50 protein-coding genes, 1 tRNA gene and 4 pseudogenes (2 of these 55 cut by a window edge) are annotated in these 57,671 nt (G+C 59.5%); 22 read left to right on the plus strand and 33 right to left on the minus strand.

Annotated elements, in window-relative coordinates; translation table 11 throughout:
• The 4 genes from EJ997_RS13735 to EJ997_RS03635 form a co-directional block, all read right to left on the minus strand.
• A protein-coding gene (locus EJ997_RS13735; protein ID WP_323052640.1) for a glycoside hydrolase family 2 TIM barrel-domain containing protein crosses the window boundary here: on the minus strand, positions 1–157 show its beginning. The gene continues 266 nt to the left of window position 1, outside the view; 157 of the gene's 423 nt are visible here — the first part of the coding sequence; the start codon lies at positions 155–157; its stop codon lies off the left edge, out of view.
• Positions 64–1,533, minus strand: a complete 1,470-nt coding sequence (locus tag EJ997_RS13740; RefSeq protein ID WP_206501799.1) for a glycoside hydrolase family 2 TIM barrel-domain containing protein — start codon at positions 1,531–1,533, stop codon at positions 64–66. Before EJ997_RS13740 ends, EJ997_RS13735 begins: the two co-directional genes overlap by 94 nt.
• Positions 1,443–1,631, minus strand: coding sequence for a hypothetical protein (locus EJ997_RS13085; RefSeq protein WP_206501801.1), 189 nt, complete (start codon positions 1,629–1,631; stop codon positions 1,443–1,445). Before EJ997_RS13085 ends, EJ997_RS13740 begins: the two co-directional genes overlap by 91 nt.
• Positions 1,632–1,911: 280 nt before the next feature.
• Positions 1,912–4,683, minus strand: coding sequence for a penicillin acylase family protein (locus EJ997_RS03635; protein ID WP_164719765.1), 2,772 nt, complete (start codon positions 4,681–4,683; stop codon positions 1,912–1,914).
• 242 nt (positions 4,684–4,925) lie between these two features.
• On the opposite strand from EJ997_RS03635, the gene gndA reads away from it, so the two are divergent.
• The 9 genes and pseudogenes from gndA (at position 4,926) to EJ997_RS03685 (ending at position 16,684) form a co-directional block, all read left to right on the plus strand.
• Positions 4,926–6,380 (plus strand): NADP-dependent phosphogluconate dehydrogenase, encoded by a 1,455-nt coding sequence (gndA, locus tag EJ997_RS03640; protein ID WP_126703382.1) that lies wholly within the window; start codon positions 4,926–4,928, stop codon positions 6,378–6,380.
• 207 nt (positions 6,381–6,587) lie between these two features.
• Positions 6,588–7,661 (plus strand): PfkB family carbohydrate kinase, encoded by a 1,074-nt coding sequence (locus EJ997_RS03645; protein ID WP_126703383.1) that lies wholly within the window; start codon positions 6,588–6,590, stop codon positions 7,659–7,661.
• Positions 7,662–8,127: 466 nt separating this feature from the next.
• Positions 8,128–9,423: a lactate racemase domain-containing protein gene (locus EJ997_RS03650; RefSeq protein WP_126703384.1), complete on the plus strand. Its 1,296-nt coding sequence runs from the start codon at positions 8,128–8,130 to the stop codon at positions 9,421–9,423.
• A 294-nt stretch (positions 9,424–9,717) separates the two neighbouring features.
• Positions 9,718–10,620 carry an ATP-dependent sacrificial sulfur transferase LarE gene (gene larE, locus EJ997_RS03655; protein ID WP_126703385.1) on the plus strand — a complete coding sequence of 301 codons (903 nt, stop codon included), beginning with the start codon at positions 9,718–9,720 and terminating at the stop codon, positions 10,618–10,620.
• The gene (larB, locus tag EJ997_RS03660; RefSeq protein ID WP_126703386.1) at positions 10,617–11,306 is read left to right on the plus strand and encodes a nickel pincer cofactor biosynthesis protein LarB; all 690 of its coding nucleotides are present in this window, start codon (positions 10,617–10,619) and stop codon (positions 11,304–11,306) included. The genes larE and larB overlap by 4 nt, the downstream gene beginning before the upstream one ends.
• A 268-nt stretch (positions 11,307–11,574) precedes the next feature.
• Positions 11,575–12,812: pseudogene (larC, locus tag EJ997_RS03670) on the plus strand (nickel pincer cofactor biosynthesis protein LarC).
• Positions 12,809–13,756, plus strand: coding sequence for a LacI family DNA-binding transcriptional regulator (locus tag EJ997_RS03675; RefSeq protein ID WP_126703389.1), 948 nt, complete (start codon positions 12,809–12,811; stop codon positions 13,754–13,756). The pseudogene larC and the gene EJ997_RS03675 overlap by 4 nt, the downstream one beginning before the upstream one ends.
• A gap of 100 nt (positions 13,757–13,856) precedes the next feature.
• Positions 13,857–15,293, plus strand: a complete 1,437-nt coding sequence (uxaC, locus tag EJ997_RS03680; protein ID WP_126703390.1) for a glucuronate isomerase — start codon at positions 13,857–13,859, stop codon at positions 15,291–15,293.
• Positions 15,290–16,684, plus strand: coding sequence for a mannitol dehydrogenase family protein (locus tag EJ997_RS03685; RefSeq protein ID WP_126703391.1), 1,395 nt, complete (start codon positions 15,290–15,292; stop codon positions 16,682–16,684). Before uxaC ends, EJ997_RS03685 begins: the two co-directional genes overlap by 4 nt.
• 179 nt (positions 16,685–16,863) lie before the next feature.
• On the opposite strand, the gene EJ997_RS03690 is transcribed toward EJ997_RS03685, so the two are convergent.
• On the minus strand, positions 16,864–17,418 hold the full coding sequence (locus tag EJ997_RS03690; protein WP_206501802.1) for an NUDIX hydrolase: 555 nt from the start codon (positions 17,416–17,418) through the stop codon (positions 16,864–16,866).
• Between the two features lie 443 nt (positions 17,419–17,861).
• On the opposite strand from EJ997_RS03690, the gene EJ997_RS03695 reads away from it, so the two are divergent.
• The 7 genes from EJ997_RS03695 (at position 17,862) to EJ997_RS03725 (ending at position 24,291) form a co-directional block, all read left to right on the plus strand.
• Complete coding sequence (locus tag EJ997_RS03695; RefSeq protein WP_126703392.1) at positions 17,862–18,230, plus strand: GntR family transcriptional regulator; 369 nt, start codon at positions 17,862–17,864, stop codon at positions 18,228–18,230.
• Positions 18,227–18,958 carry an ATP-binding cassette domain-containing protein gene (locus EJ997_RS03700; protein WP_126703393.1) on the plus strand — a complete coding sequence of 244 codons (732 nt, stop codon included), beginning with the start codon at positions 18,227–18,229 and terminating at the stop codon, positions 18,956–18,958. The genes EJ997_RS03695 and EJ997_RS03700 overlap by 4 nt, the downstream gene beginning before the upstream one ends.
• Positions 18,955–19,683 (plus strand): hypothetical protein, encoded by a 729-nt coding sequence (locus EJ997_RS03705; RefSeq protein WP_126703394.1) that lies wholly within the window; start codon positions 18,955–18,957, stop codon positions 19,681–19,683. Before EJ997_RS03700 ends, EJ997_RS03705 begins: the two co-directional genes overlap by 4 nt.
• A gap of 137 nt (positions 19,684–19,820) precedes the next feature.
• Positions 19,821–20,525 carry a hypothetical protein gene (locus tag EJ997_RS03710; RefSeq protein WP_126703395.1) on the plus strand — a complete coding sequence of 235 codons (705 nt, stop codon included), beginning with the start codon at positions 19,821–19,823 and terminating at the stop codon, positions 20,523–20,525.
• A 308-nt stretch (positions 20,526–20,833) separates the two neighbouring features.
• Positions 20,834–21,580 (plus strand): TetR/AcrR family transcriptional regulator, encoded by a 747-nt coding sequence (locus EJ997_RS03715; RefSeq protein WP_126703396.1) that lies wholly within the window; start codon positions 20,834–20,836, stop codon positions 21,578–21,580.
• A 93-nt stretch (positions 21,581–21,673) separates the two neighbouring features.
• Complete coding sequence (locus tag EJ997_RS03720; RefSeq protein ID WP_126703397.1) at positions 21,674–22,624, plus strand: ABC transporter ATP-binding protein; 951 nt, start codon at positions 21,674–21,676, stop codon at positions 22,622–22,624.
• On the plus strand, positions 22,621–24,291 hold the full coding sequence (locus tag EJ997_RS03725; protein ID WP_206501804.1) for an ABC transporter permease: 1,671 nt from the start codon (positions 22,621–22,623) through the stop codon (positions 24,289–24,291). The genes EJ997_RS03720 and EJ997_RS03725 overlap by 4 nt, the downstream gene beginning before the upstream one ends.
• On the opposite strand, the gene EJ997_RS03730 is transcribed toward EJ997_RS03725, so the two are convergent.
• The 3 genes from EJ997_RS03730 to EJ997_RS03740 form a co-directional block, all read right to left on the minus strand.
• Positions 24,242–24,889, minus strand: a complete 648-nt coding sequence (locus EJ997_RS03730; protein WP_126703398.1) for a GyrI-like domain-containing protein — start codon at positions 24,887–24,889, stop codon at positions 24,242–24,244. The genes EJ997_RS03725 and EJ997_RS03730 overlap by 50 nt on opposite strands.
• Before the next feature lie 163 nt (positions 24,890–25,052).
• A complete protein-coding gene (locus EJ997_RS03735) occupies positions 25,053–25,427 on the minus strand; it encodes a hypothetical protein (RefSeq protein WP_126703399.1) in 375 nt (124 codons plus the stop codon).
• 14 nt (positions 25,428–25,441) lie between these two features.
• On the minus strand, positions 25,442–26,392 hold the full coding sequence (locus EJ997_RS03740) for a hypothetical protein (protein WP_126703400.1): 951 nt from the start codon (positions 26,390–26,392) through the stop codon (positions 25,442–25,444).
• Positions 26,393–26,677: 285 nt separating this feature from the next.
• Between EJ997_RS03740 and EJ997_RS03745 the strand changes: the two genes are divergently transcribed.
• A complete protein-coding gene (locus EJ997_RS03745; protein ID WP_126703401.1) occupies positions 26,678–26,890 on the plus strand; it encodes a DUF6199 family natural product biosynthesis protein in 213 nt (70 codons plus the stop codon).
• A gap of 91 nt (positions 26,891–26,981) precedes the next feature.
• Here the strand turns inward: EJ997_RS03745 and EJ997_RS03750 are convergent, their stop codons facing one another.
• The 15 genes and pseudogenes from EJ997_RS03750 to EJ997_RS03815 all read right to left on the minus strand — a co-directional run bounded on the left by EJ997_RS03750 (position 26,982) and on the right by EJ997_RS03815 (position 39,246).
• Positions 26,982–27,533 carry an SMI1/KNR4 family protein gene (locus EJ997_RS03750; protein WP_126703402.1) on the minus strand — a complete coding sequence of 184 codons (552 nt, stop codon included), beginning with the start codon at positions 27,531–27,533 and terminating at the stop codon, positions 26,982–26,984.
• A 172-nt stretch (positions 27,534–27,705) separates the two neighbouring features.
• On the minus strand, positions 27,706–27,834 hold the full coding sequence (locus tag EJ997_RS13910) for a hypothetical protein (protein ID WP_323052646.1): 129 nt from the start codon (positions 27,832–27,834) through the stop codon (positions 27,706–27,708).
• Positions 27,835–27,905: 71 nt separating this feature from the next.
• Positions 27,906–28,046, minus strand: a pseudogene (locus EJ997_RS13915) (TfoX/Sxy family protein); the annotation flags it as partial.
• A gap of 1,334 nt (positions 28,047–29,380) precedes the next feature.
• On the minus strand, positions 29,381–29,740 hold the full coding sequence (locus EJ997_RS13090; protein ID WP_206501805.1) for a hypothetical protein: 360 nt from the start codon (positions 29,738–29,740) through the stop codon (positions 29,381–29,383).
• A gap of 194 nt (positions 29,741–29,934) precedes the next feature.
• A tRNA-Pro gene (locus EJ997_RS03765) sits at positions 29,935–30,011 on the minus strand.
• Between the two features lie 84 nt (positions 30,012–30,095).
• The gene (locus EJ997_RS03770) at positions 30,096–30,860 is read right to left on the minus strand and encodes a dimethylarginine dimethylaminohydrolase family protein (protein ID WP_126703403.1); all 765 of its coding nucleotides are present in this window, start codon (positions 30,858–30,860) and stop codon (positions 30,096–30,098) included.
• A 3-nt stretch (positions 30,861–30,863) separates the two neighbouring features.
• Positions 30,864–32,303: a ribosome biogenesis GTPase Der gene (gene der, locus EJ997_RS03775; RefSeq protein WP_126703404.1), complete on the minus strand. Its 1,440-nt coding sequence runs from the start codon at positions 32,301–32,303 to the stop codon at positions 30,864–30,866.
• Positions 32,300–32,992: a (d)CMP kinase gene (gene cmk, locus EJ997_RS03780; protein WP_228201567.1), complete on the minus strand. Its 693-nt coding sequence runs from the start codon at positions 32,990–32,992 to the stop codon at positions 32,300–32,302. The genes der and cmk overlap by 4 nt, the downstream gene beginning before the upstream one ends.
• Positions 32,992–34,074, minus strand: a complete 1,083-nt coding sequence (locus tag EJ997_RS03785) for a prephenate dehydrogenase (protein ID WP_126703406.1) — start codon at positions 34,072–34,074, stop codon at positions 32,992–32,994. The genes cmk and EJ997_RS03785 overlap by 1 nt, the downstream gene beginning before the upstream one ends.
• On the minus strand, positions 34,071–34,799 hold the full coding sequence (locus EJ997_RS03790; protein WP_126703407.1) for a pseudouridine synthase: 729 nt from the start codon (positions 34,797–34,799) through the stop codon (positions 34,071–34,073). The genes EJ997_RS03785 and EJ997_RS03790 overlap by 4 nt, the downstream gene beginning before the upstream one ends.
• Positions 34,796–35,356, minus strand: a complete 561-nt coding sequence (scpB, locus tag EJ997_RS14035; RefSeq protein ID WP_126704925.1) for an SMC-Scp complex subunit ScpB — start codon at positions 35,354–35,356, stop codon at positions 34,796–34,798. Before scpB ends, EJ997_RS03790 begins: the two co-directional genes overlap by 4 nt.
• Positions 35,357–35,724: 368 nt before the next feature.
• Entirely contained in the window at positions 35,725–36,492 is a 768-nt protein-coding gene (locus EJ997_RS03800) for a segregation and condensation protein A (RefSeq protein WP_126703408.1), read from the minus strand.
• Positions 36,492–37,322 carry a ParA family protein gene (locus EJ997_RS03805; RefSeq protein WP_126704926.1) on the minus strand — a complete coding sequence of 277 codons (831 nt, stop codon included), beginning with the start codon at positions 37,320–37,322 and terminating at the stop codon, positions 36,492–36,494. Before EJ997_RS03805 ends, EJ997_RS03800 begins: the two co-directional genes overlap by 1 nt.
• Before the next feature lie 47 nt (positions 37,323–37,369).
• Positions 37,370–38,281, minus strand: coding sequence for a site-specific tyrosine recombinase XerD (gene xerD, locus EJ997_RS03810; RefSeq protein ID WP_126703409.1), 912 nt, complete (start codon positions 38,279–38,281; stop codon positions 37,370–37,372).
• Positions 38,278–39,246 carry a heme o synthase gene (locus EJ997_RS03815; protein WP_126703410.1) on the minus strand — a complete coding sequence of 323 codons (969 nt, stop codon included), beginning with the start codon at positions 39,244–39,246 and terminating at the stop codon, positions 38,278–38,280. The genes xerD and EJ997_RS03815 overlap by 4 nt, the downstream gene beginning before the upstream one ends.
• A 299-nt stretch (positions 39,247–39,545) precedes the next feature.
• Here EJ997_RS03815 and tkt point away from each other — a divergent pair, with 299 nt between their 5' ends.
• Genes tkt through EJ997_RS03835 form a run of 4 tightly spaced genes read left to right on the plus strand, consistent with a single transcriptional unit; the run spans position 39,546 to position 45,171 of the window.
• Positions 39,546–41,633: a transketolase gene (gene tkt / locus EJ997_RS03820; RefSeq protein ID WP_126703411.1), complete on the plus strand. Its 2,088-nt coding sequence runs from the start codon at positions 39,546–39,548 to the stop codon at positions 41,631–41,633.
• Between the two features lie 12 nt (positions 41,634–41,645).
• Complete coding sequence (tal, locus tag EJ997_RS03825) at positions 41,646–42,734, plus strand: transaldolase (protein ID WP_126703412.1); 1,089 nt, start codon at positions 41,646–41,648, stop codon at positions 42,732–42,734.
• Positions 42,731–44,239, plus strand: coding sequence for a glucose-6-phosphate dehydrogenase (gene zwf, locus EJ997_RS03830; protein WP_126703413.1), 1,509 nt, complete (start codon positions 42,731–42,733; stop codon positions 44,237–44,239). The genes tal and zwf overlap by 4 nt, the downstream gene beginning before the upstream one ends.
• Positions 44,239–45,171, plus strand: coding sequence for a glucose-6-phosphate dehydrogenase assembly protein OpcA (locus EJ997_RS03835; protein WP_164719768.1), 933 nt, complete (start codon positions 44,239–44,241; stop codon positions 45,169–45,171). Before zwf ends, EJ997_RS03835 begins: the two co-directional genes overlap by 1 nt.
• 155 nt (positions 45,172–45,326) lie before the next feature.
• Here the strand turns inward: EJ997_RS03835 and EJ997_RS12855 are convergent, their stop codons facing one another.
• Positions 45,327–45,803: a hypothetical protein gene (locus tag EJ997_RS12855; RefSeq protein WP_164719770.1), complete on the minus strand. Its 477-nt coding sequence runs from the start codon at positions 45,801–45,803 to the stop codon at positions 45,327–45,329.
• 531 nt (positions 45,804–46,334) lie between these two features.
• On the opposite strand from EJ997_RS12855, the gene EJ997_RS03840 reads away from it, so the two are divergent.
• Positions 46,335–46,979, plus strand: a complete 645-nt coding sequence (locus EJ997_RS03840; protein ID WP_126703415.1) for a hypothetical protein — start codon at positions 46,335–46,337, stop codon at positions 46,977–46,979.
• Positions 46,980–47,792: 813 nt separating this feature from the next.
• Here the strand turns inward: EJ997_RS03840 and secG are convergent.
• From secG to uvrC, 9 genes and pseudogenes are all read right to left on the minus strand, one after another.
• Positions 47,793–48,035, minus strand: coding sequence for a preprotein translocase subunit SecG (secG, locus tag EJ997_RS03845; protein ID WP_126703416.1), 243 nt, complete (start codon positions 48,033–48,035; stop codon positions 47,793–47,795).
• A gap of 48 nt (positions 48,036–48,083) precedes the next feature.
• Positions 48,084–48,860, minus strand: coding sequence for a triose-phosphate isomerase (tpiA, locus tag EJ997_RS03850; RefSeq protein WP_126703417.1), 777 nt, complete (start codon positions 48,858–48,860; stop codon positions 48,084–48,086).
• Entirely contained in the window at positions 48,861–50,051 is a 1,191-nt protein-coding gene (locus EJ997_RS03855) for a phosphoglycerate kinase (protein WP_126703418.1), read from the minus strand.
• 73 nt (positions 50,052–50,124) lie between these two features.
• Positions 50,125–51,131, minus strand: a pseudogene (gene gap / locus EJ997_RS03860) (type I glyceraldehyde-3-phosphate dehydrogenase).
• Positions 51,132–51,333: 202 nt separating this feature from the next.
• Positions 51,334–52,316 (minus strand): annotated as a pseudogene (gene whiA, locus EJ997_RS03865) (DNA-binding protein WhiA).
• 69 nt (positions 52,317–52,385) lie between these two features.
• On the minus strand, positions 52,386–53,351 hold the full coding sequence (locus tag EJ997_RS03870) for a gluconeogenesis factor YvcK family protein (protein WP_126703419.1): 966 nt from the start codon (positions 53,349–53,351) through the stop codon (positions 52,386–52,388).
• A 3-nt stretch (positions 53,352–53,354) separates the two neighbouring features.
• Entirely contained in the window at positions 53,355–54,296 is a 942-nt protein-coding gene (gene rapZ / locus EJ997_RS03875) for an RNase adapter RapZ (RefSeq protein WP_126703420.1), read from the minus strand.
• Positions 54,297–54,667: 371 nt separating this feature from the next.
• Positions 54,668–55,279: a hypothetical protein gene (locus tag EJ997_RS03880; protein WP_126703421.1), complete on the minus strand. Its 612-nt coding sequence runs from the start codon at positions 55,277–55,279 to the stop codon at positions 54,668–54,670.
• A 310-nt stretch (positions 55,280–55,589) separates the two neighbouring features.
• Positions 55,590–57,671, minus strand: partial view of an excinuclease ABC subunit UvrC gene (gene uvrC, locus EJ997_RS03885; RefSeq protein ID WP_126703422.1) — the 3' portion only. It continues 24 nt past the right edge of the window; the window shows 2,082 of its 2,106 coding nt (coding positions 25–2,106); the start codon falls outside the window, past its right edge — the gene reads right to left on this strand; it ends in the stop codon at positions 55,590–55,592.

A 57,671-nucleotide genomic window follows, 5' to 3' on the forward strand; every position in this document is an offset into this window, starting at 1 on the left:
CCGCAACGGTGGCGGCCCCGAACTCTGTCGCGATGATGGGCTTACCGTACGCTTCCCAGTCGGTCAGCTTCTGGTCGAGAGCGTCAATGCCGGAGGGATGTGGCCGGTTTGCGTGTACCAGCCGTAGTACCGGTTGATCATGAGTACGTCGCAGTATGTGGCCAGCCGGTCCTCGGAAGCCGGCGAGAACTGAACGTTCACATATTCGACGGGACGCGTCGGATCCAGGCGGCGGGTGAGCTCAAAGAGGGGTGCGAAATAAGCTTCGGACTCTTCCGTATGCGATTCGGGTTCGTTCGCAATGGACCACATGACGACACTGGGATGGTTCTTGTCCCGCGCAACAAGTTCTGACAGGTGTGCCGCATGAGCTGCCTGCGTTTCTTCGGAAACATCATCCGGTCCGAACACCCTGTCGATCTTCGCACCGAAGGTTGCACCCACAACTTTGTTCATTCCGACCGCAGCGGCCTCGTCGATGACGACGACGCCGTGCTCGTCCGCATAGTCGAGAACCTCTTCCGCGTACGGGTAGTGGGAGGTTCGGAGCGAATTCGCCCCGATCCACGACAGGAGTTCGAAGTCGTGGACCATGAGGACATCACTGTGGCCCCTGCCGATCGTGTCGTGATCCTCGTGCATGACGAACCCGCGGAAGTAGAACGGTTTCCCGTTGATGTGGAACTCGTGCTCCACGACGTCCACCGTGCGGATACCAACCCGAAGGGTGCAGGAGTCGATAACGTCATCGGCGTCGCACACCTCGATAAGGAGGTCGTAGAGCCCTCCCTCACCGAGTTCCCACAGGGTTGGGTTCTTGACCTTGATGTCGAACGTATATTCCAGGCCCTTCGCATCAACACCCATCGAATCGGCTCGCCCGGCCTCGGTACCGTCGGGTCCGAGAAGTGCGGCGCGGAGTGTGAGCAGTGACGTTTGTGTGCCAAAGCCTTCGGGAAGGACGCGATGTCTGTATTCGTCTGCGTCGTGCACGTTGGAGATTGATGCCCGGCACGACACGAGGCCACGGACCTCGGCGTCGGCTTCACTTTTCTCAATGTCAGTGACAGCCGTAATGTCATCGAGGTAGTTGACGGAGGTGGAGTAGAGCCACACCCGGCGATGGATACCGGCATAGTTAAAGAAGTCGTGCATCTGCCCCTGCACCGGGCCGTACGCGGTGTCTTCAACGTAGCCGGGCGGAATAGTATGCCAGCGCAAGCGGTTGTCGATCCGGACTGTAATCCGTACTTCTTCGCCGGGCGCAACAAGATCGGAGACATCGGCTTCCAACGGCAGGTAACCACCTTCGTGCTGTGCCACATGGATATCGCTAACCCAGACATCTGCTTTGTGGGTGGCCGAGTCGAAGCGGAGAACAACAAGCTGATCGTGCCAGCCGCGCGGCTCCCGAACGGTCGTTTGGTAGAAGACGGCACCAACTATTCGTGGAGGGCGCGTCCCGGCACAATGTCGTTGTAGCTGGCCGGCACCGGCATAAGAAAAGCATCGTCGAGCGGCCGACCGAACCACCTCTGCTCCTCCCCTACCTCATCCGGATCGGCCTTAAACCTCCACAAGCCCGAGAGGTCCTTGCGTTCACGAGTGGGCGTATCGAGCGGCTTGAGCATGGTGATCCTTCCCTCGCCACCCAGCCTAGGCGCAAGTCATCGCGTTGGCACGGGGGTCATTCGCTCAGCGAAATCGAGTGCAACTTGCTTGGGCAGGTACGCCCAATAAGCAAAGCCCGCACCCAGCGCCACGGAGGAGGCAATAGCTGTGGAGCCAGTCCGATCGGACTGGCCCTACTCGTTCGCCCATATTCTGATTCGCTGACCATCAGCCAGCTCTCTTAGCTGCCCCGCACATCGTTACTCACAGGCACAGAGAATCGCCGCTGATACTGGCCAGCTATCCGCCGGTGATTGTCATGGTCTTAACGCCGGTCTCGTCGACCTGTTCGCGGGTAAAGGCCCACGGCAGGGTTTCACCTTCCGCCCACATAGCAAACTGGTTGTCGACATTGTGGGACCGGGGATGACCCGAAGTGCCCGAGGAAATGATCCAGGTGGCCGCGTCCAGGTCGGACAGGTCAACAACCATTCTCATGGAGGGACCCGGACCCACTTCGTAGTCAACGAGGCCATTCTCGTCCACCGTAGGCGAGAAGCCGTTGGCGTTGGGAATGGAGGAGCTACCCGGAATGGGGAGCGGATCGCCGTTGAAGTAGTTGCGAACAATGCTCGGGATAGCATCGCCTCCCATGACGGAGTGCGTCGGGGTTTCGACGTGAATCTTGCCCCACTCCCACTCGTCCATGTCCTCTCCCATCTGTTCGCTCAGGTCGTGATCCATGGCTTCCAGGGCAGCGACCATGATGGCATCGCGGTCCTCCACGGCCTCGGTTGACGGGTTGTCCCACCACTCGCTATCGGCTTCCAGTCCGGCAAAGAAGATCAGGTACCTGGTGGAGTTTGTGGCACCAAAGCCATCGATGCGTTCACCGAGAGTGAGGTCCATCAAATGCGAGTAGGCGGATGACATGATGGCGGCACCGGCCTCGTCCGTAGCCGCATGCGCACCGTTCTCGAGCCAGGTGGACAGAATGCCCTGCGCCTCGGAGAGCCGTTCACTATCAGTATCAACAGTTGCAAAGTGCTCGGCAAGCTCCTGGCCGTACGGGGACTGGTCGAGAAGCATGATTTCGTTTGCTCGATCCACCGTGATCGGCGTACCCGCCTCGATGTCTGATTCGATGGCGTCACGAATCGCCTGTGCACGGTATCCACCATCGGAATAGCTACCGAGGTACGGGCCAAGATCGGGGGGCGTCACCTGCTGGTTGGCAGGAACAATGAAGCCCTCCGCGGGGTCGAGCGAAGCTGGCATGTCGTCCGCACCGTAGTAGCCCTGCCAGTCATAGGACGAATCCCAGCCCGGCCGCGGCCACCTGCCATCGGCACCCAGGTTCTCGGGCAGTTGCGCCTGCTCTAGGTCACCATCGGCGTCACTGACCTCAGGGCGGATCGGGAACAGACCCGGCGCCTGGTATCCAATATGACCATCGTTCGTCGCGAAGACAATGTTCTGTGCGGGAACCGCGAAGGCTGCCGCGGCCTCCGCAACCTCGTCCGCATTACTCGCTCGATTGATCGCAAAGATCGCATCGCCCGTCGTGCCGGGCTTTAACGCAGTCCACTCGAGTGCAATCGAGAAGTCACGCGGAGCATCCGGCAGGGAGGCGGTTCGATCATCTGAGATCAGCAGATCGGACACGATCGGTCCGTGGACGGACTCGCGTACCTCAACCTCGAATGAGTCTCCACCAGCAACATTGAACGTTTCGGTCCGGATCTCGTACTCAACATCCTCGCCGTCACGTTCGTACGTTGTCTCCCCCGTATTCTTCTCGACAACAAAGTCTGTGACGTCCCCGCCAAGGTTAGTTAGGCCCCAAGCCAGCTCGGAGTTGCGGCCAATGATGAGGCCGGGCATCCCAGAGAAGGAGAAGCCGGTCGCATCGTACGTGCAGTCTTCCGTAATCTCCACGCAGTGCAATCCAACCTGGTACCAGACCGACGGATAGGAAATAGTCAGGTGCGGATCGTTCGCCAAGATCGGCATACCCGACTCTGTGTACTCGCCCGAAACCACAAACGAATTCGAGCCCACGCCGCTCCCCCTGCCCAGCATGATCGGCATCGCATCAAGGGTCTCTTGAGACTCGAAGACGAGCGCAGAGATCTGAGCCTCCGATTCCGCTCCGGCGGCGCCCCCTGCTGATAAATCTCCAGCTTTATCGGCCGAGGCATCTGAACCTGATTCATCGGCCGATGCCTCTGGATCTGCAACATCAGCCGAATCCGTTCCATCCGCAGTGTCAGAACCTGCCGTCTCCCCAGCGACGAGCGGACGAGCTTGCGCTCGCGGATAGGTGTCTCGCGGTTGCAGATTCGTGTCGTCACTACCGGTGAGAATGGGATCGTGGTCGCCTGCCGAGAAGGCGGGGAAGAGCTCCTCGACAAGCTCGGTGTCACCAATGCTGTCGTAGGCGACAACCCTGGCAACCTCGTCATCGAGGTTGTTCTTCAGGTCCCACGCCATGGCCTTCAACCAGGCAAGGGAGTCGATGCCAGTCCAGGGCTCGATATCGGCCACCGGAACCGACAGGGAAAGGACCGTGTATTCAAGGCCGAGTTCACCGGGTGAACGATCTGCAATGTAGGCGTTCACACCATCGGCGTATGCGGTGTAGTAGGACCGCGACTCCTCGGTGATGAGGTCCCACTCTTCTTCGGCGAGCTTCCGCCATCCCATCGAACGGATAACGACGTCGGCTTGCTTCGCTTCGTCCACGTCACCAACAAGCTCGGTAAGGCGGCCTCCGGTCATGTGGCGTCGGTAGTCCATTTCAAAGAATCTGTCCTGGGCGTGGATGTAGCCCTGGGCTCGGAACAGATCCGCATCCGTCGTGGCATAGATGTTCGGGATTCCGTATTCATCCCGAATGATCTCGACGGTGCCATCGGCACCTTTGATAACGTGCTCGCCCCCGTGGGTGGGAAGCGATTTGTTGAGCGTGACAATGAGGAAGCCTCCGCCGAAGACGACGAGGGCAACGAGTAAAGCGAGGATGGCAACTGCGACCTTTCGGCCGAGTCTGCGCGGTAATGATTGGGACATGTAGCACCTTGGTAAAACAACGTTGTGGTCGAACCATCCTAGGACGAAAGGCCCGTTATTGGACCGTTTCCCGCGGTGAGTCGGCGTCGAGTTGCGGTGGCGGCTACACCGACCTGGCACAATGGTGCATACCGCACATGGCAAGAGCATTGCCATTACGCCGCAACACATGGCAACTTGTTGCAGAAACTCGTGTGCTAAACCACGCTATTTGGTAAGACCTACGACAAAGGAGTCCGGACATGACTATTTCTAAACCTGCTCCATCTTCCGCCGATATCGGTGTCACCGGTATGGGTGTGATGGGCCGTAACCTCGCCAGGAACCTTGCCCGGCACGAACATCGGGTCGCCATCCACAACCGCACCGCCTCCAAGACCGAAGATGTCATGGACCAGTTCGGTGACGAAGGTACCTTCGTTCCCTCTGAATCTCTCGAGGATTTTGTTTCGTCGCTGACCCCGCCCCGCGTCGCGATCGTCATGGTCCAGGCGGGTGCAGCAACCGATGCTGTCATTGATGATCTGGCTGACCTGCTGGACGAAGGCGACATTATCGTTGATGCCGGGAACGCACTGTTCACGGATACTCGCCGCCGCGAGGCCGCCCTGAAGGAGCGCGGCCTGCACTTCGTTGGCTGCGGTGTTTCCGGCGGTGAAGAGGGTGCGCTTTGGGGTCCGTCGATTATGCCGGGCGGTTCCGCAGACTCGTACAAGCGGCTTGGCCCCATGCTCGAGTCGATTTCCGCTCACGTCGACGGCGAACCGTGTTGCACCCACGTCGGTGAGGACGGTGCCGGTCACTTCGTCAAGATGGTGCACAACGGTATCGAGTATGCGGACATGCAGGTCATTGGTGAAGCCTACGATCTGCTCCGCCGCGGCCTTGGCCTCACGCCCGCAGAGATCTCGGAGATTTTCGCGGAGTGGAACAAGGGCGATCTTGACTCGTATCTCATGGAGGTCTCCACGGAGGTTCTCCGCCAGGTGGATGCTGAAACCGGCAAGCCACTCGTTGACATCATTGTTGACCAAGCCGGCCAGAAGGGCACCGGCATGTGGACCGTCCAGACGGCCCTCGATCTTGCTGTTCCCGTCACCGGTATCGGTGAAGCAACCTTCGCCCGCGGCCTGTCCTCCGCCGTTGTACAGCGCGACGCCGCCGCCGATTTCGAAGGAATTGCCGACGAATGGAATATTGCGGACCGCGACGCCTTCATTGAGGATGTTCGCCAGGCTCTCTACGCGTCGAAGATCATTGCTTACTCGCAGGGATTCAACGAGATCCAGGCCGCGGCCACCGAGTATGGCTGGGATATTAGCCTTGCCGACATGGCTCGGATCTGGCGGGATGGCTGCATCATCCGTGCCCGCTTCCTCGGCGATGTCACGAAGGCTTACGACAAGAACCCGGAACTTCCGCTCCTCCTCGCCGATGAGTACTTCTACAACGCCGTGAAGACGGCACTGCCGCACTGGCGCAGGGTTGTTTCGCTCGCAGCGCTGCACGGCGTTCCTGCACCGGTCTTCTCGTCCTCCCTGTCGTACTACGACGGGGTGCGGGCCGACCGCCTCCCGGCTGCCCTCATTCAGGGTCAGCGTGACTACTTTGGCGCGCACACGTACAAGCGCGTGGACAAGGAAGGCACGTTCCACACCCTGTGGGCCACCGAAGAACGGGGCGAAGTCGAATCCTAAGACTCTCCGTGGTGGGCCGCACGGCCCACCACCCCATTCCGTTGAATCTCAACTAAATAGCTCCAAGAGGAAAACCCACGCTCGGCTTCCACCCGGGGTTCAGCTGCACCGCACGCTATTTCAAGCTCGGGAGCTTTATTCAACGGGACTTATAAATTTTTCCATTCTCTATCTGCACATCCACTTCCCAACATGTAGAGGTATTCAATGAAACTCCGTGAAGATGCTCGCTGGTCCATCGTCGTACCGACATCGATCGGCGTCAGGATCACACCCGAAAACCGTCAGCCCGTCCACACCACCGACCGATTCTTCATGCATGCGACGTCGGCAGAGACCAACGTTGCGTCCGTGTCGTCGTACCTGGGTGAGCCCACGAAGGTTCTGACGAACTTCGTCGAAGGCTCCCCGATCTCCGCCTTCATTCAGGCTGATCTCCGTAAGCGCGGCATGGCATTCGAGGGCCCCTCGCTGCCGCAGGGCGACGCCTGGGGGTACCGCCACCAGTTCAACGTTGCCGACTCCGGTTTCGGTGGCCGCGGCCCCCGCGTCTGGAACGACCGGGCGGGCGAGGTCGGACTCGACCTCGATGCCGCAGATTTCGATCTAGATCGCATGTTCAAGGACGAGGGCGTGAAGATGGTCCACCTATCCGGTCTCGTTGCCGCTCTTTCCCCGAAGACCTCGAAGTTCTGTGTCGAGATTGCGAAGAAGGCCAAGGAGCACGGCACTGCCGTTTCTTTCGACCTGAACTACCGCGCTTCCTTCTGGAAGGGCCGCGAGGAAGAGCTCTCCGCAGCGTTCCATGCGATCGCCGAGCAGTGCGACATTCTCTACGGCAACGAAGAGGACTTCCAGCTCTGCCTGGGCATCAAGGGACCCGAGGCGGGAGGCAAGGACATCGATGAGGAGATCGACCAGTTCAAGCAGATGATCGGCCGCATCCAGGAGGCCTACCCGAAGGCGCAGTACATTGGCACCTCGCTCCGTGAGGTCGTCTCCGCGAACCACCACCGCTGGGGCATGATCCTCTGGGGCGAGGGCGAGTTCAACGTTGCGCACCTTCGCGACATTGACGTCCTCGACCGTATTGGCGGCGGCGACGGCTCGATCGGCGGCGTTCTCTACGGCATCCTGCAGGGCTGGGAACCGGAGAAGTGCATGCAGTTCGGATGGGCGACGGGCGCACTTGCGGCAACGTCAATCACCGACTTCGGCGCACCGGCCGACGAGGAGCAGGTCTGGGCCATCTGGTCCGGCAACGCACGCGTCAAGCGGTAAGCACACATCAACCAGAGGCTGACATAACAGGAAGAGGAGGGGTCCCGTGGCGCTGCCCCGGCACCCCTCTTTTCCACCCTACGGACTTCCATCATCCACGGACTTCCATCATCCACGGACTTTCGTCAACCATGGGCCTCCGTCAACCACGGTTTTCCGTCCGTCGCAGTCCCAGCCCCGCAAATCGTTCCCATCATGGTTCGTTTCCGGGCCGTAGGTGAAGGCGAGTTCAGCAATCAAACATGTATCGTGCCTTCCCCGGTCAACAGCGGCCCGCCCTTCGAACCAGATCCGCGACCAGAATGGGTTGGACCACCACGCGCCACCCGCGGCAACGACCTAGACAGGGTGGCCACCTAAACAAAGCGGTCTCCTAAACAAACCGGCCAACTCGACAAACCGGCTACCCAAACAAACCGAATACCCATACGAACCGGCCTACCCGGCAGGCACAGAGAGGTGCATTATGACGAAGCTTTATCCCGGTATCCCCGAAGCGATTGGCATCGGTGGTCCCGATACGACGTTGACGGATGATGAGATCCGCAGTTTCGTTACTGAGCAACTGGGTGACTACGACTTCGATGGCAAGCGCGTGACGCTTGTTGTCCCCGACGGTACCAGGCATGCCCCGGTTGCAAAGCTCGCCCATATGATCCGCGATGCTCTTGGCAATCGCCCAAAGGACGTTCGCGTTGTCATCGCTCTTGGCACCCACGACAAGATGAGTGAAGAGGCTATCGGTGCGCTCATGGGCTACGAACCCGGGCATTTCAACGACTCTTTCCCGGGTTGGCAGATTTTCAATCACGAATGGTGGGATGAGGACACGTTCGCGAATCAGGGAACCATTCCCGCCGACAAGATCAAGGAACTATCGGGCGGACGTCTCGAGCGTGAAATGGTTGTGCACGTCAACAAGATGGTGGTTGACACCGACATCACCTTTATTCTCGGTCCGGTGCTCCCCCACGAGGTTGTTGGTATCTCTGGCGGCAACAAGTACCTCTTTCCCGGGCTTTCGGGTCACGACGTCATCAACATGTCGCACTGGGTGGGTGCTCTCATCACATCCTTTGAGATGATCGGCTCTCGCGGAATCACCCCCGTCCGTCAGATGATCGACGCGGCAGCATCGCTTGTCCCGTCAACGAAGATCATGCTTGGCATGATCGTGAAACCGGGCGGCGGCTACGACCTGCACTACGTCGCCTTCGGCGATGTTCACGCGGCCTGGGAGGCCTGCGCACAAGTATCTGCGGACGTGCACGTCAAGTACGTGGAGAAGCCATATCGGCGGGTCGTGTCCATCATGCCGACCATGTACGAGGACATGTGGACGGCAGCGAAGGGCTTTTACAAGCTCGAACCGATCGTCGCCGACGGCGGAGAGCTCATCATATACGCCCCGCACATCGACACGATCTCCCACATGCATCCCGACATCGTCAAGATCGGCTATCACAACCGCGACTACTTCGTGAAGCAGTGGGACAAGTTCGAAGACAAGCCCTGGGGTGACCTCGCCCACTCGACACACTTGCGGGGCAAGGGCACCTTCGACCCCGAAACCGGTACCGAAGAGAACCGCGTGACCGTCACCCTCGCCACGAAGATCCCTCGCGATGTCGTCGAGTCCATCAACCTGTCTTACATGGATCCCGAGGACCTCGACTTCGAGGCCCTAGAAGCCGATCCCGATACCTTCGTCGTCCCGCACGCCGGTGAACTCCTGCACCGCGTCGAAGCACGCGAAAGGTAGTACTCAAGAGAATAGGTGCCGGCAAACTTCTCAGCAATCTGTCCGAGACGGCAACCAGTTGCACCGCTAGGACGAGCAACTACACCGGCCAGTATCCATAAAAGCAGATTGGGCGATGGCAACAACTGGCAATGTTGTCATCGTGGCAACGAACATTGATGAAATAGACGCAAGAGAGCTTGACTTCACGCAAGGGAGCGATGACATGGCCGAATGGACACCGTTGTCGATGCGGAATGCTGACTGCGCCAGGTTTGCCCGCTTCCCTCGGGCTCACCGTCGAGGAGGAAACGCATGACTAGTCAGATAGCGGCAACGCCCGGTTTCGCCCGCGATCTTCCACCGCACTTCGACGAGCTCGCCCAACGGGTCGCCGCCGAGGTTAAGAATGCTCTCGGCAAGGCACCGCGGCCCAAAATCGGGGTTGCCTATTCCGGCGGCGTAGACTCCGCTGTTCTCGGCGCCCTTGTCGCTCGCGCAGTCGGCCCCGATAGAACCGTTCTTCTCCTCGGCATTTCTCCATCGCTGGCAGCACGTGAACGAACCCTCGCCCACAGGCAGGCCGAGGAAATGGGTCTACAGGTGATCGAGGTTCCCACTGAAGAGATCAAAAACGCTGAGTACCGCAAGAACGACGTTGACCGCTGCTACTTCTGCAAGGACGAGCTCTTCACGACGCTGGATGACAGCGCGGCCGAGGCTCATGATCTTGGCGTAATCGCCTACGGCGAGAATGCCGATGATTCGAAGCGACCGGATCGTCCCGGCGGCAGGGCTGCTCGAGAGCATTCCGTTCTTTACCCCCTCGCCACCGCCGGCATCAAGAAGGTCCAGGTCCGGGAGATTGCCTCTGCTCTTGGCCTGAGCTCTGCGCTGAAGCCGGCAGCCCCGTGCTTGGCTTCCCGTATTCCTCACGGCCAGGAAGTCACGGCCGAGAAGCTTCATGCCGTTGACGTAGCCGAAGATGTTGTTCTTGGCGCGGGCTTCAGCGACTGCCGCGTACGCCATCACGGCACCGTTGCCCGTATCGAAGTGCCGACGGACGAGATCGGCAGGATCGCCAATGACGAGCTTCGTAGACACGTTCTCAAGGGTGTGAAGCAGGCGGGCTTTAGCCACGTCGCCTTCGATCTCAACGGCATCCAGTCCGGTGCTTTCACCATGCAGATTCTCTCCCGCAGACCGGAGGAAGCATGAGCAGTATCGCGAACCTTGACTTTGGTCGATACGAGCGGAGGGGTTATCCCGAAGCCGTTCTGTGCGACGGGAAGTCCCTTGACCAGTGTGTACATATCGCACGCACCTGGAGAGCAAAGGCCAATGAGGGCCTGAACCTGGGCACGGTCCTGTTCACTCGGATTACCGAGGACAAGGCCAAGGCGGTCACCAACATTTTAGATGGTGCGATCTGGCACGAGACAGCCCGCATGGTGGCGTGGCCGGGGGACGTACCTGAGCCAAGCGGAGGCAAGGTCATTGTTGCCTGCGCGGGCACGTCCGATCTTCCCGTCGCCCAAGAAGCAGCGCTCACCGCACGGTACCTCGGCAGGTCCGTGACCGAACTCGTTGATGTTGGGGTTGCCGGCCTGGACCGGATCCTCGCCCACCGCGAAACTCTCCAGTCCGCCCGGGTCATCGTGGTAGTGGCCGGAATGGAAGGGGCACTTGCTTCCGTTGTATCAGGACTCGTTTCTTGCCCGGTTGTTGCCGTCCCAACGTCGGTTGGCTACGGAGCGTCGTTCGGAGGCATCACTGCCCTTCTCAGCATGCTGAACTCCTGCTCCCCCGGCGTGTCCGTCGTCAATATCGACAACGGCTACGGAGCCGGACATCTCGCAGCGCAGATCGCAGAACCCCAGGGAGACACGCATGGCACCGCATGATCACGGCCACAGCAGACATTCCGACCGCGAGCACGCCCACTCTCATGGTCATTCTCATGACGGGGCTTCTCACGGAAGTCACTTGCACGGTAGTCATCCCCACAACCACGGTGGGTACTCTCATTCTCACGGCGAGTACAGTCGCGAGATTTCGACTGCCGACGGCCTACCCGTACCCGAGAGTCAGCAAATTGAGGCAACCGACCTTTGGGAAGGTGAAGCAGACCGGACTCTGTGGATCGATGCGAGCCAGGGCGCTTCTGGCGATATGTTGCTCGGTGCTCTGCTTGATGCTGGTGCCGATGCTGGTTCTGTTGCGAAGGTTCTTGAGCTCATCGCACCGGGCCTGCTCCACCTTCAGTCGCGGCACGTGGTCCGCGGTCCGTTCCGCGCGGTCAAGGTGGACGTCATTGCCGACGAGCCGAATCCCCCCGCCCGTCATCTCTCCGACGTCGAGGAGCTTCTGGAAGCTCCGGGAGTTCCCCGGCAACCCGGGATTTAGCAAAGGAAGCGTTCCACCTGCTCGCGGAGGCCGAGGCTCACGTGCACGGCGCAAGCATCGAGTCGGTTCATTTCCACGAGGTGGGCGCTCTCGACTCGATCGGCGATATCGTCGGCGTCTGCGAGGCAATCCGGACCCTCGGGGTGGAAACAGTCGTCACCTCAACCGTTGCGGTCGGTGCGGGAACGGTGAAGACCCAGCATGGTGTGTTGACGGTTCCACCACCCGCCGTTGCCGAGCTGGCGAAGGGCTGGCCCGTCGAGGCCGGCGGACCGGGGGATGTTGGCGAGCTCTGCACTCCAACGGGGATGACTCTGATTCGCACGCTGTCCGCTAGGCACGGGAACATGCCGGAGATGGTGGTTGAGGAGATTGGTGTTGGTGCCGGCACCAGAATCCGCAAGGACCGGGCAGGCGTTGTTCGAGTGGTGGTCGGCACCGCGGCGCACGATAGGACACCAGCTCACTCCGTGGCCGGTGCCGCCATTGATTTAGATTCTTCGCATAATCAGGTAACTGAACCCTCCTTTGAGCCGGACGATCGGGTGCATACGGTCGAGGCGAATGTGGATGATATGGATCCGCGCCTGTGGCCGAGTGTGCTTGATGCCTTGATTTCTGCCGGTGCGAATGATGCCTGGCTGACACCGATTGTTATGAAGAAGGGCCGGCCCGCCGACGTTGTCTCCGCGCTCTCGCATGAGAATAGCCTGTCGGCCGTCGTTGATGCGATGGTGGCACACACCTCGACGATCGGCGTGCGCGTTTCTGCGCCCTCGCACCGGAGGGTCCTGAACCGCAGCATTGTTCCGATCGACGTTGACGGGATGATGGTGCGGGTCAAGGTCTCGGGGTCCGAGGACGAGATCACGCACGTGAGCATCGAATTTGATGACGTCGCTCGGGTGGCTCGTTCTCTCGATATTCCGCAGCGCGAGGCACTGTCAATGTGTGAGTCTGTTGCCTGGTCGGCCGGACTCGTTTGCGGAAGGAGTATGCCGTGACGGACGCAAAGAAGCGTGTCACCATTTACGATGTCGCTAAAGTCGCGGGAGTCGCTCCCTCAACCGTGTCGCGAGCCTTCTCTCGACCGGGTCGTGTCAATGCCGAGACATCCCGCCGGATCTACGAGGTTGCCGAAGGACTCGGTTACCGTTCCCAGTCACCGGCCCGCCTGGATACGGGGAAGGTTTCGAAGATTCTCGCCTTTGTCGTCTCCGACATCAATAACCCGTTCCTCACTCACATCATGCGGGGCTTCCAGCAGGAAGCCAGCCAGCAGGGCTACACCACCCTACTGATTGACTCTCAGGAGTCCGATTCCGCAGAGCGCAGCTCTATTGAGAAGATCATTCACCTGGTTGACGGCGTTGTTCTTACCTCATCGAGGATGTCTGATTCGACGATCAGCCAGATCATGAAGGTCAAGCCCGTGATCGCCATTAATCGCGAGGTCCGCGGGGTTCCCTCCATTCTTCCCGACACTGACCGCGGTGTGCGCCAGGCCGTCGAGCTGATTGCCAGCCATCATCACAAGCGCCTGCTTTATCTGGCTGGCCCAGAATCATCCTGGGCCGACGGCGTACGGTGGCGGGCGCTCGCCGAGTCCTGCGATGAACTGGATATCACTCTCAAGCGCATCGGGCCCTATCCGCCCTCGCTCATGGGTGGCATTACTGCTTCCCGGGTGTGGATCCGGCAGCAGTCCTCGGCTGTCATGGCCTACAACGATCTCCTTGCCATCGGGTTCATGAAGGCCGTTCAGAACGCTGGCTTCAACGTTCCCGGCGACGTGTCCGTCATCGGCATGGACAACACGATCACGACCGCACTAACCACTCCTACACTCACGACCGTCGCTACTCCCCGAACATGCTGGGTGTGCGGGCTGCTCGCACTCTCATCTATCAGTTGCAGAACCGGTCGAAGCAACAACCCAAGACCGTGACGGTCCCCATGAACGTGTTCCTGCGGGAATCCGTGGGGCCCGTTCCAACACCAGCCTAGGAATCTCCGGCTCGATGACCACCACCAACGAAGGATTCGTGATGACAACGCCACGTACCGGCCGCGCGCCGCTCACTCTCCACCCGGACCGGCTCTTCCCTGCCGATCCGACCACCCGCGATATCACGCGTAAGATCTACCAGCAGATTGTTGACCTGCCGATCATTTCCCCGCACGGTCACGTGCCGGTCGAATGGCTTGCCGATGACATTCCGTTCACCGACCCGACCTCCCTTCTTCTCACCCCGGACCACTACACGAACCGCATGCTTCATGGCGCGGGCGGCGTTGAGCTATCCGAACTCGGCGTTCCCGTGGGAAGCGAGATGACACCCGAACAGTCCCGGAATGCGTTCCGCAAGCTGTGCGAGAACTGGAAGTACTTCCGTGGCACCCCGGTTCGCTACTGGTTCGAGCAGGAGTTCTACGACCTGTTCGATGTACGGGTGCGCCCCAGTGCCGACACTGCGGACGAGATCTACGACCAGATTGCCGCGAAGCTCGCCACCCCCGAGTACCGGCCGCGCGCTCTCTACCAGCGGTTCAATATCGGGGCGATTGCCACGACCGATGATCCCTGTTCCGACCTGTCCGGTCACGCGAAGTTGCTGGCAGATCCGACATGGGACAGCAAGGTGGCCCCGACGTTCCGGCCCGATGCGTACCTCGAGCCGGGCCGGTCCAACTGGAATGAGCTCACAAACAACCTGGGTGAGGTTACGGGCGTCAATGTCGACACCTACGCCGGCAACCTGGAAGCCATGAGGACCCGCCGCCAGTACTTCAAGGAGCACGGCGCCGTCTCCTCCGATCACTCTCACGCCGATGCTGGATGCGAGAGGCTCTCCGACCGGGAAGCCGAAGCGCTGTATGCAAAAGCAAGACAGGGCACGATCGAACAGGCGGATGCTGACAGGCTCCGCCGCCACATGATCAACGACCAGGCGAAGCTTGCCACCGAGGACGGGCTGGTCATGACCCTGCATCCGGGCGTGTACCGCAACCACGACACGCAGGCCTTTGAGCGCTACGGTGCCGACGTCGGCGGCGACGTTCCCTACGCCATTGAGTTCACGAAGGCACTTCAGCCCATCCTTGACTCCTACGGCAACGTTGACGGCTTCCAGCTGGTCGTGTTCACCATGGACGAGACGGTGTACAGCCGCGAGCTGGCCCCCATGGCCGGCTACTACCGCTGCCTCTTCGTTGGCGCCCCCTGGTGGTTCATCGACGAGGCTGACGCCATCATGCGCTACCGCCGTTCCGTCACCGGGTACGCAGGCTTCTACAAGACATCCGGGTTCATCGATGACACCCGCGCCTTCTGCTCGATCCCGGCCCGCCACGACCTGGCCCGCCGCATCGACTCCGCCTTCCTCGGTGGCCTCGTTGCCGAGCACCGCCTCGACATGGATGAGGCCGTCGAGACCGCTATCGATATTGTCACCACCCAGCCGCGAAAGGTATTCAAGCTATGAGCACGCAACTGACCCGTTCCACCCACGGTAGGCCAGCCGCACCCGTGCGGATTCTCCACGTGGGGCTGGGCAACTTCATGAGAGCCCACCAGGCCTGGTACACGGAAAAAGCCAGTAACGCCGACGAGTGGGGAATTGCAGCTTTCACGGGCCGCAGGCCTCTGATGGCGGAGCTGCTGGCGCCCCAGGATGGTCTTTACACTCTGATCACCAAGGAGGCAGCCGGTAACTCCTACGAGGTCATCTCGTCAATCGTTGCCGTCCATCCCGCCTCCGACTTCGCTTCCTTCATTGGCTACTTTGAGTCCTCGGACCTGTCGATCGTCACCTCAACGGTGACCGAGGTCGGCTACTGCCGCCGCCCCGACGGCTCCCTGGATCTGGAGGACGCAAGGGTGGCAGCCGACCTGGAGGCACTCAAGGAACTTGTCGGTAAAGAAATGGAGCTGGGCTCTGCCGAGCTCTCCACGGCGCCCGCGAAGATCCTTGCCGGTCTTCTTGCCCGTCGGGCCGCCGGGGTTGGACCGCTCACGATCCTGCCGTGCGACAACCTGCCGGACAACGGTTCAGCATTCGCACGCGTTGTGGCCGATGCTGCCCGCGAGGTCGATCCCAGCATTGTGCAGTGGATGGTTGAGAACGTCTCCTGGGCCACGTGCATGGTTGACCGCATTACCCCCGCAACTTCCGATGCGGATCGAGACGAGTGCGAGAAGGTGCAGGGCTACGCCGATGCCTCACCGGTTCCGACCGAGCCCTTTAGCGAATGGGTTATCTCGGGCGACTTTCCCGCGGGCCGCCCCGACTGGGAAGTCGCCGGCGCTCAGATCGTTGAGGATGTCGAGCCCTACGAGCAGCGCAAGCTGTGGATGCTGAACGGCTCCCACTCCCTCATGGCCTACGCAGCACCGATCTTCGGCCATGCGACCGTGGCCGACGCCATCGGCGACCAAGTGGTGCGGGGCTGGGTTCAGAAGTGGTGGGAGGAAGCCGGCTCCGGACTTCAGGTCGAATGGGAGGACTACGCGGCAGCCCTCCTGGCTCGCTACGAGAACCCGAACATTCGTCACCTGCTGGCACAGATCGCACACGACGGTTCCCAGAAGATCCCCGTCCGCATCGCACCCACGCTGATCAATCAGCGCACGCAGGGTAAGCTCCCGGTCTCCGCAGTTAAGGCCGTTGCAGCCTGGATGCTCCACTTGCAGGGCTATGGCGCACCTGTTGTCGACAAGAGCGCCGACAAGGTCGCCAGCCAGCTGAACGACAACGCAACGAAGAATGCCGAAGTCGTTCTCAACTATGTGGCACCCGAGCTCAGCGGCGATGCCGAACTCGTCACCGCGATCGCCGATGCAGCAGAGGAAATCCTCAGCTTCGTCAAGGAATAATCCCTGGCCATCACGGATAGTAAAGCGTCAGGGGCGAGAGAAGAACACACAATTCACTCCCGCCCCTGACGGCATATCTCATATTAAAGCGGCAATTAGACCGCGAAACTCAGACTATTCAGTATGTGAACTCTCCCGTGAGCATGCCGGTACAGTTTAAGCCCTCATCCCTTAGGCGGTTAGTTACCCTCGACCACGTTTTCCAGGTAGAGGCGTGCCCGTCTGATTCGCAGGGGTAGGTCGGGTGTAACACCGGAGGGCAGGTCGTCCACCGGCCACCACTGCACCTGTTCGCTCTCGTCACTCACGGAGAACTCTGCATCCGGATCTGCAATCGCTGCAAACCCAACGTCCCAGTGGCGAGAACAGGTAAAACCGCCGTGCAGGTCGTGCCGATCGAGGTCAACAACTCCCCCGGTCAGTTCAAGATCTTCGATCCCACTTTCCTCGCGGGCTTCACGAACCGCGGCGGCCTCAAGCGTGTCGTCGCCTGCTTCGAGATGTCCGCCGAACTGGACCCAGAACTGACCCTTCTTGTGAAAGGTCAGCAAAATCTGGCTGCGGTCCGGTGAGAACACGAAGCAGCTCGCCGTGATGTGCTGATCGCCAAACGGCTTCCACAGCATGGCCTCACCGTCGGCACCCACCTTGACGAGATATGACTCCTTCAGTTGCTTCTGGAAAGGGTCGATCGACGAGTAGGACATGAGGTGAGAGATAACAGATTCGAGCACACTGTAATTCTACGTTCCGCACCCAGTCGCAGGTACTCCAACGTGCCAGCTACGGACAGCCCTCACTTATCCTCTCCTGGGACTCATTGCTTGATCCCGATGCTCATTGCCTGGCCACGGGGTTTACCGACTACCCGGCCCAGGCTCACAACCGTGCCGATGTTCACCACCCTGCCTAGGTTCATTACCACACCCAGGGGCATGACCCGACCACTGAGGTTCATGACTCGGCCCATGAACTACTCGGAGTAAGCAACCTGATGGTCAACCTGCATTGCCTTGAACATCCATAATTTCAGAATTGTCTTACCTGGAGTTTGTGGCGACATATCGGCGTTTTCGGGATTTTCTAGCAATGCCCTTGAAAAGACTAGGTGACTCACCCCTTGACAGGCACCCGGTTAACTGGTTAGTTGGTCATGTAATTAACCAAGGAGGTGGTCATGGACTTCTCAGCCCAGACTCCCATCTACATCCAGATTGCGGATGACATCAGGAGGCGTGTTGTCACCGGAGAACTACAGGCAGGTGACCAACTTATGTCGACCACTCAGTACGCCACGACGTATCGGATCAATCCGGCAACCGCTAATAAGGCTTTCGCCACTCTGGTTGAAGAGGGCCTCGTTGAGAAGCGCCGTGGAATCGGCATGTTTATCACTCCTCATGCACACGAAACTCTGACAACCGCTGGTCGTGCAACGTACCGGGAGGAGACTCTCTTCCCCGCCGTTGCAGCCGGCCTCGAGCTCGGCCTTACCCCTCAGCAGATCATTCAACTCACCACCGACCTTCTCAAGGACGCATCATGACTTACTCCATTTCTATGACGAACGTGTCGTACGCGTACGGCAAGAAGGAAGCTCTTCGCGGCATCAACGCACAGATTCCGGCCGGCACCATTACGGGCCTACTCGGTCGCAACGGCTCCGGGAAGTCCACGCTGGCAATGCTTCTTGCGGGTCAGATGAAGGCGGAGGGTGAGCTTCTCGTTAACGGAACCTCTCCCTGGGAGAATCCGGAGATCATGCCGAACACGGTCCTCGTATCGGATTCGACCTCAATCTTTCTCGATAACAAGCTCGGCAGGTCGTCCGAGCTGTGGCGAAACAGCCGCCCGAACTGGGATGAGGACCTCTACAACGAGCTTCTCGACATGTGGCAACTGTCCGAGAAGGACACCTATTCTTCACTATCCCGCGGGCAGCAGTCGGCTTTCGTTGCCGCTCTTGGCCTTGCGTCTCAGGGTGAGCTCACGATTTTCGACGAGGTCCATCTGGGCATGGATGTGGTGGTTCGCCAAGAGTTCTACGACGCCATGCTTGCCAGCTTCGTCAAGAAGCCCCGCACCATCATTCTCTCGTCGCATCTCGTGTCCGAAATCGAGAACCTCATCGAGGAAGTTCTCATTGTTGATCGCGGCAAGCTCATTGCAGCCGGCTTCGCCGATGATCTTCGCGAAGAGCACGGACAGGACGGTGCTCAGGCATCGCTCACCGATGTTCTGATCAACCTGACCGGAAAGAGGATAGGGAAATGACGACCACAACCATGACCCACAGGAGCCTCTACAACAGGATTTCCACCCAGGACCTGAAGGCGTTCTACTGGATGACGCTGATCGTCGCGGCGATTATCACCTCCATGTACACCGTCCTTCCCTTCATTCCCGAGTCGTGGCTGGAAAACTACGGAGGCGATAGAACCAACAATTTCTTTCCGCCCGAGGCGATTGATAATCCGCGTTTCGTTCTGATTCCCGAAGCAATTACCTCGACTCTCGTCATCATCCTGTTCGTCAACGGGATCGTCACGGCGGCAGAGAACCGCACAATGCTCGGTGCCGGGGTGACCCGCAAGGCCGCCTGGATTGATGGACGGGTAGCAAACATTGGTATCGCGACCATGATCTACGTGCTCTGGACGATCGCCATCGCGGTAGCCGTTCTTCTCGACGGTGGGTTCACCAACCTCGATGTTGGCATCATGGTGCAGAGCTCGCTCACGTTCTACGCGGCCCTGCTCGTCGCCTTTGAACTCGGGTATGCCATCTCGATGCTGTTCTGCCGCTACCACTGGTTCGGCGCACTCATCGCCGCCGGTATCGGCATCACCGTTGGCATTCTCATCATGATCATGCAGCGGGGCGAACTTCCCGCGGACTGGGCCTGGTACACCTGGCTCGCCACCATCGCCTTTGTTACCTTCGCCTTCGCGGCCTCACGCCACATGCTGTTAACGCTTCCAATGAGGCGCAGCTCGTAATGGCAGGACCCCGCCACACCAGCCACACGACTCCGGTCAACCATCCTTGTGGCCGCCCGGTCACTCCCTATCGACACTCTCTCCTCGCATCCAACACCGCACCGACGAATTTTCCGCCCCGTTAGGAAGGCACCATCATGACTCACGCCCAGCTAGCCGCGAGGTACGCGCCCGCCGATAGTCGTAGCCTGCGAACCACACTGGGCTGGACTACCGGGATGGTCGCCGTCATCTTTGTCGTTGCCGGGATCTTCCCCACCGCGTGGTACGAGGAAACTCAGGAGATCCTGCAGACCACCCGGATTGGTCTCGAAGGGAGGGACCTGGAATTTGTCCGAGCCGCCGACATGGTGACAAGTTCCCTCACGGTTGTTGCACTCGTTGTCGGCATCATTACCGCCGGCGAGTTCCGCACCTACCTGGGTGCCGGCGTCACCCGCATGTCGATATGGACGAATGCTCGCAAGAATGCGATTGCCCTCACCATCGTCCTTGTCATCTTCTCAACAGCCTCACAGTTGCTCGGCATTGCCCTCGACAGCGCATGGGATGATGTCTCCTGGTCCAAGTTCGCTATCGTTGCACTGGCCTCTGCCGGAGCTTTCCTCCTCGCCCACGAGTTCGGTTACTTCGTTGCTCTCATGCACGTGCGTCTGACGATCTTGCTCGCCCTGGCAGCCACCCTCCCCATCATCTTCCTCTCGGTCTTCACCCTGGTGCAACTCAGCGTTAACGGGTGGGAGATCTGGACCTGGATCTGGCTCGCCATCATCCTGACCGTGACTATTGGAGGCACCCACAAAGCAACAAGCACGCTACCCATGAGGCGGAACGGCTACTAATAACCACAGCGTTCCGACCGGCGCCGACTCCGGCCCCGGCACCACAGGTCCCCGACCGCAATCCCGTTCGGGGACCTTCTGTTTCCACAAAACAATTCACGAGGCAATCGCAGGCGGAGCACGACCCAGCAACAGTAACCGCGACGAGCAACACTCGGCCAGGAAACCCCAGGCACGTCGATCCATTCAGCTCAATGTACGCAGACACCAAAAGAGAGCGGCGCGTTTTTCAATGCCATTGCCGGGCGAGAAGAACGGGTCTACGATTAATTCAACAGTCGTTGAGTTAAGGGAGCGTGGGCCCGGTCGTGAATCAGCAAAACGAGTCGGCAGAACCGCGTGCCACCTCCAACACCGAATCAGCAAGCCAAGCATCCGCACCACCACCTGCCGCCAATTCCCCGGAGCAGCAGGGAGGCGATAGCGGGAAACGCCGCGTCGGCCGGCGGGCGGGTCGTTCCGCCACTCGTGAGGAGATCCTCAACGCCGCTCGTCCAATGTTTGCTGAACGCGGTTTTGCGGGAACATCCATCCGGGCAATAGCCCGCGAAGCAAAAGTGGATCCCGCTCTCGTCATGCATTACTTCGGCGATAAGGAGGGCCTGTTCCGTTCGGCTCTCGAGTTGCCCGTTAATCCCCGCGAAATTCTCAGTAAGGTCATCGAAGGCGACCGGGAGAAACTGCCGGAGCGGATCATCACGACCTTCCTGGCCGTGTGGGAAGGTCCGGTTACGGGCGAAGCGATGCAAGCAATTGTCCGCCGCGTCTTTGGCGAACCGGATTCATTCAACCTCGTACGTGACTTCATGGGCGAACTCATCATTGAATCCCTCTCCCCCGCTCTGAAAGATGTTCCCGAGGAAGAGGCGCGCGCTCGTATTTCTCTCGTTGTGTCCCAAATGCTCGGCTTTGTGCTCGGTCGCTACGTCGTTGGGTTGGATTCCCTGCAGCGCATGACACACGAAGAAATCGTCACATACTTGGAACCCACGCTCCGCAGATACCTGCTCGCCGATCTCGGCGACATCGACACCTCCGCCGGGGAACACTCATAAGCATGTGAACTCTTCGCAAGATCGAGTGTGCAACATTCACGGTAAAGCCCGCGAACCCGACCGCACCGCTCTCGCCAACTAAAGAAGGCTTTGATGACAACGACTCCAGCAGTAGCATCCGAACCCGCAATCGCTATCCGTGGTCTCGTCAAACAGTTCGGTAGCACCACCGCTCTTGACAGTCTCGATCTCGAGGTCCTTCGGGGTGAAACCCACGGCTTCCTTGGCCCGAACGGCGCAGGTAAGTCCACCACCATCAGGGTTCTCCTTGGCCTGCTGAAGGCAGATGCTGGGGACGTTAGCCTGCTAGGGCAGGATCCTTGGAAGAACGTTGTCCCACTGCACCGCAGGCTGGCCTACGTCCCGGGCGACGTGGTGCTGTGGCCGGGGCTATCGGGCGGGGAGGCCATCGATCTCCTGGGCAATCTACGAGGCCGACTGGACGAGACTCGACGCAAGCACCTTATCGAGCGTTTCGAACTTGATCCGACGAAGAAAGGCAAGCAGTATTCGAAGGGCAACCGTCAAAAGGTGGCCATTATTGCCGCGCTCTCCTCCGACGTTGAGCTCTTGATCCTTGATGAGCCCACCGCGGGACTGGATCCGCTTATGGAGGCGGTGTTTCAGGAGGAGATCGCTGCTGAGAAAGAGCGAGGGCGAACCATTCTCCTGTCGAGTCACGTCATGTCCGAGGTCGAGGCACTCGCCGACCGGGTCAGCATTATCCGACAGGGGAAGATCATCGAGACAGGTACCCTAGCCGATCTGCGCGGCTCCGAGCGTATTTCCATTTTCGCTACCGTTCGCAAGCTTCCCAGCTCGCCTTCCGAACTGGGGCCACTGATCAATCCGGTATTAAACGACCATCTGCTCAACGCATCGGTTGCTCCCGAGAATCTCACGCAGGCCATGACCAAGCTGTCGGCCCTTGGCCTCGATCAGCTCGAAGTCTCACCGGCCTCTCTCGAGGACCTGTTCCTGAGCCATTACTCCATTGGATCTTCGCGTGAAACAGACATTGCCGACCCGGAGGGCGCGCGATGATCGGGAGAGACTCTCAGAACGTCGTGGACGGCCGGTGCCAAGAAGGCTCGGTGACGGCTGAGGCATCCACACAGTCCAACCGGACCGCCGGCATCAAACCCCTCCTCGTGGTGTCCCTCCGGCAGGACCGCCTTCTCATTGCTCCGTGGATTGCCCTGATCACGGTTCTCTCCGCTTCTTCGATCCTCGCCTATCTCTGGGTGTTTCCGGATCAGGCGGACCGCATGGCACTGGCGAATGCCATGGGGTCCAATCCCGCCCTGTCTTTAGTCTTCGGCCCGGCCCACAACATGCTGACCTCCGACGGGTTTAATGCCTGGCGTGCCGGTCAGCTCGGCGCATTCTTCTCGGGTCTCATGACGATCTTTATCGTTGTCCGTAACACGAGGGCCGCAGAGGATTCCGGGCAGGCAGAACTGCTGGCATCGGGAGTTATGGGCAGGGGTGCTCGGCTAGCCGTCGCAGTGTTCATGGCAGCAATCGCCTCCCTGGCACTTGGCGTCGTCTGCTTCGTTGTCACCGTCCTGTGTGGCGGCGGGGTTATCCCAACAGTGTTGCTGAGCGCTAGCTACACGGCCTCTGGCCTGATGTTTGCCGGCGTTGCCGCGCTCGGCTCACAGTTGAGTGGCGATGCTCGAGGAGCGACCAGCCTATCGATAGCAACTCTCGGCATCATCTACGTCCTGCGTGGGTACGCCGACACTGGCGATCTGGGCAACTGGGCATCCTGGGCCACTCCCCTGGGCTGGCTCGGTGAGATCAGGCCGGGTACCGCGAATAATCCTTGGCCACTTCTGTTGGCACTCGGCTTTGCCATCCTTCTTATTTCCGTAGCCTTCCTTCTTCAGTCCAAACGCGACTTTGGTTTCGGCATGCTGCCACAGCGTCCCGGTCGGCCCCGCGCCGGTCTTGCCCGCACGATCTGGGGCCATTCCCTGAAACTCCACCTGCCGAGCATCGTCGGCTGGCTCATCGCATTCGTAGGGCTTGGCGCCCTGTTTGGCACACTGGTAACCACTATCGACAAAATCATGGCGAACAGCCCTGGTATTCCATTCCTCCAGGGAGGGGAAGGCGACCTTGCGGCGACCATGTCCTTCGCTTTCCTCGGCATGATCCTCAAGATCCTCGCAATCATCGCCGCGGTTATGGGTGTGCAGGTGATCATGAAGATTCATTCCGAAGAGGCGAGCGAAAGGGCGGAGCCGCTACTTGCTGGTTCACTGTCTCGACAGAAGTATCTGGCTTCCCACGCCATCATTGCCTTTGCCGGAACCGCTCTTGCACTTCTCGTCGGTGGACTCTTCCTTGGGATCGTCGCCCACGCCAGCGAACCCACTATTAACACCTGGCAGGTGCTTCACCAGGCCCTGGTCACGATCCCCGGAGCCTCGGTGCTGGTCGGGCTCGCTCTCCTTGCGGTAGGCGCAGTGCCATCACGAAGGCTCGTTGGTTGGTTAGGTATTGTTGCGACTTTTGCCCTCACGATCCTTGGCCCGACGTTCAACCTGTGGAACTGGGCGCTAGCGATCTCTCCCCTTTACCACTTGCCCAACGTCGGTGTGGCCGATCCCGACTTCGTCGGGGTGACCGTCCTTTCGCTCATCACCATTGTCTTCACGACAGTGGGCTTCCTAGGCTATCGCCGCAGGGATATGAACATCTGATCGGCTGCCGAAGGATCGTCTTCAGCTTCGCTGGATGTGTCCTGCGTGGATCGCTCAGGTAGATCTCGTGATGTGTTCCCGACAGGGCATGACCATCTCCAGCGATCTTCTTGTGCATTGCTGAAATGACGGGACCTTCCTCAGAATAGGGACCAACATGGAGGGTCTGCAGTGCGTCTCCTTCATCGAATCTCTCAAAGCGAACCTGTTCAATGAGCCGTGGAGCATCCGCCTTCATCACAACATCAACTCGACACCGCTCAATCGTCTCTGCCGTGATCCAGTTCGGAACCATGATCATCATCGTCCACCGCCACGATGTCTTGTCGAGCCCTGAGGCGAACGCGTTCATGTCATCTGCCCACCAGAGGCCCTCCAATGGCATCACCACGTAGTCGCGACCCAGTTCATTCTTGCTGAAGAACTTTATCCGGTAAGCAAGCGGGTACAGAGCCCCGAGAGAATCCCGGTACTCCTCGGAGGTATTCGGGTCGCCCATGCCATCAATCTTCAGGAAGTCCATGGGAGGAACCGTCAGGTAGTCGAGTAAACCCATTTTCGCCCGGTAGTGCGGTTCCTTCTTATGATCAACCTTCATGACATCCACTGCTCCCGACATCTTGCAATACAAACCGTGATAACCAGACAGACCGCGGCACCGTTGAGTCTCCCATCCAATCAAAATGGAAGGCATTACTCATCGTTCACCGGCGCAGCCGGAAAATCCGACCACACGAAGTAGGCAAACTGGACCCTCGTTATCAGACCCTGGTCTCGGGAACTTCCTTACCTTCACCGGTTCCGTCGTCCTTTCTCCTACGGAACCGGTTCACACCTTTGGACATGCCTGAGCGGAGTCTGCCGGCACTATCTCGAGCCCGGTCACCTGCACCACTTCCAACACTCTTAGCACGTTCCATCGCTCCGGTGCTCACGTCCCTTGCTCGGTCCCGAGCCGCTCCGCTGGCGTTTTTTACTGCGTTGAGGCCGTCACTACCTTTATCGACAATGTCATCCTTGAGGTCACCGACGGCTTCCTTCCAGCCACGTCCTTCGATCTCGGTTGCTGAGGACTCGATCCCAATACTCTGCTCAAAAGCACTGATGTCGTGGAGGGTCTCGTTCCCGGCCTCCACAATCCTTTTTCCGTTCACTGGATTGAACAGGACGCCGGCCTTGCCGATCGCAGCAGCCGCGTTGATCCGCTCGATGAGGTTGGCGGTTGTCTGAGCGATCTCGGTCCTGCGCTTTTCCCGCGCCCTGACCAGCGACCTCCGGTGGGCGTCGAGTTCCTCGGGGACGCATCAAGCACCCTATCCAACTCGAGCACCCCGAGTGCGTCTTGCAGTTGGAAAGACCGGGCGAGGACAGCCAACCATTCCACGACAGACTTCTCGGTGTCGCGTACAAGCTCGGCGAGTTCATCAACCCGGTTTTCTTTCTCAATCTTCTCTGAAAGCCACTGGATCTGGCGGAGTGCATAGGCCTGTGTTTTCGCAATGATCTGATGAGAGCCCTGAATTCTCGACCAAGTCACCTCGGAAACGCGTCCGACTTCCTGTCTTGTCACGCATGCGTCGTCGAGCACGAGACCAACGCCGATCATGTCGGCGTAGACAGCATCCTTTTGTGCCCGAAGGACGTCATCCACTTTGGAGTCGATTGTTCTGAGGTAATCGGTAATTTCCTCCATGGCGTGCTCCATGGCTTGCTGCGCCATGAGCCCGGCCACGCCCGACAGTAGAGCCGGATTAGTCAGGGCCGCACCCGGTGTTCTCAGAAACTGAAGGTGTTGAGCAAACTTCCCGTCCTCTATGAGCGTCCCGCGAAATGTTGTCTTCGAGGAACCCTTCAGTGTTGTTCCCTTCTTGAGCGCCTCCGCCGACTCTTCGGTGAGCTTCAGCCACCTGCCGAAATTAGCGGTGACCTCAGCTCCAGCCTGAGTGAGAGCCGCTCCCCGACTCATCCCCGTGCGGAGCATACTGAGGTCAAGCTCTTTTGCTTCCATACCGGCACCCGCCAGAAACTGCTCAACGGCTGTCTTCTCGCCAATAACGGCGACACCATTGCCGTCCGCGATCAGCTCAACTTCGTCCGACACAATAGCTTCCTTTGGCAATCCCACACATCTGGCAACGTCCTGCACACACCATTATTGTCCATGAGCCGTACTCAATGGTGTGAAAGGAAGGAAACTTATATCGGTGAAGCCACGCCTGCTCCGGAGCATTTTAGCTCCCATATTCTACTTATCGACGACAGCGGCATTGTTCCATCGGAAACTTCCTTCGCCCGCAGGTGGGGACCAGGCACCACCCGTTAGCCCGTCGACCTTCGGTGCCAGCTCTTACACTCGTTAAAATGCAGCCCACACAGGAGCGCAACCGTGGAATTTCTTTTCCTGCTTTTAGCCGCCTTCGGAGCCTGGTCGCTACTTGCCCCCGGCAGCCAGTTCGAGATCATGAATACGCTTCGTTATCGGGACCCCGAGTATCACGAGCCGTCCTCTTTCGCCCTCATAATGACCCGGATCAGCGGACTCTTGATCATCGGCTTCTCGGTCTGGATGAATTTTCATATGCCGGAGCCGCCGCCGTAAGTCTCTCACTCACATCGGTTGTAACAACGACTTCTACCTTCGCTTCCACGGAGCATTCATTGCGAACGGCACACTCCTTCACGAGCGTTGCTCAGTTGTTTGTGGGCGTCGCTATCTCTCGTTGGCGTTCAACGAGGTCAGCAATCTGCTCGGCATAGATCTCCGGAATCGTGGCTTCGAGTTTCTCGACCTCACCTTCGGTGATCAGAACCGAAGTTCCATCAGCATCGACACCCCAGAACCTGGATCCATCCCCAAGAACCATGATGAGAGGGACAACGCTTCCTACGCCCCACTCGGCTACCTTTTCGCTTGCGGTCAGGATACTGGCCCATTCCGGTAAATCTTCAACATCGAAGCCGAGAAGAACAACGCCCCGCCAAAACGTCCACGCGGGAGCCACGGAGAACAGTTCAGGCTCCGGCCATGCTTCAGGCCTGGCAATGATCGAGACACCATTGGTCCGCTTCGTAAGAGCAACAAACTCGGACGGGACTTCAACCGGTAGCAGCGACTCCACTCGACTTATCTGCTTCTTATCAGGAGTACTAGCGCCGACAGCATAGAAGATCTCGTCATCCACTGGACCAAGAGTCTCCCAGATAGCCTCGTGAAACTCCTGATCTCTGTTGCCGCGCGCCATTGCTGTCCTTTCAAAGATTCCCAATAATGCTAACAGTCAGCGATTCTTGAAAGCACAAGACAGATGCAACAGCGGGGACTCGGGCTAGCGCAACTAATCCATTTGCCGCAGGCACCGACCCATGAGCAAGCATCTTCAACCTCTCGAAGCTCCGACCCCGGCATTTCCAAATCTATTTACTCGTCACCTGCCGGTTGTGGACCATGGCAATCTCAACCCAGTCCGATAGCTGCTGGTCATCAGCGATGACATCTGCCGATACCTCAATCCATCCCGGCCCCAAGTCACGCCCCTTACCCATTTCCGCCTGCATGGCCCAGGACGTTCAAGCAACTTGTCATGTTGCTCAGCGTCAACCCGAACCAGCAGCCCACCGTCCTTCAATGCACTAACGATCATCCTTTCGTTGACCATCATGGACCTACCGCCGAACATCGACACTTCACGCACGTCCGGCTCATCTGCAATCAGATCTCGAATCTTCTCTACCAGTGCGATTTGTTCTGGAGTCATCGCGTGCTCCTCAATCTTGAGCAGACACCATCACCTGCTCGTTGAGGTCCACAGTATGCGAGGGGTGCCTGTCATGCTCGGCGAGATCCAGATACATCGATCCGTCCGCCAATCCCACCGGTGATCGCGTAGCCAAAGTCCACATGGTCCGCAAGATGGTCGACAGGAAGGGCGATCCCGTCCAACACCTCCGGGCGCGCTCCAGGCTGGCCGGATCGCGGCCGGACCGGTTCGTTCAAAGGTTACCGGACACATCATCGAGAATCTGGCCCGTCCTCTTCTCCAATGCTAGCCGTGCCAGCCCAACCCGGATCAGCACATATCAAAACGTAGAGGGGTAGAGCGCGTTCGCGTCACAGACAACCAGCGCTATCAGCTCAGTCCGAGCGTGTGAGCCTCCGCCGCCAACTCGTTCGCTACAGCCGAGCGGCGCGCGTCGTCCTCCTGCAGATAGCGAACCAAGGACGAGGCCATGATACGGCAGTCTGTGCCGACCGTACGGTAGGCGATCAGCCCGTTATCGAGCAACCCGATCAGAAACTAGCGAGACACGTTCAGCACGTCCGCTGCCCGTTGCGTGGTTAGCTCTGCGTCTGTCGGCTCGGGCACCGGCTTCGCAATGTCACTCATTACCCCACCCCTGCTAGTCGAACTAATCGAAGTATTCACGATAAATGTACCGGTATGGTTCGTCACTGCTAAAGGATCGCAGCACTTTTGTGGCGCACTGGCGGAATGTTGTCAGGCTTGCGCGTCCCACCAGTCGAAGACGCGGATCGCTTTGTGGGTGACCCATTTGGATGGCTCGCCGGTGGGGCGTCCATGTGGAACCAGACTTTTCCTTGTAGCTGGTGGCCTTGGAGCCAATTGCCGTTTGGCTGTCGTTGCGCGCGGATGTGCTCGATCGCCCACTCTCCGAGGATCCGGTGATGTGCCATCGGCGATAGCGGCGGTACGGAAGTCATCCGCGGCAGCGAGAACGCTTAGTAGGCGCGGCGCGGAGGTGCGAGGCTCAACGTCCAGTCGTTGAAGGGTTTCCCGGTCGAGAGCTTTTGGAACAAGCCCCCTGGATAAGACGTATTCCTCCCCGCGGTGTCGGGCCGCGCGAACACGGTCTGCGTCCCCGGTGGCGAGTTGATGGTCCAGCAACCCAATGAGGGAGTTGAGTGTGGAGTGGAACGAGGAGACGGTCGCTCCTTCGACCCACTCGCGTTCCAGCCACTATCGTCGAGCTGGTGTTCCAAGAACCAGTCGACGATATCATCGACGTCCGCCCCTAGCCAGAGACCGTTGGACAGGGTCCAGGAGTTCATGTAGCAGTCCGCCTCACCGTCCTAGTACGGCAGGTCGTCATACTCCCAGCGAGGATTCGCTTTCAGCCACTGTGCGGTGTTCCCTAAGTCGGCGGCGTCAACACCCCACTCGCGAAGGTCTTTCAGCGCCCAGGTGGTACCTGTCCAGGGCTGTGGCTCATCGGTGTCAGACTCCCATCCTGCCGGGAAGAACGCACCGCCCGCCCACTGCCCATCAGTATCCTGCCGGGCAAGTAGCTCGGCGCCAAACCCCTCGGTCGCTACCCGTGTCCGAGTCACCTGCCATACCTTCTCAGGCACACCCAGGATGTCGCGTTGGATTTGCCAGCGTAGCGCTGGGTCAGAATCGTGCAACCATTCGGCAAGGTCGTCGCGGATCATCACTTGCTCCGTTCGTTTGCGAGCGGTCGCCACACCCTCCTTGGAAGGCCTCCTGCTGGTCCGTTCATTTGCAATACCATTCGGAACGAATCCGGAAGCCGTGTTCCCGGGTTCTCCTATAGGTACTTTGTTGGGTTTCTACCGAGAAGAAAACGCTGGCAACCAACTTTACGTTGATATACCAGCGTTTTACGTGGTCGGGCTGGCGGGATTTGAACCCACGACCCCTTGACCCCCAGTCAAGTGCGCTACCAAACTGCGCCACAGCCCGTTCGCGTTTGCGACTTTTCAAGATTAGCCCAACGGAAGGTTAAAACTCCAATTAGACCGGCCGCTAAAAGCGTTATTGATGCCACTATTCCCGGATTCGGATAGAGAGTGACGTGACCCCACCCTCGCACTTCTCCAATTCGGTCATGGCAGTGGTGATGACGTTGAAGCCTTCTGCCTTAAGCATCGCTGCGGTTTCGGTAGCGGTCTCCGACATGAGGATCGTTTCACCGTCGAGGATGAGAACACGGGAGCCCTGTGGCTCGAGTGCCCTGCGATATCCCGGGAAGTAGGATTCCGGCGGAGCCGCCTTCGGGTGAGCAATGAAGGTGCCGTCCGGAAGTGCAGATACTGCTGACTTCAGGTTCAGAGCATGCTGCATCGGGACTGTGACAACCGTCGGCTCGTATGCGGAGAGTCCACGCTTTAGCCAGTCGAGTCCATCGAGATCCGTGCGGGTCGAGAGGCCGGCCCAGATGGTGCCATCGTACTTGAGGATGTCGCCTCCCTCGAGGTAGCCCCAGTCGGCTAGGTGCTTGATCTTCAGTCCCTGCTCCCGCAGAGTCTGTTCGACCGCTACCGTTTCCGGTTGCCTGGACGGGAATCGTGGCTTCGCAATAACCGCGGTGTCGCCGTAAACAACAGCCGTGTCTTCGATGAAGACGGAGTCAGCCTGGTGCGGTGCTGGTTCGACTTCGATAACCTCTGCCCAGTCGCGGAGGATGTCGCCGTAAGCCTCCCACTGAGCGAGTGCCAAGTCTGCGTCTACCCCCTGGCGGGTCATGTGGGTGAGCAGCCCGTTCTCAAGCTTGGGTGAAGGCTTCCGAACAAGTGCCTTGACGAGCCTCATCGACTACTTCCTCTTTCTGCGTTCACGGACCTTGACGGAGATCTCGATCGGTGTTCCCGAGAAGTCAAACGTTTCGCGAAGCCGGTTCTCAATGAAGCGGCGGTAGCCGTGTTCAATGAATCCGGTCGAGAAGATGACGAACCTGGGCGGGGCCGCACTCGGCTGGGTGGCGAATAGGATCCTCGGCTGCTTACCACCGCGCACCGGGTGCGGGTGCGCGGCAGAGAGTTCGCCCAGGAAGTTGTTGAGTTTCGAGGTGGTGATCCTGCGGTTCCAGTTCTCGTACGCGTTATTCATCGCGGACGAGAGACGATTCGTATGCCAACCGGTCAGCGCCGAGAGATTCACCCGCTGAGCCCAGGACAGCTGGACAAGCTCGCGTTCAAGTTCGCGGTTGAACTCTTCTTGGCGATCAACATCGACCAGGTCCCACTTGTTCGCGATGATCACGAGAGCCCGACCAGCATCAACCACCTGCTGGATAACCCGCACGTCCTGTTCCGTCAGGGGCTCTGAAGCATCGAGAAGAACAAGACCGAGGTCTGACTTTTCGATGGCGTTCTGGGTGCGGAGCGATGCGTAGAAGTCGGCACCGGAGGTCTGGTGGACGCGGCGTCGGATGCCGGCGGTATCAACAAAGGTCCAGGCTTCGCCATCCAGCTCGATGAATTCATCGACGGGGTCGCGCGTGGTTCCAGCGAGCTCGTTCACAACGACCCGCTCCTCCCCTGCAAGCCTGTTCAGCAGCGACGACTTACCGACATTCGGGCGGCCTACGAGAGCAACCCGGCGGGGACCTTCGGAACGATAGCGCGAGTTCACAAGGGATGTCTGCGGCAGGATCTTCATGATCTTGTCGAGCAGGTCACCGGAGCCGCGGCCGTGCAGCGCCGACACCGGGTAGGGCTCGCCAAGGCCGAGAGACCACAGGTAGGCAGCGTCCGCCTCCTGCATGTCAGAGTCCACCTTGTTGGCCACCAGAACAACGGGCTTGCCGGAACCGCGAAGGAGCTTGACGACTTCCTCATCGGTTGAGGTTGCTCCAACAGTGGCGTCAACAACGAAAGCAACGGCATCGGCTTCGTTGATAGCGAGCTCTGCCTGCTGGGCTACCGACAGGTCAAGGCCTTTGACCTTCGATTCCCATCCACCCGTATCGACGACAATAAAGGGGCGCCCGTTCCAAATTGCGTCGTAGCGGACGCGGTCACGGGTGACTCCGGGAGTATCCTGCACAACCGCTACTCGTTTACCGAGGATGCGGTTGATAAGGGTGGACTTGCCGACATTGGGGCGGCCGACCACCGCGAGGACGGGAGGGACGGGGCGTTCCTTGGCCGCGGGAGCATCGCCCTGCCATTCAAGATCGGCAAGGTCCTCCTCGGTCAGGTCGTACTGGTCGAGTGCGCTACGTAGCGCTTCCGTCGACTGATCGTCGATCATGTCGCCCTCCTCATGAGGTCTTCGACGGCTTCCACAACTTCGTCGATGCTCATCGACGAAGAGTCGATGGTGTGCACACCATCGGAGGCTGTCATGAATTTTGTGACCGCACTGTCAACGCGGTCCCTGCGGGACACAATGTCCCTGGTCTTTTCGATGGTTTCCTCATCTACCTTGCCGGAAATCTCTTTCGCACGGCGTGCGAGACGAGCTTCCTCGGAAGCGATGAGAAGAATACGTACATCGGCATCGGGCTTGACCACCGTTGTGATGTCACGGCCCTCAACAACAATGCCTTTACCACCCGAATACGAGTCGGCTTCCAGTTCAGCGTCGATGATGTCCCGCTGCAGGGAGATGAGAATGTCACGCACGGGGTAGTAGGAGGAAATGGTCGAGACGACCGCCGACAGTTCCGCGGTGCGGATAATTTCGGTGATGTCCTCACCGGCGCAAATCTGGGTCTGATCGTCCGGGTCCACTGGAACGGTAACGGGAAGCTTCTTAACGGATTCGATCACGGCTTCTTCGTCATTCAGGTCAACACCTTCGTGCATAACCCACCAGGTAGCGGCGCGGTACATGGCGCCGGTGTCGAGGTAGGCGAGGCCGTTCCTGCGTGCGGTCTCGCGCGACACGGTTGATTTGCCGGAGCCGGACGGCCCGTCAATGGCGATTGTGATGCCCACTAGTTTTCCTCCATCTCCACCGAAGCAACAGTCCATCCCCGCTCTTCCAGCCCGTCAGCAAGCGGACGTGCCTGGGAAGGATTGACGGCAATCGCTGCGCGGCCCACGGGCTGAGCCCTCGAGTGTTCAAGGGTCAGATCCTCGATGTTAGCCCCAATCTCGCCTGTCTCCGTAAAGAGGCGCCCGAGCTCGCCCGGCTTATCGGGAACCAGAACGGTCACGGTTGCGTACCGCATGGGGGCGCCGCCGTGCTTACCCGGGATCCGGGAGACTCCGACATTGCCGTCGGAAACGACCTTGGCGACCTCGGAAACACCCGCATACGAGTCCTCGGTGACCATCCGGTCAACACCGTCGATAAGGCCGTCGAGACGGGTGCGAATGTCTTTAAGGATGGTGGAAACCGGGCCGGGGTTGCCGGCAATGATCGTTGACCAGAGCTTCGCATCGGAACTCGCGATACGCGTCACATCCCGTAGTCCCTGACCTGCCAGGTCCAGGCTCGTCGGAGTGGCTTCAGTCAGCGTTGCGGCGAGCAGGGACGACATGAGCTGCGGAACGTGGGAGACACGGGCAACGGCAGCATCATGAGCTTCCGCAGTCATCTCCACCGGGAATGCCCCAACCTCCATGGCAATCTGCTTGATCAGAGCAACGGCCGAAGGAATCGTCGTCTCGTGCGGGACAACCACCCAGGGCCTACCAATAAACAGGTCACCGTCGGCGGCAATGGCACCGGAGCGCTCCCTGCCTGCCATGGGGTGGGAGCCGACGTAGCGTTCCTTACCGCCTTCCACTTCGGCAACGACAATGTTCTTGACCGAGGCAACGTCGGTAACGATTGCCTGCGGGAATGACGACAGAGCATCGTTAACCATGTCAGCCGCAACGTCGGGCGGTGTCGCAACGATAACGAGATCCGGTGCAGTGGATTCTTCGGATGCTTGTTTACCTGCACCGAGGTCTTCGGCGAGTGCCGCCATGATCGGGCTCGCGTCAACGAGCTGGATTTCATGGTCCTTGGAAAGGGCCAGCCCGAGCGATGTGCCGAGCAGGCCCGATCCAACAATCCGAATGATCACAGGTCGACCGACTTCATAAGGACCGCGAGTTCAGAACCACCGACGATACGGGATTTGCCGGGCTTGAGCCGGCCGAGACCGATCGTTCCAAACTGGGTGCGAACAAGGCGTACAACGGGGAAACCCACGGCGTCGAGCATGCGGCGCACAACGTGGTTGGCTCCGGAGTGGAGGGTGATCTCGACGATCGAGTTGGGCAGACCCATTTCGATGATCTTAACCTTGTCGGCCTTGACCACACCATCTTCGAGGGTGACGCCCTTCTCTAGGCGGTTTGTTGCACCCTTGTTGATCTGTCCCTCAACGGTAGCCACGTACGTCTTCGGCACCTCGTAGGAGGGATGGGTAAGGCGGTGCGTCAGGTCGCCATCATTCGACAACAGGATAAGGCCCTCTGTTTCCTGGTCGAGGCGGCCCACGTGGTAGAGCCTCTCATCGCGATCCCCCACGAACTGGGCGAGCGAGGGCCGTCCCATCTCGTCCTCCATGGTCGAGACGATCCCGGCGGGCTTGTGCAGGGCGATCGTTACCTTCGACTCGTCGAACGTGACCCTTTCCCCATCGACCCGGATGATCTGGCCGGGTTGTACGCGGGTGCCGAGACGCGTGACGGTCTTGCCGTCAACCGAGACTCGTCCCTGTTCAATAATGTCTTCGCAGGCGCGACGAGATCCCACGCCAGCATGCGCCATGGCCTTCTGAAGGCGCTCGCCCTGTTCACTCATTGTCGATCCTTTTCTATGTCGTCGAGCTCATCGAGCTCAGGCAGGTGCGGGGAGGCAGGCGGAAGCTCCGCAAGCGATGTCATCCCCATCTTTTCTAAGAAATATCCAGTTGTACCATACAGAACAGCACCGGTTCCTTCTTGGCCTGTCGCCTCCACAAGGCCGCGAGTCATGAGGGTGCGGACAACGCCGTCGACGTTCACTCCGCGGATCTCGGCAACCTGGGCACGAGTAACTGGCTGCCTGTAGGCAATCACAGCAAGTGTCTCAAGAGCGGGGCCTGAAAGCCTTGCCGTATGGCCAAAGGTGACGAAACTCCCCACGATTTCTGCGTATCGAGGCGAGGAGTACATCCGCCATCCCTCCCCCGCTTCCCGCAGTTCGAAGCCGCGCCGCGGGCCCGTCTCACCCCGGTACTCGGCAGCAAGTCCACGAAGAGTTGAATCAATGACTGCCTCAGAGATACCGAGAACCTGAGCAAGGGACCTCGTGGACACGGGCTCTGACACGACCATCAAGATCGCCTCAAGAGCACCGCGTATGTCTTCAGGACTGATGCCATGAGAACCATCCCGGACAGGGCTGTCTGTTTCTAACGACTCCTGACCAACGTTGTTCAAGAAAGACGAGTCCTCTTCTGTATGATCCGATTCTGTTGGATCCGTTTCAGAACCATCCAAGACGGTACTAACCTCCCCCGAGTCGGAACTGTCCAACTGGAAGTCGGATCTGTCTGCCTGCAAGTCAAAGCTGTCCGCCTCCCCTAGGCCGGAACCCTCTCCGCCTGCAAACAAGTCTTCATCGATCAGTTCTGTGGGTTCGGGCTCATTCTTTCTAGTCTCGACATCGTTCTGCCGAATCTCGGGCACATTCTGTCCAAGCTCAGAATCATGCTTCCCAGCTTCGACTTCACCGTGCTGAGCGTTTACGCGGTCCATGCCACCTCCAGTTCGGACAGTGCCTGCTCCTGGGAGATAGCGATACGGCCGTTGCGGAGCAGGTCAAGGACGGCAAGGAAACGTGCGACGACAGTTGCTGCGGTGGGTGCGTCGGCGCAGAGTTCACGGAAAGATACTGATCTGCCCCCGGCGAGCTTGACGGCGAGGACATCAATCTGGGATTCAACGGAAACAAGCGGGTCGTGTAGGTGGCTGAGGCCGATGGTCGGTTCTGCCGTGTCGCGCTCAAGCACCTGCCGTGCGAGTTCGGCAAGCCCCTCGGGGCTAACGGTCAGCTGAACCTCGGGCATGAGGTTCGCAAACTCTTGTTCAAGGGGAACGTCGCGTGCGACCGACAGCGAGTTCTCCGCAAGGGTGCGGGCGATAAGTGTGGCGAGATCTTTGTAGGCCTTGTATTGCAGAAGCTTGGCGAACAGGAGATCGCGTGCTTCGAGGAGTTCGAGGTCTTCCTCGTCGTCCTCGGTCGAGGGCAGGAGACGCGCTGCCTTGAGGGCCAGGAGCGTGGAGGCGATGACGAGGAACTCGCTGGCCTGGGACAGGTCCATTTCGGCTCGGGCGCGCGCGTGGGCCAGGAACTCGTCAGTGACTTCGGCTAGAGCGATGTCGGTGACGTCGAGTTGTCGTTTGGCTATGAGAGACAGGAGTACGTCGAATGGGCCCGAGAAGACATCAAGGGTGACGTCAAACCCGAGCGAGCTCTCCGTGTCGAAGAGCGACTCCTGGCGCCCCTTCATCACGCACTGTGACCGCGTGCGATGACTTCACGTGCTAACCGGCGATATGCGAGGGCACCGGTGTGGCTCGGTGCGTACGTCGTGATCGGCTCGGCCGCAATGGTGGCATCCGGGAACTTCACGGTGCGGGAAATTTTCGTGTCGAACACCTGGTCGCCAAAGCCCTCCTCAACGGAAGCAATGACCTCGCGGGCGTGCAACGTACGGTTGTCGACCATGGTTAGCAGAACGCCGTCGAGACGGAGCTTCGGGTTGAGGCGTTCGGTGACACGCTCGATCTGCTCAACAAGGAGGGCTACGCCACGCATGGCGAAGAACTCTGCTTCGAGCGGGATGATGACACCGTGGGCGGCCGTCAGGGCATTGACGGTGAGCAGGCCAAGGGAGGGCTGGCAGTCGATGATGATGACGTCGTAGTCATCCATGACGGGACGTAGGACGCGTGCCAGGGTTTGTTCTCGTCCTACTTCGGAGACGAGCTGGATCTCGGCAGCCGACAGATCGATGTTGGCGGGAACAACGTCGAGGCCTTCGACGGAGGTGTGGTGAATGATCTCTTCGATGTTCGGCTTCGCGGCGAGCAGCTCCGTATAGATCGTGCGCTCAAGCCCGCGGGCGTTGACTCCCAGGCCGGCGGAGGCGGCTCCCTGGGGATCGAAGTCAACGAGGAGAACCTTGCGCCCATATTCTGCAAGGGCCGCCGCAAGGTTAATGGATGTCGTTGTTTTGCCGACACCGCCCTTCTGGTTGCACATGGCGATGATGCGGGCGGGGCCGTGCCCATCAAGCTCGGGAGGGTACGGGAAGTCGTTTCCTTCCGGGTCGCTCATGAGCGGTGGTTGCTTCGGGTTTTCAGTCACCCCTCAACAATAGCGAATTAGCGGGCCGATCGTGCACGTGGGTGCGATGTGGCGAAGGTTTCCTTCAGGGTCTCAATGCTCACAGCCGTGTAGATCTGCGTCGTCGTGACCGATGAATGCCCGAGGAGCTCCTGAACGACCCTGACATCCGCACCACCCGATAAGAGGTGTGTTGCGTACGAGTGACGGAGAGTATGGGGCGAGATATGGGAAGTAATCCCGGCACGATCCGCACAGGCCTGGATAACGGCCCAGGCCGACTGGCGCGACAGCGGCCGACCGAGGGTGTTCAAGAACAGTGCGGGAGTGCCTTTTCCTTTGGAAGCAAGTTCCGGCCGGGCCCGAACCAGGTATGCCTCGATGGCGTCGATTGCGTAGGAGCCGAGGGGAACGACTCGCTCTTTTCGGCCTTTACCGAACAGCCGTACCGCGTGGCCTTCCAGATCAACATCATCAATGGCCAGGCCAACTGCCTCGGAAATACGTGCCCCGGTCCCGTAAAGCACTTCCATAAGTGCCTGGTCGCGGGGACCGATGGGCGGATCGGGAATGCTCGCCGCGTCGATCAGTGCCGTGACTTCCTCAATGCTGATGGGCTTGGGGAGCCGCTTGTCCTGCTTGGGTAACTTGAGGTCCTTGGCCGGGTTGTCTTCGGTCCAGCCCTCGCCGAGAGCAAACTTGTGAAAAGACCGCACTGCCGTCAGCGTGCGGGCAAGAGATGACGGAGCCAGCCCTTCATCGCTCAAGTACTCGGCAAAGCCCGCGACCTGCTCCCCCGTTAAGTCCGACAGGTTCTCAATGGCGAGGGTGTCGAGGTACGCGAGATAACGGTCGAGGTCTCGCGAATATGCGGAGACGGTGTTGTCGGACAGGGAGCGCTCGACGGCAATAGAGTTCAGATAACCGGCGACAGCGCGCTGTGGTTTCACACGAAGAACGGGTCGACTGCCACTGCGATGAAGACGATCGCGAGGTAGTAGATGGAGCCGTGGAAAACCTTCATGGCCTTCGGCTTACCGAGCTCAGGGTTGCGGGCATGACGGAAGAGGTCAATGCAGGACCACATGAACCAGGTGCCGGACAAGATTGCCGCGACCGAGTAGATCCAGCCCATCGGCGCAACCGGGATCAAAGCAAGGGTTGCGATAATCGTAGCGGCGGCATAAACAAGGACGCGCTTCGCAACGGTCAGATCGTCGGCAACGGCACCAAGCATGGGCACACCGGCGCGGCGGTAGTCCTTCTTGAACTTCATGGATAGTGGCCAGTAGTGCGGCGGGGTCCAGAAGAAGATCACAAGGAAGAGAATGACAGCAGGCCAGTCGAGTGTGCCGGTCTGTGCTGCCCAAGCAATAAGGACAGGCATGCAGCCTGCGGCTCCACCCCAGACAATGTTCTGGTCGGTGCGGCGCTTCAGGATGATCGTGTACAGCACGACGTACAGCAGGATCGCCACGGCCGCAAGAGCGCCAGCGAGCCAGTTCGTGAAGACACCGAATCCAATAATCGAAATGATGCCGATAACGGTGGCGAAGATCGTGGCGGCACGCGGGCTGATCTCACCGGTCACGAGGGGACGCTGCTTGGTCCGGTTCATGACGGCATCAATGTCCCGGTCGAGAACCATGTTGTAGGCGTTAGCCGAGCCGGATGCAAGGTAGCCGAAGACAATGCAGGAAATCATGACCTGCCACGTCGGCCATCCATCCGCGGCAAGAATAACGGTGGGAACCGTCGTGGTCAGCAAGAGCTCAATGATACGGGGCTTCGTGAGAGCGATATATGCTGCGACGATAGACCGTTTCTTTCCCCTCGGGTGGAGGGGTTGCGGGGCCTTCTCGGTAGGAGAATCGACGTTCTCGAATTCGAGATCTGACGTTGACCGCTGACTCACACAAACCACCTTTTCACGACCGTTGGTGCCACAGTCTATCCCACTAGTATGGCGGAAAACCTAGTACCAGAAGGAAAATGTGGTGAACTAGGACTTTCGGTCCGTTATGCCCCGGCTTACGAGCAAAGGTGCTACCCGATGCGTGTCCAACAACACTGCCGCGCGCATTGTCCCTGCACTTTTACCCGCGCTAAATACCCGCTTGGCGAAACTTCTGAGATATCCGTGAAGTCGTGACCATTTGCAGACTAGACTCGGACTCATCCGCCCACATTCAACGCATCTACAAGGAGACACATATGGCTTCCCAATCTTTTACCTGGACCGAACTCGACCAGCGGGCTGTCGACACGACTCGTGCTCTTGCCGCTGATGCGGTTCAAAAGGTTGGTAACGGACACCCCGGCACCGCGATCTCTCTCGCACCTGCCGCCTACGTTCTTTTCAATAAGGTCATGCGTTTTGATCCGGCCGAGCCCCGCTGGGTTGGTCGCGACCGCTTCGTCATGTCCGCCGGTCACTCCTCGCTGACCCACTACAACCAGCTGTTCCTCACGGGCGGCGGCGTTGAGCTTGATGACCTAAAGGCTCTCCGCACCTGGGATTCGATTACCCCCGGACACCCCGAGTTTGGCCACACCGACGGCATCGAGGTCACGACCGGCCCGCTCGGCCAGGGGCTGGCTTCCGCTGTTGGTATGGCCTACAACGCTCGCCGCGAGCACGGCCTGTTCGATCCGGAGACCCCTCAGGGTGAGTCCCCCTTCGACCACTTCGTTTACGTCATCGCCGGTGATGGCTGCCTCCAGGAGGGCATTACCTCCGAGGCTTCGTCGCTTGCTGGCACCCAGCATCTCGGCAACCTCATCCTTATCTGGGACGATAACCAGATCTCGATTGAGGATGACACCAATATTGCGTTCAACGAGGACGTCCTCAAGCGCTACGAGGCCTACGGCTGGCACACCCAGACGGTGGACTGGACCAACGGTGGTTCGGATTACAAGGAGGACCCCGAGGCCCTCTACAACGCCATCGTCGAGGCACAGAAGGTCACCGACCAGCCGTCGATTATCCGCCTCTCCACGATCATTGCTTGGCCCGCACCGAAGGCCCAGGGCACCGGCGCTGCGCACGGTTCCGCCCTCGGCGCCGACGAGATCAAGGGTCTGAAGGAAAACCTTGGCCTCGACCCGGAGAAGGACTTCCAGGTTGATGACGAGGTCATCGACTACACCCGTGGCAACGCCGCTAAGCGTGCTGCTGAGGCTCGGGAAGCCTGGCAGCCTGCCTTTGACTCATGGCGTGAGAACGCCGGTGAGCGTGCCGACCTATTCGACCGGCTCATTAAGCGTGAGCTTCCTGAAGGCTGGGAGGAAGCACTTCCCGTCTTCGGAACCGAGAAGGGTCTCGCCACTCGCGCCGCCTCCGGCGCTGTCCTGACCGCTCTTGCTCCGGTTCTGCCCGAGCTGTGGGGCGGCTCCGCCGACCTCGCCGGTTCGAACAACACGACAATGAAGGGCGAGCCGTCGTTCCTCCCCGAGGATCGCCAGTCGGAGCTCTTCCAGGGCAACATCTACGGCCGTACCCTGCACTTCGGTATTCGCGAGCATGCCATGGGTGCCATCACCAACGGTATTGCCCTGCAAGGAACCACTCGCCCCTACGCAGGTACCTTCCTCGTGTTCTCGGACTACATGCGCGGCGCTGTTCGCCTCGCCGCTCTCATGGGTACACCGTCGACCTTCGTGTGGACGCACGACTCCGTCGGTGTGGGCGAGGACGGCCCCACCCACCAGCCGATCGAGCACCTGTGGGCACTCCGTGCAATCCCGGGCCTCGACATTGTCCGCCCGGCAGATGCAAACGAGACCTCGTACGCATGGCGCGGCATTCTCGAGCGCAACGATCGCCCCGCCGGCTTGGTCCTCTCACGCCAGGGCCTCCCGGTCTTTGACCGCGACGAGTTCGCTTCGGCCGAGGGCGTTCTCAAGGGCGGCTACGTCCTTGCTGACTCCCCGACCGGCGCGGTTGACGTTGTCCTCATCGGCACCGGCTCCGAGGTCCAGCACGCTGTGAAGGCACGCGAGGAGCTCGCGAAGGAAGGCATCGGCGCCCGCGTCGTTTCCATGCCTTCGCTCGAATGGTTCAATGAGCAGGACGCCGAATACCGCAACTCGGTCATCCCGACCGATGTCAAGGCACGTGTCTCCGTTGAGGCTGGCGCCACCTTCGGCTGGGCCGGCATCGTCGGCGATCACGGCCGCTCGGTTGGTATCGACCACTACGGTGCATCGGCCGACGGCGCACTGCTCTTCGAGAAGTTCGGTATCAACGCCGAGGCGGTTGTCAATGCAGCCCGCGAGTCCCTTGACTCCCTGAAGTAAGGAACAAGCAAAATGACTAACCTTCAAAAGTTATCTGACGCGGGTGTGTCGATCTGGCTGGACGACCTTTCCCGGTCGCGACTGACCAGCGGTAACCTCGAATCACTGATCGCCGAGAAGAACGTTGTCGGTGTCACGACGAACCCGTCGATCTTCCAGGCCGCTATCTCGTCCGGCGATGGATACGAGGAGCAGCTTGCCTCGTTTAAGGGCAAGGGCGCCGAGGCCGCAGTTGAGGCCATGACCACGGACGACGTTCGTGAGGCCTGCGACCTGTTCGCTGAGATTTACTCGGCAACGGGCGGCTATGACGGACGCGTGTCCATCGAGGTCGATCCTCGCCTTGCGAAGGAGACCGATGCGACGGTCGCCCAAGCCACGCAACTCTGGGACACTGTTGACCGCCCGAACGCTCTCATCAAGATCCCGGCAACCGTAGAAGGCTTGCCCGCTATCACCCAGACGATCGCGGCAGGCATTTCCGTCAACGTGACCCTGATCTTCTCGCTCGACCGGTACCGTGCGGTGGCCGAGGCCTACATCGATGGTCTCGAGCAGGCCGCCGAAGCCGGTATTGATCTCGCAACGATCCATTCCGTGGCCTCCGTCTTTATCTCGCGCATCGACGCTGAGGTAGACAAGCGACTCGGCGAGATCGGTGGAGAGGCGCTCGAGCTTCAGGGCAAGGTCGCTCTTGCTAACGCCCACCTCATGTACGAGGCATACGAGGAGATCTTCTCTTCGCCTCGCTTCGAGGCTCTCAAGGAAAAGGGCGCTCACGTGCAGCGTCCCCTGTGGGCGTCGACGGGAACGAAGAACCCCGACTACTCCCCCACCCTTTACGTCGACGAGCTCGTCACCGAAGGCGTCGTAAACACGATGCCGGAGAAGACGCTCGACGCGGCGTTCGAGGGCTCAGTTGTTCGTGGTGACACGGTACGCGACCAGTACGACAATGCTCGCTCGGTCCTCGCGGACCTGGCACGCGTTGGCGTGAACCTCGGTGACGTCACCCAGCAGCTCGAGGATGAGGGCGTCGTCAAGTTCGAAGAGTCCTGGAACTCACTTCTCGACACCGTGAAGGACAAACTGGACTCGTGACGAATCCGTTAAGACATCCGGAGGATCGCCGGTTGCCGAAGATCGCGGGGCCCTGTAGCCTCGTGCTCTTCGGCATTACCGGCGACCTCTCGGACCGCAAGATCCTGCCAGCGCTCTACGATCTTGCCTCCCACGGTCTCCTGCCGCCCTCCTTCGCCATTACCGGCGTGGCGCGGCGGCTCAAGGTTCCGTTGGAGGAACTGGTCGAGGAGTCCATCCGCAACTTTGCTCAGACACCTTTTGATCAGCGCGTCTTCGACCAGTTCATGGGTTCTATTTCCGTGGTCATGGGTCAGTACGACGAGGCCAAGACGTTCCAGGACCTGCGCGACAAGCTGGACGAACTCGACGAACAGCAGGGAACGGGTGGCAACCACGCGTTCTATCTAGCAGTGCCGCCGGATCTATTCCCCACGGTGCTGACACAGCTTGGCGAAGCTGGGCTGTCGGAGCACCCGGAGGGCTGGCGGAGGGTCGTTATCGAGAAGCCCTTTGGTCACGACCTCGAGTCGTCCCAGGAGCTTAACGATCTGGTGACCGAGGTATTTGCGCCCGAAGATGTCTTCCGCATTGATCATTACCTGGGTAAGGAAACGGTTCAGAACCTTCTGAGCCTCCGGTTCTCCAACGAACTGTACGAGCCGCTGTGGAACTCCGACCACATCGACCACGTGCAGATCACGATGGCGGAGAACATCGGTATTGGTTCCCGCGCCGGCTACTACGACGGCGTCGGTTCGGCCAAGGACGTTATCCAGAACCACCTCCTTCAGCTACTCGCACTGACCGCCATGGAGGAACCCGTTTCCTTCAGCCCGCACGATCTGCGCCAGGAAAAGGAGAAGGTGCTGTCCGCACTCGACTTCTTTGGTCCGGTCGACCAGTCGGCAATCCGCGCCCAGTATTCAGAGGGCTGGCAGGGCGGCAAGTTCGTCAAGGCCTACCTGGATGAAGAGAACATTCCCGCCGATTCGGTGACCGACACGTACGCGGCCCTTCGCCTAGCGGTGCGTACGCGCCGCTGGCAGGGCGTCCCGTTCTATGTTCGTACCGGCAAGCGTCTCGCACGCCGTGTCACCGAGATTGCGATCGTGTTCAAGCGTCCCCACTTCCTACCCTTTGAGCAGCGAGTGACCGCGGGCCAGTCCAACAACACGCTTGTCATCCGGATCCAGCCGGATGAAGGGGTGACCTTCCGTTTCGGTGTCAAGGTTCCCGGTGCGTCGTTCAATGTTCGCGACGTGACGATGGACTTCTCCTACGGTCACGCGTTCACCGAATACACCCCGGAGGCGTACGAGCGACTCATCCTTGACGTGTTGCTGGGCGAGCCACCGCTCTTCCCACAGCAGAAGGAAGTTGAGGAGTCCTGGAAGATCCTGGACAGGGCCTTCGAGTATTGGGACACGCTCGACACGATCGACACCTATCCCCCGGGTTCCTGGGGACCACTGTCATCGGACCACATGCTGGCCCGTGACGGTCGTGCTTGGAGGAGAGCGTAGTGATTCTTCACCTGTCATCGACCACATCCGCCGACGTGGCCGCTGAACTTGACCACCTGCGTGACAAGTTCGGTTCCCTCACTCTCGGCAAGGTCCTTACCCTCATCGTTGTTGCTCGCAACAACGAGTCGATCGAGGCAGCCCTCGATGCTGCGGACGCAGCATCACTCTCCCACCCGTGTCGCATCATCGCCTACCTGCCGGACACGCAGGCAGACGTCAACGAGGCAAGCCTCGGTGCCGAACTACGCGTCGGTGGAGAGGCCGGAGTCTCGGAGATCATCATCCTGCGTCCCCTCGGTGGCGCAGGAGCGAACCCCACCTCCCTGCTTCTCCCCCTCCTCCTTCCCGAGGCACCGGTCGTCGTCTGGTGGTCCGAGGATGCTCCGGCCAACCCGGCCGAGCATCCCATCGGGCGTCTTGCGAACCGACGGATCACGAACACGATCGCTCACACGAATCCCGTTCCGCTCCTCAAGGATCTCGCAAAGAACTACACCCCTGGCGACACTGACATGAGCTGGGCTGGATGTACGCTGTGGCGCGGCAACCTCGCTGCCATGCTCGACGAGCCACCCTTCGAGGCTGTTGAATCGGCTAGGGTCCAGGGATCGCTCGAGCACGCCTCAACGTACCTGATGGCGTCCTGGTTGGCACTTCGACTCGATGCTCCCGTCACCTTGGAAGATTCGCAGGGTTACGGGCTTGAGAAGATCACGCTGAGCCGAGCATCCGGCGATCTCGTCCTTCACCGCAAGGTGGGTGAGACAACCGCCGAGATGATTCGTCCCGGTCGCAAGACCCAGCGAGTTCGTCTCGAGACCCGTACTCAGGAGAACCGCCTCACGGAGGAACTCCAGCGCATGGTCCCGGACATCTCCTACGGCCATGTCCTCGAGGCGTTTGGGAACGGCATCATTCCCGGTTGCTAACACTTAGCTAAGGACCAGATACCCTAAGAACACGTAGCCTATCGGTAGGGGTGGGGCGGCCACACGGTCGCCCCACCCCGTGCTCGTCCATGACAAAGCACAGTTCACAAAGCGCAATACGATGCTGCGGAATGCACTGATGGTCATAGAGTGGGCTACCAGTCGGGTAGCTGGAACCCACCATTATCTCGGGGCACCACGAGTGGCTCGTCAACATCCTCCTGCATGTCCAAAGGCCACAACAATATCTGAGTTCCGTCCTTTTCGATCAGTTCAAAACCTTCGACAGGCTCGCCAGATCTGGTGGTCACCCGAGTGCCGTCAGCATCCGCCGGAATCAGAACATAGGACAGGCCCCGAACGTTCGGGCCATCAAGTGTCCCACCAACACCCATACGGTGTATCTGTTCCGACGGCGAACATCCCCCGGCAAACTTCTCCAGATCGCCATGCTTATTCGGTAAGCCCACAAAATGACACACGTCGCTCGCCCCAGAAAGACCTCGTGCCGGTATGGAACGAGCCACCCACATACGTGCGAGCTCGGTTTCACCAATCAGGCGTATTGTTCCATCAACCAGGGCAGGCGCATGCATTTTGTCCGATAGTTTCGTCGGTTCGCCGGAAGCCAATGCGGGAACCACAACTTGAGGAGTTAACCGATCTGGCTCTCCCTGTGTTGGATCGTCATCGGTTTACGGCGTACCGGTCTCGTTCTCGGGCAACTCGCTCTCAACCGGACCTGTCGTCAGGGTTTCCATGTCGTCCGGTTGCGAAGTGTCACCACTACTTCCGCAAGTGGCAAGCCAGAACCCCACAGCAAGGCCAAGAGTGACAACTTTGCCCCTCGCCCCCGTGCTCCGGGAGTTTCCTAAGCCAGCAAACATGCCCGTCACCCTTCGATTACCCGTCACTTGAGAAGCGTCAACACTGACGCAGTGGCCTAAGACTTTGCTTTACACCACATTAGCGCTAACGCCATCAAAACGTGTGATGCACAAACTTTGGCGCTAAACCGAACTCCAGATGGAAATCCATTCAGAAAACACCTAACGCTTCCAAGTTCGAGATAGAAGAGGGGTGGGCAGGATCGCTGGCACTCTTTTCTAAGGTTTGGTTGTGCCCGAGCGCGTTCGGGTACGTGCTCCGGTAGCCTGGATCGAGTGAGCAGGAGACGCAAGCCATCAAAGAAGATCCGCGCAGGCAACGGTAGCGCACTGAAGCCCTATCGGCGGTGGGAGTGTTTATGGCGCTCGACGTTCTCGATTGCTCTGAAGGACGGTGACCACGAGGATGATCAACTTCGCGAGTACACGGTCGACGTCGACTACTTTGACTGGGACATTCGCCTTTATACAGACGGAGTTCAAACCGCCGTCGGGTCCTATCCTGTTCGCTTCCCTGTACCGGGCGGGCTCATTCACGCGGACCTCTCCCTCTATGGTGCCCAGCGAATGCACTATGAGCCAGGCGTCGGTGACCCTGTCCTACTCAAACCACATAGAAACTCCCTCGAAGGCTTGAGAGCGGCATTTGCTCGCCGACATCCGCTCGCATCCCGCATCATCTCCTGGACCGCCATAGCAACCCTCCTCATCGGCCTTGCCGTATTCATACCTTTGCTCGTGCAGCGGATTTCAGAGATTGAATGGGTTGCCGAGAACATCGGAACCTTCGTTTCCCCAATAAATCTTCCCGGCTGGCTCAACGGCACGCTCCTCGTTGCGGGCATCTTTGCCGCGCTTGAGCGTGCACTGACAATTAGGAGCCATTGGTTGATCGACGCGGACACCTGGTGGCTGGACTGACCCGCCAAGGATAAAAGATGACTCGGAACGCACCAATTTGCGTGAAGGAAGTTCCATCAGTAAGCCCCTCGGATCGCCTGGAATACTAGAGCGCATAGAAGATGTGACAAATTCTTCTAGTAAGGCATTGTCTTAACCCGGGCAGCTTTCCCGTTAACTTGTTGATATATCTTTTGCTGATACAAAGGTGAGGTAATCAAGATCAACCGGTTTCGATTATGGCGTCCGTAGTACTCCAACGGGATCGCGGTGTGCCGCATATACGGCGGGTGGAAGGGTTGACACTAAGGCTGCGATAACCGACAAAATCCCGACTCCAATCACGAAATCGACCGGGGGCAAAGCATTCATGCGTCCGGTGATAATGCTTCCTATGACAACAACACCGAGAACCGCACCGATTAGTGCCGCATATGCCGTGCGAAGCACAACTAAAGCGATAATCGTCATCCGAGTAGCACCCAGGCCTCTGCGACCTCCTAGATCCGCTCGCCGCTGGCACCTCATCATTGAACTGAATCAGGTCGTGGACTACGGTTGCGCATTGCTAACCGCATCGCTGTCTTGTAGGACATAACATCGGCGTAGCTTTCATCACTATCAGCCTTGTTATCGCACGCGTACGACAACCTACCGTTGCTTGAAACATCCCAAGGCGGAGCCAACAGTCTTAACACAGGGATCCAGGGATGGATAGCGATCCTATCGAGGAGCTCGGTCTCTTCAGCAACCCTCCGCGCACATTGTTACCCGCACTCGTACCAAAAAGTTCCTCCCAGGCAATGCCCGGGAGGAACTTCATGTCTTGGTCGTCTAAAGGAACTTGACGATGAGACCGTAGAGGATAATGCAGACGCCCCACGTGACTGCGATGCCGACCGTGATGCGGTTAAGGTTCCGCTCAGCCACGCCCGATGAACGCATGGCCGTCGACATTCCGCCGCCGAACATGTCGGAGACGCCTCCGCCCTTGCCCTTGTGGAGCAGGATGGAGAGTACAAGCAACAGTGAGGTGATCACCAGAAGTACGGTGATGATCGTTTTAAGAATGTCCACGATGTCCTTTCGGTCCGAGTCTAGTGTAGACGACCCGAACGGGTCAGCCTAACCGTTGTAGCGAACGATCTTGGCGAACTCGTCAGCCTGGAGCGATGCTCCACCAACGAGTGCACCGTCAACGTCCTTCTCGGCCATGATGTCAGCGATGTTCGACGACTTGACGGAACCACCGTAGAGGATACGGGTGGCGTCGGCGGTCTCCCGGTCGTACAGCTCAGCAATCTTTTCGCGGATCGCTCCGCAGACTTCCTGAGCGTCAGCCGGGGTTGCGACCTCGCCGGTGCCAATGGCCCAGACGGGCTCGTAGGCAATGACGAGCTTTGCAACGTTCTCCGCAGCGATGTCCTTGAGAGCGCCCTCAACCTGAGCGAGCGTGAATGATACCTGGTCGCCTGCCTTGCGGACGTCAAGGCCCTCACCAACGCAAATAATGGGGGTGATGCCGGCGGCGATGGCCTTCTGCGACTTCGCATTGACCAGTTCGTCGGACTCGTTGTGGTATTCGCGGCGCTCCGAGTGTCCGATGACGGCGTAGGTGACGCCGAGTGCGGTCAACATCGAGGCCGAGATCTCGCCGGTGTATGCTCCGCCGTCGTGGGCGGAGATGTCCTGCGAGCCGTAACCGATTTCGAGCTTGTCAGCGTCGACAACGGTCTGGACGGTGCGGAGATCGGTGAAGGGCGGAACAACAACAACTTCGACCTGCGAGTAGTCGTGCTTCATGTCCTTCAGCGTCCATGCCAATTTCTGGACGAGCTGATTAGCCTCGAGGTGATCGAGGTTCATCTTCCAGTTGCCTGCCATAAGCGGGGTGCGTGCCATTTAGTCCTCCAGGATTGAGATGCCCGGCAGGTCCTTGCCCTCGAGGAATTCGAGGGAGGCGCCACCGCCGGTGGAAATGTGGGAGAAGGTCGCCTCGTCGAAACCGAGAGTGCGAACTGCTGCGGCGGAGTCTCCTCCACCGACGATTGAGTAGCCGGAGCCATCAGACATAGCCTGAGCAACGGCCTTGGTGCCGCCTGCGAACGCGTCGAACTCGAACACGCCCATGGGGCCGTTCCAGACAACGGTCTTCGCGTCAGCGATCTTCGAGGCATAGAGCTCGGCCGACTTCGGGCCAATGTCGAGACCCATCTGGTCGTCCGGGATCGAGTCGGCGTCAACGACCGTTGCCGGTGCATCTGCCTTGAACTCGGGCGCGACAACGACGTCGACGGGCAGAACGATCTCAACGCCGCGTTCCTTGGCGGTTTCGAGGTAGCCCTTGACGGTGTCGACCTGGTCCTCTTCGAGGAGGGAGGAGCCAACGCCGTAGCCCTGTGCCTTAAGGAAGGTGAATGCCATGCCGCCACCGATGAGGAGGCGATCAGCCTTTTCGAGGAGGTTCTTGATGACACCAAGCTTGTCGGAAACCTTCGAACCACCGAGGATCACAACGTAGGGACGATCCGGGTTGTTCGTTGCCTTCGACAGGGAGTCGATCTCCTTGAACACGAGCTCGCCGGCCGCCGAGGGCAGCTTCTGGGCGATGTCGTACACGGAGGCCTGCTTACGGTGAACAACACCGAAGCCGTCCGAAACGTAGAGATCAGCAAGTGCCGCGTACTCCTCGGCAAGTGCGGAGCGCTCCGCGTCGTCCTTCGAGGTTTCGCGGCCGTCGAAACGAACGTTTTCGACGAGGGCGATCTGGCCTTCTTCGAGGGAGGCGGCTACCTGCTTGGCGCTTTCGCCAACGGTGTCTTCGGCAAGGACAACGTCCTGGCCGACGAGCTCGCCGAGGCGCTTAGCAACCGGGGCGAGGGAGAACTTGGGGTCCGGCTTGCCCTTCGGGCGGCCCAGGTGCGCCATGACCAGAACCTTCGCGCCAGCTTCTGCGAGGCGGGTCAGAGTCGGGAGCGCTGCTTTGATACGACCATCGTCGGTGATGGTGTCGCCGTCGAGCGGGACGTTGAAGTCGGAGCGGACGAGAACGGTCTTGCCGCGTACGTCGCCCAGGGATTCAAGAGTCTTCATAGTGTTCCTTCCAAGAATGACGCCCGCGTACCCGGGATGGGTGGCGCGGGCGTCAGTCTTAACTACCTAGAGTTCAGAGCTTCGAGCCGACGAGGACAGCGAGGTCGACAACACGGTTAGCGTAGCCCCACTCGTTGTCGTACCAGGAGACAACCTTGACCTGGTCGCCGATGACCTTGGTGAGGCCGGAGTCGAAGATCGACGAAGCCGGGTGGCCCTCGATGTCCTTCGAAACAATCGGGTCCTCGGTGTAGACGAGGATGCCCTTGAGCCCCTCGGTCTCAGCAGCCTTCTTCACTGCTGCGTTAACGGCCTCGACGGAGACCTCCTTCTCAGCGGTGAAGGTGAGGTCGGTTGCAGAACCGGTCGGGGTGGGAACGCGGAGTGCGTAGCCATCGAACTTGCCCTTGAGCTCGGGGAGCACGAGAGCAACAGCCTGTGCAGCACCGGTCGAGGTCGGGATGATGGAGAGGGCTGCGGCGCGGGCGCGACGGAGGTCCTTGTGCGGGCCGTCCTGGAGGTTCTGGTCAGCGGTGTAGGCGTGAACCGTGGTCATGAGGCCGCGGACAATGCCGAACTCTTCGTGCATGACCTTCGCAAGGGGTGCGAGGCAGTTGGTCGTGCAGGATGCGTTCGAGATGATGTTGTGGTTCTCGGGATCGTACTCGTTCTCGTTCACACCCATGACGAACGTTGCGTCAATGTTCTTGCCGGGGCCGAGAGGATGACCTTCTTGGCGCCAGCTTCGATGTGTGCCTTAGCGGAGTCGCCGTCGGTGAAGCGGCCAGTCGACTCGATGACGACGTCAACGCCGAGCTCGCCCCAGGGGAGCTTCGCGGGATCGCGCTCTTCGAGGGCCTTGATCGTCTTGCCTGCAACGGTGATCGAGTCACCGGAAGCGGAGACCTCTTCCTTGAGCGTGCCGAGGATCGAGTCGTACTTCAGCAGGTGGGCGAGGGTGTCGTTATCGGTCAGGTCGTTAACTGCAACGATCTCGATGTCAGCGCCGGACTCCAGCACTGCACGGGTGAAGTTACGGCCGATGCGGCCAAAGCCATTAATACCAACGCGAATAGTCACTCTATTCCTCCTCGTGCGCGACCCTTCGCGCACATATATTGATTGGTCTGGGGAAGCCAAGAGGCTTCGTCCTTCACGGTCGACGTAGGCCGGCCGATCCACAAATCAGTATACAAGTTTCAGGGATTTTCTATATGGGACCAATAGGTTTTGGTGAGAATGTTCTCGGTGGGCTTACAGCAATGGTCGATGGACCATCAAATTAGCCTCTGCGGCGATGCAGATCGTTAACCGCATCCACCGTATTGGGAATCCCAAGTTCGGCTGCCTTCTTGTCCGCCATCGTGTTCAGCCTGCGGAGCCGGCCGGCGACCGCGTCCTTCGTGGCGACGGGGTTGAGCCGCTCCCCCAGCAGGTTCAAGGAATCTTCCGGGTACTTCATCCGGAACTCCCCTGCCTCCCGAAGGTTGTCGGGAATGTCGTCACCGAGGATCTCAAAGGCTCTCTTAACCCTGATGACTGCGATAACCGCTGCGTCGGCGCTTCTGCGCATATTCGCGTCATCGAAGTTGGCGAGCCTGTTTGCCGTTCCGGAAACTTCCCGGACGGTGCGGAGTTCCTCCCAGCGGATCACGGCGTCGTTGGCTCCCATGCGGGTAAGCATGGCGGCAATGCCGTCGCCTTCCCGGATATCAACCCGGTAGGCACCGCGGGACTCGCGGGCGCGGTAGGTAATGTCGAGTCTGCGGGCCAGCCCGCCAAGGGCGTATGAGGCTTCGAGGCCGGGGCAGATCACTTCGAGGGAAGCGTTGCGGCCCGGCTCAAGAAGGGCACCGCGGGCCAGGAACGCGCCGCGCCACGAGGCAGCAGCGTCAGCTTTGGAGCCGCCGACGACGGTGGGCGGCAGACCTCGGACTGGACGCCCGTACGTATCAATGAGGCCAATACGGCGGGCAATGCGTTCACCGTCGCGTCCGATGCGGACGACGTAGTGGTGGGCTCCCCTGCTTCCGCTGGCCACGGTGTGGAGTTCTGGCTCAACCCGGTAGACGCGGTGCACGAGTTCTCTCAGGCGGCGTGCACTACCGGCATGACCAAGTTCAGCCTGGAGGGCAACGCGGCCGGAGTTAATGTGAATGCCCCTGCGAACCGAAACATCGTGGCGATTTCAGCCACCGTCGCGGAGGCCATGCTGGATTCAACTGAAGCCAGCTCATCTTTCACGGCGGGTGTCAGGGCAGACATTCGTGTAGCTCATCCTTTGCTTGAGAGATTAAAGCCCAGAGGGCTAAATGATCTTACCCCTTTATCGGGTCAGTCGGCTCTCGATACATCGGTGATGGTGCCCTCGAATGCGTCTCGGAGGGCCGCGGCGAACCGGAGCGGGTCATGCACATCACCCCGCCCAGCTTGGTTCACTTGCCGCATAACCAGCCTCGCTTCCACGGCATCAACAGCTTCATCGAGAGCGGAAAGGTCATCGATTGATGTTGGGTCTGCAAGCACCACTGTGGGCGTGATCCCACGGGAATACTTGACGAAGCTCGTGACGTGATCAGCATGCCTCATGTCGCTCGTCTCAACATCGTTGGTGAGGTTCAGGGCCAAAAGTATCTTCGTGCTCGAGTTCTTGAGGGCATTACGAATCTCGGGAAGCATCAGGTGGGGGATGACGGACGTGTACCAGGAGCCTGGCCCAAACACGCACCAGTCAGCGTCCTGGATTGCACCAAGCACTTCGGGGTGTGCGTCGGCCGATTCGGGGATGAGGCGTACCTGTTCAACCCGCCCGGGAGCCACTGCGACCAGGGACTGGCCGCGAATAACCTTGTGGTGGCCGTTGTCGTCAACGTCGGCCTCAATATCCATTGGCACGTTGCTCATGGGGAGGACCCTGCCGTGTACGTTGAGGAGGCGGCCGACAACGTCAAGTCCCTTGACCGGGTCATCGAGAAGGTTCCACAGTGCCGCGATCAGCAGATTGCCGGTGGCATGGTTGTTGAGCGGGCCGTCTGTCACGTAGCGGTGTTGAAGAACATCGCGCCACAGGTGCCCCCATTCGTCATCGTCACAGAGCGCCGACAGCGCCATGCGCAGGTCACCGGGCGGAAGGATGCCAAGCTCGGTGCGGAGCCTGCCCGACGATCCACCATCGTCCGCCACGGTGACAACTGCCGTGAGATTATCGGTGACGTGGCGGAGTGCGGAAAGGGTGGCGTAGAGGCCGTGCCCCCCGCCGAAGGCCACCACGTTGGGGCCCCGGGAGCCGGTGGGTAGCATCGCCTACTCCTTTCCGAGGTCGCGGTGGACGACGACTACCCGGGAGCCGCGCTCCCGCAGGCCGGCGGCAACCCGCTCGGAAATGGCGACGCTCCTGTGCCTACCGCCCGTGCACCCAATGGCAATGGTGACATTCGGCTTCAGCTCCCTCTCGTATCCGGACAGGATTCCAGAAATCAGGTCTATATAGCCATTAACAAAATGCGTAACCCCATCCTGGGTGAGGACATAGTCCTGGACGGGCTTGTCGTGGCCCGTGAGGTTACGTAGCTCGCCAATCCAGTAGGGGTTGGAGATAAAGCGCACATCAACCACGTGATCCGCATCCATGGGAAGCCCATATTTGAAGCCGAACGACATGACAGTGACTCGAGTCTGGAGCTCACCTTCGGCGGCAACAAGCTGTCGCACGTGGCGGGCCAGGTCATGGACCGACATATCCGTCGTGTCGACGATTGCGTCTGCTCGGCCCCGCAGAGTCTTAACTGCTTCCCGCTCGGCATGAACAGCGTCGAGCAGGCGGCCGGTGTCCTGCAGCGGGTGGGGACGACGAACGGATTCGTACCGCTGCACCAATACGTCATCATCACAGTCGAGGAAGAGAATGCGGTGCTCAACACCGGCGTCACGCAACTCATCAAGAACGGCGATGAGGTCATCAAAGAACTTTCCGCCGCGCACGTCCGCAACGACAGCAACGCGGTTGACAGAACTACCGGGAGACATGAGGCCCGTCAATGCTTTGAGGAGCCTTGGCGGGAGGTTGTCGACCACGTACCAGTCGAGGTCTTCTAGGACGGCCGCGGCGCGGGATTTACCGGCGCCGGACATACCGGAAATGATGATGAGCTCAGGAACTTCTGGCTCGGGCACGTGAGCTTCAGCCTCTGCCCCGGGCACCCAGGCGGGGAAGGAGTCCGTCTGATCAATCGCATTCTCGTCCATGTACCTATCGTGCCAGGTTTGTCCCATCCGCGGGTAGGCTCAGCGCCCGTAGTCAGCAACTTTTGAGGATTGACATTTGACCGTGTGTGGAGCGCATGGCTATCGGCGTCATGAAACTGAGTCTTGTGGCTGAATCGGCAAAACTGCTTCGCAAACACACTTTTCATCTCATTAAGGTGGACGTGAACCGTTCTCTAAGTAGACGTGCACTGGGAACACTTATTTTGAAGTCACCGCAACAAGCCAAGGGCGAGCCGCATCGTCTGCCGGTCTGCCTGTCCGAGTGGCTCTGGCTAGTATCTCGGCAAGAAAACACGAGCCTGTCCACTAAGGCTTGATGCGCTCCCCCAGGTGATGGAATTAGTCTGTAGCTAACGGCTCGACATTGATGCCCAGCCTAAGTACTCATCGGGGTCTCCATTGAAGAAAATCGTCGCACCGGGAGTCCATCCGATGACCGCTGACATACTGCCGTCGAATTCGATAGTGCGGTAGGACGTCATGAGGAATCCGCCCAGCGTCAGTTCTATCCAGTCGAAGGATTGTGAAATCGTCTGCCAATCAGGCGTGACCCACTTTCGTTGGGTGCCCAGCATATCTGACCAGTCGTGAAGCCGCCCATCATCGGTAACAACAGTATGCGCTACGCTCAGAAGGTCTTGCCAATCGGATGGGCTCGTTATCCGCAGGCCCTGCCCGCAGGGGTCATTCTTGGCGAGCGGTAGCGTCCGATTATCACCTGCGTAAGCCGTGTCGTTGTCGAAGCAGACCGCCATCGTACTCTCCAGACTCTCAATAGGGCCCGGTGTTGTCTGGATAGTCTGCGCACTTCGCGGCTGATTCGACCAGTGGCTCTGTTCAGTCAGGTCGTCGAACGGGGACGTACCGATGTCTTTTGCGGTTACCCGGTGGGATCGAGCACCTTCCCACCACCAGGTGAAATCCGGTGATGTGGCAATAATCCGGGCAAGGGGCGGAAGCACTCAGCGAATCTGCTAAGCCGGTAACCCGGACGATTAAGGGGCGTGAGAACACCGAAGCTCAATTCTGTTGCCATCCGACCGAGATGAAGAAGCGTGTCCTTCGCCGACCCAAGAAGGGTAGGCACGCCACGGTCCACCACAGCACTAGTGAGGCGGTCGATGACCGACTGATCCGGGCTGCGCAAAAGTTCCTCGGGATCCACGAAATATCCGTCGAGAAGCTCTGTCCGCGTTGTGCTAATGGAAAGGAAGAAGAATAGGGCCGGGAGAGACTCGAGGACTTCCCCTTCCCGGTTGACGGTGGGACCATTCATCTGAAGTCGCCTTTTCTGCAAATGCCGATATTTCGCGGTGTGTACGGTACTACGAGAAAACATGACATGGCGACACCCTTTGTCGTCATTGTCCTCAACTTAACTGCTCCCGTCAGGCTTCGGATGGAAATGATCGTAGATCTTCTGTGCGAAGGCGGGCCCAATCCCGGGGGCGGTGGCAAGCTCTTCGGGCTAGCCTGCTTGATCTTGGCAACGCTCCCAAATTTGTCGAGCAGGTCTTTTTGGCGGGCAGGGCCAAGTCCCGGAATAGCGTCGAGAGCAGAGCGTGTCATGGCCTTCGAACGCCGCTTCCGGTGGTGGGAGATGGCGAAGCGGTGGGATTCATCGCGCACATGCTGGAGCAGGTGGAGGGCCGCTGAGGAACGAGGGAAGATGACCGGGAAGTCATCCCCGGGGATCCAGACTTCCTCGAGGCGCTTCGCTAGGCCAACAACTTCAACATCGACACCCAGCTCATCAACAACACGTTGGGCTGCATTAACCTGCGGGAGGCCACCGTCAACGACGATGAGGTTCGGGCGGTAGGCAAACTTTTTGACCCTGCCGGTGTCCGGATCAACGGCACCCGATACGGCTACTTCTTCGTCGACGTCACGCGAGCCTTCCTTCACCTTGGCAAGGCGCCTGCGAAGCACCTCGTCCATGGCCGCCGTATCGTCACGTGCGCCCTCGCCGTTCTCGCCACGAATGATGTAGTGGCGGTAGTCGGCCTTGCGGGGTATGCCGTCCTCAAAGACGACCATGGACGCCACCTGGTGGGTGCCCTGCGTGTGGGACACGTCGAAACACTCGATACGGAGCGGTGCGGCCGAAAGCCCGAGAACATCCCGAAGATCTTCCAGTGCCTTCGCACGTTGCGTGAGGTCGCCGGAGCGCTTTACCTTGGCGCGAGCAAGTGCCTGGGTGGCATTCTCGTGCACCGTTTCTGCGAGCCGTGCCTTGTCGCCACGCTGTGCCACGTGCAGGTTGATGCGGGCTCCGCGGCGTTCTTCCAGCCAGGCGAGGATTGCATCGGGATCGTCCGGCATGACCGGCACGATAATTTCTCTCGGGATTGCCGTTGTCGGGGTGTGGGTGCGGTCGTCAACGGACCGTGCCTGCCCCTCCGGCATCTCACGACTCGGCTTCAGGAGGCGGTTCTCGCCCTGCTCGCCATAGACCTGAAGCAACAGGGCGGTCACCAGCCCAGCATCGTCCAAGTTCTCAACACGTTCGGTCACCCAGCCACGCTGGCCGCGCACGCGGCCACCGCGCACGTGGAACACCTGAACGCTTGCTTCGAGTTCGTCGGAGACAAGGCCGAAGACGTCAACGTCGGTTCGGTCCGGGAGAACCACCGCGTTCTGTTCGACAACGCGCTTGAGCGCCTCGACATCGTCGCGGAGCCGCGCTGCCCTTTCGAAGTCGAGTTCGGTAGCAGCCTTCTTCATGTCGCGTTCGCGGGAACGAATGTGACGCCCGGTGTCACCATCAAGGAAGTTGCACAGCTCGAGAGCAAGCTCCCTGTGGTCTTCTTCGGAGATCCGACCCACACACGGTGCGGAGCACTTATCGATGTAGCCGAGCAGACAGGGACGCCCCGAGCGTTGAGCTTGTTTTAGAACACCGGGTGAGCAGGTTCGCACCGGGAACGTGTGGAGAAGTGAGTCAAGGGTGTGCCGGATCGCCCACACCTGCGTGTAGGGCCCAAAGTAGCGGTTACCTTTCTTATGAGCATTGCGGGTGATACCTGCTCGCGGAATCGACTCGGACATCGTGACCGCCAGGTACGGGTACGACTTGTCGTCCCGGTACATGACGTTGAACCGGGGGTCGAATTCCTTGATCCACGAGTATTCGAGGGTGAGCGCCTCAACCTCGGTCTTCAGCACCACCCATTCGACCCGTCCGGCAGTGGTGACCATTTGCCTGGTGCGCGGGTGTAGGAGCGCGAGGTCCTGGAAGTAGTTGACGAGCCGTTGCCGCAGGTTCTTTGCCTTACCGACATAAATAACGCGGTCGTCCTCGTCGATGAACCGATAGACCCCCGGATCGGTGGGAATATCGGAGGTCTTTGG

Origin of the sequence: Flaviflexus ciconiae, assembly GCF_003971195.1 — a bacterium.
Classification (GTDB): domain Bacteria; phylum Actinomycetota; class Actinomycetes; order Actinomycetales; family Actinomycetaceae; genus Flaviflexus; species Flaviflexus ciconiae.

What these genes read in the sequence shown, in the direction of transcription:
- EJ997_RS13085 (WP_206501801.1), bottom strand. Translation starts at nt 1,631, where the DNA reads ATGCTCAAGCCGCTCGATACGCCCACTCGTGAACGCAAGGACCTCTCG.
- EJ997_RS03635 (WP_164719765.1), bottom strand. Translation starts at nt 4,683, where the DNA reads ATGTCCCAATCATTACCGCGCAGACTCGGCCGAAAGGTCGCAGTTGCC.
- gndA (WP_126703382.1), top strand. Translation starts at nt 4,926, where the DNA reads ATGACTATTTCTAAACCTGCTCCATCTTCCGCCGATATCGGTGTCACC.
- EJ997_RS03645 (WP_126703383.1), top strand. Translation starts at nt 6,588, where the DNA reads ATGAAACTCCGTGAAGATGCTCGCTGGTCCATCGTCGTACCGACATCG.
- EJ997_RS03650 (WP_126703384.1), top strand. Translation starts at nt 8,128, where the DNA reads ATGACGAAGCTTTATCCCGGTATCCCCGAAGCGATTGGCATCGGTGGT.
- larE (WP_126703385.1), top strand. Translation starts at nt 9,718, where the DNA reads ATGACTAGTCAGATAGCGGCAACGCCCGGTTTCGCCCGCGATCTTCCA.
- larB (WP_126703386.1), top strand. Translation starts at nt 10,617, where the DNA reads ATGAGCAGTATCGCGAACCTTGACTTTGGTCGATACGAGCGGAGGGGT.
- uxaC (WP_126703390.1), top strand. Translation starts at nt 13,857, where the DNA reads ATGACAACGCCACGTACCGGCCGCGCGCCGCTCACTCTCCACCCGGAC.
- EJ997_RS03685 (WP_126703391.1), top strand. Translation starts at nt 15,290, where the DNA reads ATGAGCACGCAACTGACCCGTTCCACCCACGGTAGGCCAGCCGCACCC.
- EJ997_RS03695 (WP_126703392.1), top strand. Translation starts at nt 17,862, where the DNA reads ATGGACTTCTCAGCCCAGACTCCCATCTACATCCAGATTGCGGATGAC.
- EJ997_RS03700 (WP_126703393.1), top strand. Translation starts at nt 18,227, where the DNA reads ATGACTTACTCCATTTCTATGACGAACGTGTCGTACGCGTACGGCAAG.
- EJ997_RS03705 (WP_126703394.1), top strand. Translation starts at nt 18,955, where the DNA reads ATGACGACCACAACCATGACCCACAGGAGCCTCTACAACAGGATTTCC.
- EJ997_RS03710 (WP_126703395.1), top strand. Translation starts at nt 19,821, where the DNA reads ATGACTCACGCCCAGCTAGCCGCGAGGTACGCGCCCGCCGATAGTCGT.
- EJ997_RS03720 (WP_126703397.1), top strand. Translation starts at nt 21,674, where the DNA reads ATGACAACGACTCCAGCAGTAGCATCCGAACCCGCAATCGCTATCCGT.
- EJ997_RS03725 (WP_206501804.1), top strand. Translation starts at nt 22,621, where the DNA reads ATGATCGGGAGAGACTCTCAGAACGTCGTGGACGGCCGGTGCCAAGAA.
- EJ997_RS03730 (WP_126703398.1), bottom strand. Translation starts at nt 24,889, where the DNA reads ATGAAGGTTGATCATAAGAAGGAACCGCACTACCGGGCGAAAATGGGT.
- EJ997_RS03750 (WP_126703402.1), bottom strand. Translation starts at nt 27,533, where the DNA reads ATGGCGCGCGGCAACAGAGATCAGGAGTTTCACGAGGCTATCTGGGAG.
- EJ997_RS13910 (WP_323052646.1), bottom strand. Translation starts at nt 27,834, where the DNA reads ATGGGTAAGGGGCGTGACTTGGGGCCGGGATGGATTGAGGTATCGGCA.
- EJ997_RS13090 (WP_206501805.1), bottom strand. Translation starts at nt 29,740, where the DNA reads ATGATCCGCGACGACCTTGCCGAATGGTTGCACGATTCTGACCCAGCG.
- EJ997_RS03770 (WP_126703403.1), bottom strand. Translation starts at nt 30,860, where the DNA reads ATGAGGCTCGTCAAGGCACTTGTTCGGAAGCCTTCACCCAAGCTTGAG.
- der (WP_126703404.1), bottom strand. Translation starts at nt 32,303, where the DNA reads ATGATCGACGATCAGTCGACGGAAGCGCTACGTAGCGCACTCGACCAG.
- EJ997_RS03790 (WP_126703407.1), bottom strand. Translation starts at nt 34,799, where the DNA reads ATGAGTGAACAGGGCGAGCGCCTTCAGAAGGCCATGGCGCATGCTGGC.
- EJ997_RS03800 (WP_126703408.1), bottom strand. Translation starts at nt 36,492, where the DNA reads ATGAAGGGGCGCCAGGAGTCGCTCTTCGACACGGAGAGCTCGCTCGGG.
- EJ997_RS03805 (WP_126704926.1), bottom strand. Translation starts at nt 37,322, where the DNA reads ATGAGCGACCCGGAAGGAAACGACTTCCCGTACCCTCCCGAGCTTGAT.
- tkt (WP_126703411.1), top strand. Translation starts at nt 39,546, where the DNA reads ATGGCTTCCCAATCTTTTACCTGGACCGAACTCGACCAGCGGGCTGTC.
- tal (WP_126703412.1), top strand. Translation starts at nt 41,646, where the DNA reads ATGACTAACCTTCAAAAGTTATCTGACGCGGGTGTGTCGATCTGGCTG.
- tpiA (WP_126703417.1), bottom strand. Translation starts at nt 48,860, where the DNA reads ATGGCACGCACCCCGCTTATGGCAGGCAACTGGAAGATGAACCTCGAT.
- EJ997_RS03855 (WP_126703418.1), bottom strand. Translation starts at nt 50,051, where the DNA reads ATGAAGACTCTTGAATCCCTGGGCGACGTACGCGGCAAGACCGTTCTC.
- EJ997_RS03870 (WP_126703419.1), bottom strand. Translation starts at nt 53,351, where the DNA reads ATGCTACCCACCGGCTCCCGGGGCCCCAACGTGGTGGCCTTCGGCGGG.
- rapZ (WP_126703420.1), bottom strand. Translation starts at nt 54,296, where the DNA reads ATGGACGAGAATGCGATTGATCAGACGGACTCCTTCCCCGCCTGGGTG.